At 37.8% G+C, this 57,671-nt stretch carries 50 protein-coding genes and 2 tRNA genes (2 of these 52 running past the window's edge); 12 read left to right on the top strand and 40 right to left on the bottom strand.

Annotated features, from left to right (window positions below; all coding sequences use genetic code 11):
* The 4 genes from pdhA to porU all read right to left on the bottom strand — a co-directional run.
* Positions 1-824, bottom strand: the 5' portion of a protein-coding gene (gene pdhA / locus IEV69_RS04510) for a pyruvate dehydrogenase (acetyl-transferring) E1 component subunit alpha (protein WP_188439893.1). Its footprint begins 178 nt before the window's first position; 824 of the gene's 1,002 nt are visible here — the first part of the coding sequence; it begins with the start codon at positions 822-824; its stop codon lies beyond the left edge, outside the window.
* A gap of 259 nt (positions 825-1,083) precedes the next feature.
* The gene (gene cdd / locus IEV69_RS04505; protein WP_188439891.1) at positions 1,084-1,569 is read right to left on the bottom strand and encodes a cytidine deaminase; all 486 of its coding nucleotides are present in this window, start codon (positions 1,567-1,569) and stop codon (positions 1,084-1,086) included.
* Positions 1,570-1,674: 105 nt separating this feature from the next.
* A complete protein-coding gene (gene porV / locus IEV69_RS04500; RefSeq protein WP_188439888.1) occupies positions 1,675-2,829 on the bottom strand; it encodes a type IX secretion system outer membrane channel protein PorV in 1,155 nt (384 codons plus the stop codon).
* Positions 2,830-2,864: 35 nt separating this feature from the next.
* Positions 2,865-6,668 carry a type IX secretion system sortase PorU gene (porU, locus tag IEV69_RS04495; protein WP_308420130.1) on the bottom strand — a complete coding sequence of 1,268 codons (3,804 nt, stop codon included), beginning with the start codon at positions 6,666-6,668 and terminating at the stop codon, positions 2,865-2,867.
* 215 nt (positions 6,669-6,883) lie between these two features.
* Here porU and gldJ point away from each other — a divergent pair, with 215 nt between their 5' ends.
* Together gldJ and IEV69_RS04485 are read left to right on the top strand one after the other, a co-directional pair.
* Complete coding sequence (gene gldJ / locus IEV69_RS04490; RefSeq protein WP_229741328.1) at positions 6,884-8,548, top strand: gliding motility lipoprotein GldJ; 1,665 nt, start codon at positions 6,884-6,886, stop codon at positions 8,546-8,548.
* 60 nt (positions 8,549-8,608) lie between these two features.
* A complete protein-coding gene (locus tag IEV69_RS04485; RefSeq protein WP_188439884.1) occupies positions 8,609-9,889 on the top strand; it encodes a UDP-N-acetylmuramoyl-tripeptide--D-alanyl-D-alanine ligase in 1,281 nt (426 codons plus the stop codon).
* Positions 9,890-10,038: 149 nt separating this feature from the next.
* On the opposite strand, the gene IEV69_RS04480 is transcribed toward IEV69_RS04485, so the two are convergent.
* From IEV69_RS04480 to IEV69_RS04440, 9 genes are all read right to left on the bottom strand, one after another.
* Positions 10,039-10,113, bottom strand: a tRNA-Val gene (locus IEV69_RS04480).
* Positions 10,114-10,234: 121 nt separating this feature from the next.
* Positions 10,235-10,309 (bottom strand) — tRNA-Val (locus IEV69_RS04475).
* Positions 10,310-10,377: 68 nt separating this feature from the next.
* Entirely contained in the window at positions 10,378-11,598 is a 1,221-nt protein-coding gene (locus tag IEV69_RS04470) for a bifunctional folylpolyglutamate synthase/dihydrofolate synthase (protein ID WP_188440233.1), read from the bottom strand.
* A 12-nt stretch (positions 11,599-11,610) separates the two neighbouring features.
* Positions 11,611-14,097, bottom strand: a complete 2,487-nt coding sequence (locus IEV69_RS04465; protein WP_188439882.1) for a T9SS type A sorting domain-containing protein — start codon at positions 14,095-14,097, stop codon at positions 11,611-11,613.
* Positions 14,098-14,151: 54 nt separating this feature from the next.
* Positions 14,152-14,964: an energy transducer TonB gene (locus tag IEV69_RS04460; protein ID WP_188439880.1), complete on the bottom strand. Its 813-nt coding sequence runs from the start codon at positions 14,962-14,964 to the stop codon at positions 14,152-14,154.
* Positions 14,965-14,976: 12 nt separating this feature from the next.
* Entirely contained in the window at positions 14,977-15,369 is a 393-nt protein-coding gene (locus IEV69_RS04455) for an ExbD/TolR family protein (RefSeq protein ID WP_188439879.1), read from the bottom strand.
* Between the two features lies 1 nt (position 15,370).
* On the bottom strand, positions 15,371-16,072 hold the full coding sequence (locus IEV69_RS04450) for a MotA/TolQ/ExbB proton channel family protein (RefSeq protein ID WP_188439877.1): 702 nt from the start codon (positions 16,070-16,072) through the stop codon (positions 15,371-15,373).
* 55 nt (positions 16,073-16,127) lie between these two features.
* Entirely contained in the window at positions 16,128-17,354 is a 1,227-nt protein-coding gene (locus IEV69_RS04445; RefSeq protein ID WP_188439876.1) for a Glu/Leu/Phe/Val dehydrogenase dimerization domain-containing protein, read from the bottom strand.
* Between the two features lie 104 nt (positions 17,355-17,458).
* The gene (locus IEV69_RS04440; protein ID WP_188439874.1) at positions 17,459-18,529 is read right to left on the bottom strand and encodes an anhydro-N-acetylmuramic acid kinase; all 1,071 of its coding nucleotides are present in this window, start codon (positions 18,527-18,529) and stop codon (positions 17,459-17,461) included.
* A gap of 89 nt (positions 18,530-18,618) precedes the next feature.
* On the opposite strand from IEV69_RS04440, the gene IEV69_RS04435 reads away from it, so the two are divergent.
* Positions 18,619-19,761, top strand: coding sequence for an acyl-CoA dehydrogenase (locus tag IEV69_RS04435; RefSeq protein WP_188439872.1), 1,143 nt, complete (start codon positions 18,619-18,621; stop codon positions 19,759-19,761).
* An 85-nt stretch (positions 19,762-19,846) separates the two neighbouring features.
* On the opposite strand, the gene IEV69_RS04430 is transcribed toward IEV69_RS04435, so the two are convergent.
* Positions 19,847-21,811 carry a putative porin gene (locus tag IEV69_RS04430; protein ID WP_188439870.1) on the bottom strand — a complete coding sequence of 655 codons (1,965 nt, stop codon included), beginning with the start codon at positions 21,809-21,811 and terminating at the stop codon, positions 19,847-19,849.
* A gap of 76 nt (positions 21,812-21,887) precedes the next feature.
* Between IEV69_RS04430 and rnhB the strand changes: the two genes are divergently transcribed.
* Together rnhB and IEV69_RS04420 are read left to right on the top strand one after the other, a co-directional pair.
* A complete protein-coding gene (rnhB, locus tag IEV69_RS04425; protein WP_188439868.1) occupies positions 21,888-22,487 on the top strand; it encodes a ribonuclease HII in 600 nt (199 codons plus the stop codon).
* A 73-nt stretch (positions 22,488-22,560) separates the two neighbouring features.
* Positions 22,561-25,029 (top strand): hypothetical protein, encoded by a 2,469-nt coding sequence (locus tag IEV69_RS04420; RefSeq protein ID WP_188439866.1) that lies wholly within the window; start codon positions 22,561-22,563, stop codon positions 25,027-25,029.
* A 21-nt stretch (positions 25,030-25,050) separates the two neighbouring features.
* Here the strand turns inward: IEV69_RS04420 and lipB are convergent, their stop codons facing one another.
* From lipB to IEV69_RS04405, 3 genes are all read right to left on the bottom strand, one after another.
* Positions 25,051-25,749 (bottom strand): lipoyl(octanoyl) transferase LipB, encoded by a 699-nt coding sequence (gene lipB, locus IEV69_RS04415; RefSeq protein WP_188439864.1) that lies wholly within the window; start codon positions 25,747-25,749, stop codon positions 25,051-25,053.
* 73 nt (positions 25,750-25,822) lie between these two features.
* Positions 25,823-26,566 carry a hypothetical protein gene (locus IEV69_RS04410; RefSeq protein WP_188439862.1) on the bottom strand — a complete coding sequence of 248 codons (744 nt, stop codon included), beginning with the start codon at positions 26,564-26,566 and terminating at the stop codon, positions 25,823-25,825.
* Positions 26,567-26,570: 4 nt separating this feature from the next.
* Complete coding sequence (locus tag IEV69_RS04405; protein ID WP_188439860.1) at positions 26,571-26,729, bottom strand: YqaE/Pmp3 family membrane protein; 159 nt, start codon at positions 26,727-26,729, stop codon at positions 26,571-26,573.
* Between the two features lie 144 nt (positions 26,730-26,873).
* Between IEV69_RS04405 and lysS the strand changes: the two genes are divergently transcribed.
* The 3 genes from lysS to IEV69_RS04390 all read left to right on the top strand — a co-directional run bounded on the left by lysS (position 26,874) and on the right by IEV69_RS04390 (position 29,593).
* The gene (gene lysS, locus IEV69_RS04400; RefSeq protein ID WP_188439859.1) at positions 26,874-28,559 is read left to right on the top strand and encodes a lysine--tRNA ligase; all 1,686 of its coding nucleotides are present in this window, start codon (positions 26,874-26,876) and stop codon (positions 28,557-28,559) included.
* Positions 28,560-28,709: 150 nt separating this feature from the next.
* Entirely contained in the window at positions 28,710-29,138 is a 429-nt protein-coding gene (locus IEV69_RS04395) for a DUF4890 domain-containing protein (protein WP_188439857.1), read from the top strand.
* 122 nt (positions 29,139-29,260) lie between these two features.
* Complete coding sequence (locus IEV69_RS04390) at positions 29,261-29,593, top strand: hypothetical protein (RefSeq protein WP_188439855.1); 333 nt, start codon at positions 29,261-29,263, stop codon at positions 29,591-29,593.
* 75 nt (positions 29,594-29,668) lie between these two features.
* Here IEV69_RS04390 and hemL read toward each other — a convergent pair whose 3' ends face one another.
* The 3 genes from hemL to IEV69_RS04375 are packed head-to-tail and all read right to left on the bottom strand — an operon-like array spanning position 29,669 to position 32,662.
* Positions 29,669-30,958, bottom strand: a complete 1,290-nt coding sequence (gene hemL / locus IEV69_RS04385; RefSeq protein WP_188439853.1) for a glutamate-1-semialdehyde 2,1-aminomutase — start codon at positions 30,956-30,958, stop codon at positions 29,669-29,671.
* Between the two features lie 8 nt (positions 30,959-30,966).
* Positions 30,967-31,806, bottom strand: a complete 840-nt coding sequence (locus tag IEV69_RS04380; protein WP_188439851.1) for a glucosaminidase domain-containing protein — start codon at positions 31,804-31,806, stop codon at positions 30,967-30,969.
* A 1-nt stretch (position 31,807) separates the two neighbouring features.
* The gene (locus tag IEV69_RS04375; RefSeq protein ID WP_229741327.1) at positions 31,808-32,662 is read right to left on the bottom strand and encodes a 1-aminocyclopropane-1-carboxylate deaminase/D-cysteine desulfhydrase; all 855 of its coding nucleotides are present in this window, start codon (positions 32,660-32,662) and stop codon (positions 31,808-31,810) included.
* Positions 32,663-33,104: 442 nt separating this feature from the next.
* On the opposite strand from IEV69_RS04375, the gene IEV69_RS04370 reads away from it, so the two are divergent.
* A complete protein-coding gene (locus IEV69_RS04370) occupies positions 33,105-33,851 on the top strand; it encodes a phage tail-like protein (protein ID WP_188439847.1) in 747 nt (248 codons plus the stop codon).
* Between the two features lie 132 nt (positions 33,852-33,983).
* On the top strand, positions 33,984-34,127 hold the full coding sequence (locus IEV69_RS04365) for a C1orf53 family protein (protein WP_188440231.1): 144 nt from the start codon (positions 33,984-33,986) through the stop codon (positions 34,125-34,127).
* Between the two features lie 3 nt (positions 34,128-34,130).
* On the opposite strand, the gene IEV69_RS04360 is transcribed toward IEV69_RS04365, so the two are convergent.
* Together IEV69_RS04360 and IEV69_RS04355 are read right to left on the bottom strand one after the other, a co-directional pair.
* Complete coding sequence (locus tag IEV69_RS04360; RefSeq protein WP_188439845.1) at positions 34,131-36,014, bottom strand: monovalent cation:proton antiporter-2 (CPA2) family protein; 1,884 nt, start codon at positions 36,012-36,014, stop codon at positions 34,131-34,133.
* Positions 36,004-36,738, bottom strand: coding sequence for an NAD(P)H-dependent oxidoreductase (locus IEV69_RS04355; RefSeq protein ID WP_229741325.1), 735 nt, complete (start codon positions 36,736-36,738; stop codon positions 36,004-36,006). The genes IEV69_RS04360 and IEV69_RS04355 overlap by 11 nt, the downstream gene beginning before the upstream one ends.
* A gap of 14 nt (positions 36,739-36,752) precedes the next feature.
* Between IEV69_RS04355 and hutU the strand changes: the two genes are divergently transcribed.
* On the top strand, positions 36,753-38,771 hold the full coding sequence (gene hutU / locus IEV69_RS04350; RefSeq protein WP_373283650.1) for a urocanate hydratase: 2,019 nt from the start codon (positions 36,753-36,755) through the stop codon (positions 38,769-38,771).
* Positions 38,772-38,821: 50 nt separating this feature from the next.
* Complete coding sequence (locus tag IEV69_RS04345; protein WP_188439843.1) at positions 38,822-39,346, top strand: DUF4136 domain-containing protein; 525 nt, start codon at positions 38,822-38,824, stop codon at positions 39,344-39,346.
* A gap of 60 nt (positions 39,347-39,406) precedes the next feature.
* Here the strand turns inward: IEV69_RS04345 and IEV69_RS04340 are convergent, their stop codons facing one another.
* The 18 genes from IEV69_RS04340 to paaB form a co-directional block, all read right to left on the bottom strand.
* Positions 39,407-40,393 carry an ABC transporter ATP-binding protein gene (locus IEV69_RS04340; protein ID WP_188439841.1) on the bottom strand — a complete coding sequence of 329 codons (987 nt, stop codon included), beginning with the start codon at positions 40,391-40,393 and terminating at the stop codon, positions 39,407-39,409.
* A 2-nt stretch (positions 40,394-40,395) separates the two neighbouring features.
* Positions 40,396-42,060, bottom strand: coding sequence for an ABC transporter permease (locus IEV69_RS04335; protein WP_188439839.1), 1,665 nt, complete (start codon positions 42,058-42,060; stop codon positions 40,396-40,398).
* Entirely contained in the window at positions 42,041-43,093 is a 1,053-nt protein-coding gene (locus IEV69_RS04330; RefSeq protein ID WP_188439837.1) for a Fe(3+) ABC transporter substrate-binding protein, read from the bottom strand. The genes IEV69_RS04335 and IEV69_RS04330 overlap by 20 nt, the downstream gene beginning before the upstream one ends.
* Before the next feature lie 134 nt (positions 43,094-43,227).
* Positions 43,228-45,291: an alpha-ketoacid dehydrogenase subunit alpha/beta gene (locus IEV69_RS04325; protein WP_188439835.1), complete on the bottom strand. Its 2,064-nt coding sequence runs from the start codon at positions 45,289-45,291 to the stop codon at positions 43,228-43,230.
* An 87-nt stretch (positions 45,292-45,378) separates the two neighbouring features.
* Complete coding sequence (locus IEV69_RS04320; RefSeq protein ID WP_188439833.1) at positions 45,379-46,677, bottom strand: dihydrolipoamide acetyltransferase family protein; 1,299 nt, start codon at positions 46,675-46,677, stop codon at positions 45,379-45,381.
* A 30-nt stretch (positions 46,678-46,707) separates the two neighbouring features.
* Complete coding sequence (locus IEV69_RS04315) at positions 46,708-47,313, bottom strand: acyltransferase (RefSeq protein WP_188439831.1); 606 nt, start codon at positions 47,311-47,313, stop codon at positions 46,708-46,710.
* Between the two features lie 50 nt (positions 47,314-47,363).
* Positions 47,364-48,119: an enoyl-CoA hydratase/isomerase family protein gene (locus IEV69_RS04310; RefSeq protein WP_188439829.1), complete on the bottom strand. Its 756-nt coding sequence runs from the start codon at positions 48,117-48,119 to the stop codon at positions 47,364-47,366.
* Between the two features lie 13 nt (positions 48,120-48,132).
* On the bottom strand, positions 48,133-50,628 hold the full coding sequence (gene paaZ / locus IEV69_RS04305) for a phenylacetic acid degradation bifunctional protein PaaZ (RefSeq protein WP_188439828.1): 2,496 nt from the start codon (positions 50,626-50,628) through the stop codon (positions 48,133-48,135).
* A 6-nt stretch (positions 50,629-50,634) separates the two neighbouring features.
* Complete coding sequence (locus tag IEV69_RS04300) at positions 50,635-50,967, bottom strand: type II toxin-antitoxin system PemK/MazF family toxin (protein WP_188439826.1); 333 nt, start codon at positions 50,965-50,967, stop codon at positions 50,635-50,637.
* On the bottom strand, positions 50,964-51,209 hold the full coding sequence (locus IEV69_RS04295) for a CopG family transcriptional regulator (protein WP_188439824.1): 246 nt from the start codon (positions 51,207-51,209) through the stop codon (positions 50,964-50,966). The genes IEV69_RS04300 and IEV69_RS04295 overlap by 4 nt, the downstream gene beginning before the upstream one ends.
* 100 nt (positions 51,210-51,309) lie before the next feature.
* Complete coding sequence (gene pcaF / locus IEV69_RS04290; protein WP_188439822.1) at positions 51,310-52,512, bottom strand: 3-oxoadipyl-CoA thiolase; 1,203 nt, start codon at positions 52,510-52,512, stop codon at positions 51,310-51,312.
* 113 nt (positions 52,513-52,625) lie between these two features.
* Positions 52,626-53,486 carry a KPN_02809 family neutral zinc metallopeptidase gene (gene ypfJ, locus IEV69_RS04285; RefSeq protein WP_188439820.1) on the bottom strand — a complete coding sequence of 287 codons (861 nt, stop codon included), beginning with the start codon at positions 53,484-53,486 and terminating at the stop codon, positions 52,626-52,628.
* Between the two features lie 186 nt (positions 53,487-53,672).
* The gene (locus IEV69_RS04280; RefSeq protein WP_188439818.1) at positions 53,673-54,080 is read right to left on the bottom strand and encodes a PaaI family thioesterase; all 408 of its coding nucleotides are present in this window, start codon (positions 54,078-54,080) and stop codon (positions 53,673-53,675) included.
* A 1-nt stretch (position 54,081) separates the two neighbouring features.
* Positions 54,082-55,233 (bottom strand): 3-hydroxyacyl-CoA dehydrogenase NAD-binding domain-containing protein, encoded by a 1,152-nt coding sequence (locus IEV69_RS04275; protein ID WP_188439816.1) that lies wholly within the window; start codon positions 55,231-55,233, stop codon positions 54,082-54,084.
* A gap of 90 nt (positions 55,234-55,323) precedes the next feature.
* The gene (locus tag IEV69_RS04270) at positions 55,324-56,103 is read right to left on the bottom strand and encodes an enoyl-CoA hydratase-related protein (RefSeq protein ID WP_188439814.1); all 780 of its coding nucleotides are present in this window, start codon (positions 56,101-56,103) and stop codon (positions 55,324-55,326) included.
* A gap of 68 nt (positions 56,104-56,171) precedes the next feature.
* A complete protein-coding gene (paaD, locus tag IEV69_RS04265) occupies positions 56,172-56,675 on the bottom strand; it encodes a 1,2-phenylacetyl-CoA epoxidase subunit PaaD (RefSeq protein ID WP_188439812.1) in 504 nt (167 codons plus the stop codon).
* 81 nt (positions 56,676-56,756) lie between these two features.
* The gene (paaC, locus tag IEV69_RS04260) at positions 56,757-57,512 is read right to left on the bottom strand and encodes a 1,2-phenylacetyl-CoA epoxidase subunit PaaC (RefSeq protein WP_188439810.1); all 756 of its coding nucleotides are present in this window, start codon (positions 57,510-57,512) and stop codon (positions 56,757-56,759) included.
* Positions 57,513-57,646: 134 nt separating this feature from the next.
* Positions 57,647-57,671, bottom strand: the 3' end of a protein-coding gene (paaB, locus tag IEV69_RS04255) for a 1,2-phenylacetyl-CoA epoxidase subunit PaaB (RefSeq protein ID WP_188439808.1). The gene runs 266 nt beyond the window's last position; the window shows 25 of its 291 coding nt (coding positions 267-291); its start codon lies off the right edge, out of view — the gene reads right to left on this strand; it ends in the stop codon at positions 57,647-57,649.

Genomic DNA, 57,671 nt, shown 5'->3' with positions numbered 1-57,671 from the left:
ATCACATCCAGAACTTGTGTTATAGGGTCAATTTTCATATACTCCTCTACTTCTTCTTTAGTTCTGTAGAGTTGTGCATCACTCATTGAATGACCACGGTAGCGATATGTTTTCAATTCTAAAAATGAAGGTCCTTCTCCTTTTCTGGCTCTTTTTATTGCTTCATCCATTGCTTCAGCAACTTTAACAGGGTTCATGGCGTCAACAGCCCCACAAGGCATATCATAGCCCAGACCGAGTTTCCAGATTTCAACGTGGTTTGCGGTTCTGGCAACTGACGTTCCCATTGCATAGCCATTGTTTTCTACACAGAATACAACCGGTAGTTTCCAAAGCATAGCCATATTAAGTGTTTCGTGAAGTGAACCTTGTCTTGCAGCTCCATCTCCAAGGAAGGTCAATGTAACGGCATCCCTTTTGAAATATTGATCGGCAAACGCCAGACCGGCACCCAGAGGTATTTGTCCTCCCACAATACCGTGTCCGCCATAGAAGCGGTGTTCCTTAGAGAAAATATGCATCGAACCACCAAGGCCTTGAGAAGTTCCGGTTGCTTTTCCATATAGTTCAGCCATAACTCGTTTTGGGTCTACTCCCATACCTATGGGTTGCACGTGGTTTCTATATGCAGTAATCATCTTGTCTTTGGTCAAATCCATCGCGTGCAATGAACCGGCAAGAATGGCTTCCTGACCATTGTATAAGTGAAGAAAACCTCTCACTTTTTGTTGTATATATACTTGTGCCAACTTGTCTTCAAACTTGCGCCAGAAGAGCATTTCTTCATACCAATTCAGGTAGGTTTTCTTTGTGATTTTTTTCATTTGTCTGAATCTATATAGAAAACTTTAGTTAATTTTCTTAGTTAAATTTTAAAATATAAATATTGATTGCACAATATCCTAATTTGAAACACAACGATTCATTTAGCTGTTCGTCAACAAAATTTATTGAAGTATTTCACAAAAACACCGGAAGGCAAAAATACTACTTTAGTTAGTAATAAAAAAAGTACTCATACTTAAAAATAACTGAAAGTTAAATTCTGAAAGGAGATTTTGAATTTTGAGCGTGATTGTGCTATTAATCAAGATGTTTTTTATCAAACAATAACGGGAGCAACTCTTTGATGGAATCTGTTTTATAAATATTTCCGGTTTCTCCCATAAAGTAAATTTCAATGGGTTGGTTCTGTTTTATTTCATATTCGGCAATTGCTTGCCTGCAGGAGCCACAGGGAGAAATAGGCTCTTTTATTTCTTGTTTTTCGGAACGTGCAGTAACTACCAATTGAATAATTTTATTTTGAGGGTATTGTGCATTTGCATAAAATACAGCAACGCGCTCAGCACACAACCCTGATGGGTATGCAGCGTTTTCTTGGTTATTCCCGGTTATAACTTCACCATTATCAAGCAACAAAGCCGCTCCGACTCTAAAGTGTGAATATGGAGCATAGGCTCGTTCCCTGGCTTTTTCTGCTTCTAAAAACAAGGAGCGAGTAGTTTCAGAAAGCGCTTCTTTTGAGTTGTAAATAGTGAGCTTAGTTTGTATCTCCAACTGTTTCATATGGCTTAAATTTTGGTGGGTTCTCTAGTACATTATTTCATTTTTGAGGAAAAAAAATCCCGATTTGCAAAATGCAATCGGGATTCTATTTAAATTTTAAGATTATTAGTATTCGACATAATAATCACTATCTCCAAAGTTAAATGTCAATCCAAATCGCAATGTACCTTCTAATGGACTTCTTACGTTTGATGTTGAAAACAAATAAGAAACATCTATATTAATGGATGTGTATTTAAATCCTGCTCCTAATGAAAGGAATTTTCTTGAACCTTTTTCTTCACTTTCATTAAAGTATCCTGTTCTTAAGAAAAAAGAATCCTGGTAAGAATATTCAGCACCTAATGCCCAGGTAAATTCTTTCAATTCCTCGCTAAACCCATCAGGGGCATCACCAAATGATTGAAACACTCCTTTAAAGAAAGTCACATCGTCGTCTTGTCCTCTTATCACGTTACCATCTTCATCTCTCACTGGAGGAGTTGGAACTAATAGTTTATTAACTTCGGCAGTTACACCTACTCTGTTAAAGGCATCTAAGATAAAATCAAATCCACCACCCAGTGCCAGATTTGTGGGTAAAAAGTTTTCCTGGCCCACATCGTCATATTTTATTTTTGGTCCCAAATTGGAGAAATTAAATCCCATTCTCCATCTACCGTCAAATTCGTTGAACGTTAATTCTTCACTCTGATAATAACCAGCAATATCAACTGCAAAAGAACTTCCTGCTGTAGCGTCTTCATCGGCCACTTGCAATTTTAAATCTGATCTTAAGTATCTGCCGGCAACCGCCATAGAGAAACGATCACTTAATCGTAGTGAGTATGAAACATCAAGCGTTAATTCGTTGGGACTTTGTATAAGAGGTTCCTGATCTGCGGTTTCTCTCAATTCAATATCTCCTAAACTAAAATATCTGAAACTTGCAGCTACTGCACTACGTTCATTGAGTCGATTAAAGTAAGTTAAATTTCCTAAGAAGATATCGTTTACAAGTTTACTTAAATAGGGTGTATATGTTACACCAACACCTTGCTTGTAAGTGGAAAAGGCATATTTTGCCGGGTTCCATTGTTGAGAAAAACCATCTACAGAGGTTCCTACACCCATATCACCCATTCCGGCAGCACGTGCATCTGCAGCAATTAACACAAATGGGACTGCGGTTGTTATTACTCTTCTGGGCTCTTGTTCTTCTTGGGCATTTACTTTAAATACTATTAAACATAGTATAACTGGTATCAGTATTCGCTTCATAAATTTCAAATTTTGGACAAATATATATTTAATTTTTATAGGATAACTAATTTTTCAAATTTTTCAACTTTCTTATTGGTTAACGTAGATTTTACCGTTAACTTATATACATACACCCCTTTTCCAATTTTATCACCAAAATCATCAGTGCCATCCCAAGTGATTTCTCTGGAAAGAAAACCCTCTGTATTGACAATTTGATTTCTTGACCAAACGACTTTTCCGGTAACTGTAAATACTTGTACCTGCACTTCAAGAGGTTCAAAAGGACGATTATGATTAAACCAAAACTCGGTATAATTTACAAATGGGTTTGGATAATTTAGTACCCGTTCGATTTTTAAATCATTACTCCCTGCCACTACAAATTGAATTTCGGCGGTAGAGGAGTTGTTGTAAACGTCCCAGGCTTTTAGTGTGAGGGTGTGAAGGCCTTCTTCAAGATTTCTCAATCTATAACTTAATGTACCTTCAGTATAATTATCAACTTCAGACTGATAATAGTCGTTTAAAATATAAGGATTTGCTTCATCTCCATCAATGATTGCTGTTATGTCGTGTCCAATTCCGCTAGCTGTATTTATCCCGTTTTCATCTTGCAATTTTGCTATAAGAATGGGTGAATCATTTGTTGTTCCACCATTTACAAAACTTTCATCATTCATAAAAAGCTGTATGAGTGGTCCTTGATTGTCATCGGGTGCATTTTCATTGATTCCTCCCACGAGAATGTTTTCTGTTGAACCGGTTTGGTTTTCGAGCTCTCCATCTCTTTTAGCATAAAGACTTACTCTTCCATTTCCTACCGGAATTGCAATATCTCTGGGCACCACAAATTCAAATTCAAAGGTTCCGTTTTCAATGGATGCCTGACCATTGAAGATACCTTCACCCAAGGTGTTGAACTCCATGATAATTAAATCTCCATTAGAGTCAGTCACCCCATCATTGCCCAATGTTTGTCTTTGAAGTCTCTTATCAAAAACTTTCGCTTCAAGTGTTCCGTTATAATCAGAAAGTAAATTTCCGTTTGAGTCAACAACTTCCCCACCCATTTTTATTCTGCTAAGTGCTTTCAAGGTATCTGTTGCTTGCCGAAGGGGGTTTCCGTTAATGGTTGTTAAACGTACTTCTTTTTTTGGAAATGCCAGTTGCATTGCAGGGTCTCCAATATAAAATATCACACGTCTGTTTCCATTTGAAATATCATTTTTAGCTCTTCTCAAGGCCTCTGCAGGTGGAATAAATTCTTCTAAAAAATAAGCGTAGAGATATTCACCCAGTTTTTGATTAAAATCTGTTCCTAAACCAACTCCTATTTGTCGTGTTGTAGAAATTAAGGCAATCGCACCGCCTTCTTTGTTTAAATATGTGAATTCTCCGGCTGTTGGTCTTAATGGATTATCAAATCTTGTGAATTCGCAAGTTACTGTGACAAAAAGCGGATAGCGGTTTCGGTTTTGAAGATTTTGAACACTTTCTTTTGTGATGACACGCTCACTAGCCAACCCGTCTTCACCCCCGTGACCAAAATAATTTAAAACCAATGTACCAACATCAATGACATTTTCAATAGCCTCATTTACTTTTGGATAACGGTTTCCACCAGAAGCTGTTTCTTGTTGGTATGAATCACTGTGAATTTTTATAACATTCACATTGGGTCTATTTGCTGAAATTGCATTTCCAAGTGAGTCCAGTCTAAACTGCAAATTTGAATCTGAATTTGTATCTGCATCATCTGAAACAAGCACGAAATTATTTCTCCAGTTCCCAAACGCAACAGCAGACTCATAATTGATGATTTTATTCACCAAATCATTGGCCTGGGTAACATTGTCTGCAATGATTCTACCCACTGCTACGTCGAGCTTTTCATTACTGTTCATATTGCCTTCATTTTCATCCATCATACCATAAAAATCATCAGACATATATGTATTTGATGCTGAAATTGAACCAAATTCTGAATCGTGATAGGTTGGTAAAATATTATTGTTTCCGTTCAATCTATTTTTATAATCTACCGAAGTATCTCCAAAAAGACCCACATACTTCAATCGATTTGTTTCATTTGAAGCATTGTCATAGACATATTTTATTAAATTTCTGATAGCAGCAATGTCTTGTTTACCGGTGCTAAATTCGTTGTAAATTTTATCAGTTGTCACAACTTTAACAGAATATCCATTTCTGGTTCGATGATGATTGGCCAGCTTCAAAGCAGGCTGTAACAGAAAAGGAGGTGTGATAATTAAATAATCAATATCCTGAAAAGCACCTTGTTCATTTTGAAAAATTGTCCCTTTTAAATTTTGATTTTGGACAACCGAATTATTTACACGAGTGGGAGTGAAAAATGCAGTGTTGTGAACTGCGATATAGTTTCTTATTTGCCCCATCTGTGCTTTAAAGCTAAAGGTTTGGGCATTGTCTTGGTTTGAAACTGATGTGATTTGTGAGGTGTTTGTCACCTCCCAAACCTGAGAAAATTGTGAAGCATTTGAAATTTGGTATTCCCCTATTCCTGAAAGCGTCGCTGCTGCATCATATCTAAAAGGAAGTTGTCCTTCTGTTCCTGAAAGCTGTCTCAATGCATTGATGCTTATAAAATCAAGAAATGCGTTGCTTTGGGGGTTCCCTGCGTTGTTATATTTTAAAGTTACTTTAATGGTTTCAGATGGTGCATTTACATTTCCTGAAAACAACCTGCTTGACGCTAAAACAGTGTTGCTTAATGTTCCAAAATTAAATGTATCCTGAAGTTGATCATTTACTTCTACATCCATTGATGTGGTCACCTCTGATGTAGCGATCGTATAAACTTTAATTTCCATGGGTTCACCAACTACGATATTGGGAAAATTAAATTCAAAATCTTGTTCGTTTTCGATATCAAATCGGTTGCTAAACCATCTTCTTCCCACTAATGGCGGGTTGATTTCGTCTTGTTCAAAATATTGATAGTCGTTAAAGCGCGTGATGGTTGTAGAAGGTTCACCGGCAGGTTCATTATAAGGCAACACTCGATTTCCGTTTTCGCCATCGGCTGTTATGAAATAATAAGCATCATTTTCATAGATATTGATATGTGTATTGCTGTCTTCATTCAACTGGTTGTTTTCGCCATAAAACAATATGTAATCATTTGAATCAAAACTTCCATCTTCTTCTCCAACTACTTGTATTGCATTTTGCTTAAGTTCAAAGTCAACATTTTCACTATTACTTAAAGGAAGCATGTTTCCACCATTTCCAACTATTTTTAATTTTCTTGGGTCAATGTTATTTACATCCATCCCCAGACTGTTTAAGAAGTCTCTGTCAATTTTATAAATTCCGGCTTGATCAATTTTAAATTTAAACCATTGTCCAGTGTTTAAAATGGAGTTTGTTACTGAACTACTTCTGTTTAACTGCTGAGCATTATTTTTGGAATAAGCAACATCAAAAGAAACGACCTTTCTGTAAACGCCATTTTGATTGATAACCGGAGTTATTGATAAGGTGGTAAAAATTTCATTTCTTGCTTTATTACTTGAAATTCTTTGATTAATTGAGTTTGGAATTGACTGAACATCTAAATCTGACAACTTATTTTTAGAAATCGTTTGATATTTAATGTTGGAAATCACCAAAGATCCGGGTGTTGCAAAACCGTCATCTTTCCAATGAGTTATATATTCATTCTTTGTGACATTGAAATTTAATGAATTGTCAATAACAGAAGATTGTTTTTGTCCCTTTGAATCACCCCAATCGAGGGTTATTTGCCTGGATTGAGAATACAAACTTGAAAAGGCTACTATAGAAAGTAAAAAAAGAATTTTCTTCATCATCACATAAGTTAACGATATATTAAAGCACTTATTATTATTTTTATTCCTGAAAATAAAAAAACTTACATCTGAATAATAATATTAAAAATATGCGTTAAATATAGGCTTTAGCAGACAAAAAGGGCTGCTATATTTAAATATTAAAATATTATTGAAATTTTATCGTTAATTACTATATTGCGAACCCAATTTTTTTCTTAATTGAAGCCATGAATATGCAAAAAACAACAGTAATAAATTTACTTATAGTAGCTGCTTTCAGCACTGTGTTTTTCAGTTGTAACAAATCCAGAGACTACAAAAGTAGCTCCAGAGCCACCGGTTGGAATTTAAATGACAAAGACGGTGGATTTCAATACAACCCCAAAGCCAAAGAGCAAGAAACCGGTCCAGGGCTTGTTTTTGTTGAAGGAGGTACATTTACGATGGGTAAAGTTCAAGATGACCCTATGCGTGATTGGAACAACACACCTACTCAACAACACGTTCAGTCATTTTATATGGATGAAACAGAAGTTACAAACCTGATGTATCTTGAATACCTTGATTGGACCAAAAAAGTATATCCACCAGAAAACGAAAATTATAAATTAATTTATCAAGGAGCACTTCCTGATACTTTGGTTTGGAGAAATCGTTTAGGTTTCAATGAAACAATGACCAACAATTACCTAAGACACCCTGCTTATGGAGATTATCCTGTAGTTGGAGTAAGTTGGATTCAAGCGGTTGAATTTTCAAAATGGAGAACCGATAGAGTAAATGAATTAATTCTTGAAAGTGAAGGTTACACTAAAAGAGGTGCGCGACTCACAGATGTTGATGCTTCAACAACTTTCAACACACAAACCTATTTAAATTCACCAACAGAAGCTTATGGTGGTAATATGGAAATTACCCAAGGAGGTAAAACTTCTGAAAGACTTGTAGACAGAGATAGTACACACCTTTTTGTACAGCTTACTGATGGTTTGCTTCTTCCCGATTACAGACTACCCACAGAAGCTGAATGGGAATATGCTGCTCTAGGTTTAGGAAGTTTAAGAAGTTATAATGTTTACCGGGGAAAGAAAAAATATCCCTGGGATGGTCAGTACACTCGCTCCGGTGACAGAAAAACCCGTGGTGACCAAATGGCAAACTTCAAACAAGGCGATGGTGATTATGGTGGTATAGCAGGATGGAGTGATGATGGTGCAGATATTACTGCTCCTGTAAAATCATTTGATCCTAATGATTTTGGTTTATATGATATGGCTGGTAACGTTGCCGAATGGGTGGCCGATGTTTACAGACCAATCGTTGACGATCAGTTTAACGACTTTAACTATTTTAGAGGGAATGTTTATACCAAAAACTCCATTGGTGAGGACGGTAAAATTGAATTGGTCACAACTGAATCCATTGTGTACGACACTTTAAGCAACGGTAAAATCCTAGCCAGAAACCTTCCGGGAGAAATTTTACAAGTCCCTGTTGATGACAATGAAACCTATCTAAGAACCCAATTTTCGCAAAGTGATAACAGAAACTATAGAGATGGTGACAAGCGTTCAACAAGAAACTTTCAGGCTTTCAATGAAGAATTAGAAGAGGATGAATCATCTACCAGATTGATGTACAACTCACCAAAACACAGTGTAGAATCAGGTGAAGAAGGTCTTGAAAGACAGTATGACCAAGAAAATACCAGAACTACATTGATCAATGATGAAGTTAGAGTTTTTAAAGGAGGTTCCTGGAGAGATAGAAATTACTGGTTAGACCCAGCACAACGTCGCTACTTCCCACAAGATATGGCAACAGACTATATTGGGTTTAGAAACGCAATGTCACGCGTTGGTTCTAAATCTAAAAAAGGAAAAAGTGCAAGAAATTAAAATCTTAAAAATATAAAGATAACAGCCCCGTAATTCGGGGCTTTTTTTTACCTTTATTTTATGACTATTAATCAACTTCATTCCCTTTATTTAAAGTCTTCAGGAATAAGCACTGACACTCGAAAAATTCAGAAAAACAATCTCTTTTTTGCTCTAAAAGGAGATAATTTTGACGGTAACAGTTATGCTGAAGAAGCAATCAGATTAGGAGCGAGTTATTCAGTTATTGACAATGAAGATTTTCATGTCCTAAATGGAAAAACAATCTTAGTCAATGATGTTCTTGTTACACTTCAAAAGCTAGCAAATTTTCATAGAAGCAATTTAGCTATACCCATTATTGCTCTAACCGGAAGTAACGGAAAGACTACAACCAAAGAGCTTATTAATGCTGTATTGAAACAAAAATTCAACGTTATAGCTACTTCAGGAAACCTAAACAACCATATTGGTGTCCCGCTAACGCTGTTATCTATGGATAAATCCACTGAATTTGGTATTGTTGAAATGGGCGCTAATCATCAGGGGGAAATTGCTCAATTGTGTAAAATAGCACAACCCGATTTTGGGTATATTACAAATTTTGGCAAAGCCCATCTTGAAGGTTTTGGAAGTTTGGAAGGTGTTATAAAAGGAAAAAGTGAATTGTATGATTACTTAAGAAGCAATGAAAAGTTTGTTTTCGTAAACAGGGAAGACAAAACCCAAATTGAAAAAACCAAGGATATTAAACAATTCTCATTTGGCGTGCTAGACTCAAAAAGTGATGTTGAAATAGAATTGTTAGAGACTGACCCTTTTGTGAGAATTAATTTTTCAAATACTGAAATATCAACCAGCCTCATTGGCAACTATAATTTTTCAAATATTTGTGCTGCTGTTGCAATAGGTCATTATTTTAAAATTCCATTACAGTCAATCAAGCAGGGAATTGAAGGTTACATCCCCGAAAATAACCGCTCTCAATTAATTTCTAAAGGTTCTAATAAAATTATTTTAGATGCCTATAATGCAAACCCTACAAGTTTAAAAGCCGCTATCGAAACATTTCACACCTTGAAATCAAACAATAAAATTCTTATTTTAGGTGATATGTTTGAATTGGGAAATGATTCTGAAGCTGAACACCAAAACATTGTTGATTTGATTGAACAGTTAAACTTCAAGGCTGTTTACTTAACGGGAAAAAACTTTTCGAAAACAACTAGCCCACATACTTTAAGGTTTGAAAGTTTTGAGAGCTTGAAAGAGTTTTTAAAACAAAATCCAATTAACAACGCTCACATTCTTTTAAAAGGATCACGGGGAATGGCTCTGGAACGGGTTTTGGAATACCTATAGGGTGAAATCCAGTTTAAACCCTCGCAGGTAAATACAAAATCTATGCACTGGCGTGCATCCTTTTTTTATTCCCTCCAAACTTGAAACTAGCGTTTCAGTTTTACGGGAATAAAAAAATCTATGCTCACACATAGATTTTCTGCTTAATGTGGGTCATACTGGATTCGAACCAGTGACTTCTACCCTGTCAAGGTAACACTCTGAACCAACTGAGTTAATGACCCTTTTTCAATAAATAAATATATACTTTTATCTTGAACTCACAAATAGCTCTCCACAGTTTTCGTTCAATTTTAAAGTTAATAAAAAACCCGAATGTTTTCACAATCGGGTTTTTACTTGTTGTGGGCGCGAAGGGATTCGAACCCCTGACCCCTTGGGTGTAAACCAAGTGCTCTGAACCAACTGAGCTACGCGCCCGCTCTTTGTTTAAGCGGTTGCAAATATAGACCACTTTTTTAATTCGCACAACATATTTTTAAAAAATATTAAATTATTTCTGCAACCACAAAAGTGCTCCCGCCAATAAAGATTAAATCATCAGTAGAAGCATTTTCCAATGCATTTTCAAAAGCTTCTTTTACAGAATTATATATTTTTCCCTTTAAACCAAACTTTTGGGCTTCATTTCTCAATTGCCCTGCATCAAGTCCTCTGGGGATTTCAGGTTTACAGAAATAATAACTTGCCTCCTTAGGAAAAAGTGGAAGAATATTGGAGATGTCTTTATCTGAAACAACGCCCAGTACAATGTGTAGCTTATTAAATTTTTGCTCTGTAATTTGATTCAACACAAAACTCAACCCTTCTTTATTATGTGCCGTGTCACAAATAACCTTTGGTTTATTTCTTAACTCCTGCCACCTTCCCAAAAGGCCGGTATTTTTTACAACATTTAACAGTCCCTTTTTTATGTGTTTCTCAGAAATATTAAATATTTTTTTTTGTTTTAAAACACCTAAAGATGCGACTACTGTTTTTTTATTTTTAATTTGATAATTCCCTTTTAAGTCGGACAAGTATTCTTTAGTTTGAACGCTTTCTGCATAATAAAGTTCTGCATTGTTATTTTTTGAAATACTTTCAAAGATGGTTTTCGTTTCCGGAATTACTTCTCCAACAACAACAGGAATTCCTGGTTTAATAATTCCCCCTTTTTCTGTTGCAATTTCAGCATAAGTAGTTCCTAAAAAAGCGGTGTGATCTTTACCGATATTTGTAATGACCGACAACAAAGGAGTGATTATATTAGTACTGTCAAGTCGTCCACCCATACCTACCTCCACAACGGCCACATCAACTTTTTCTTCACTAAAAAACTCGAATGCAAGGCCAACTGTCATTTCAAAAAATGAAAGTGAATGTTCTTCAAAAAATCTTTTGTGCTCAGCAATGAACGAAGACACCTTTTTTTTAGGAATCATCTTTCCATTAATTTTAATTCGCTCTCTGAAGTCTTTTAGATGAGGGGAAGTATACAGACCGACTGTATAACCGGCTTCCTGTAAAACTGAAGCCAGCATATGACTTACTGAACCTTTTCCGTTAGTTCCGGCTATGTGAATGCTTTTAAAGTTGTGGTGTGGCTTTCCTAAATGGTTTGCAAGTAAAATGGTATTGCTCAAATCTTTTTTATAAGCGATACCTCCCACACGCTGATACATAGGCAATTGGGCAAACAACCAATTTAAAGTTTCCTGATAGTTAATAAGCAGTAGATTTTAATAAACGATTACTTTTTTGGTAATTTCATTTTGATCTGCAACTATTTTAATTAAATAGGTTGCTTTAGATAAGGCACTCATATCTAGACTTATACTCTGAATGTTTTTGAAATTTTTAGTTTTCACAGTTCGACCCAAATTGTCAACTATAAAAATTTTAATATTTTGAAAACGATTGTCAAGCTTAATATTCAAATTATCCTTAGTGGGATTTGGAAAAAGTTTCACATTAAAATCTTGGTTTTGTGATTGAACTCTTAAAATATCACCAGATATATTCATTTTATAGCTTGACCTTCCGTATGTAGCTGCATACAGTGTTTCTGTAGGCTCGTGAAGGTGTATATCTGTCACAACAACAGATGGTAAATTATCTCCAAGAATGTCCCAGTTTACACCCTCATCTGCTGAAGCCAAAACTCCAATATCTGTGGCCAGAAATAGGTTACCATAAATGTCTTTAGCAATCGAATTTACTGGCATATCCGGTAAATCTCCTGAAATATTTGTCCAGGTTGCTCCATTATCTGAAGTTTTGTAAACATGACCATTATTTTCACCATACCGATACCCCGAAAAGGTAACATAAAATGAATCTACATCTTCTCTGTCTGTGAGTACTTTTGTCACCCATCTGTTAGGCAAATCATCAGAAACTTTTGTCCATTCTGTTCCTCCATTTTGAGTAATCCACACATTACCGTCATCTGTACCAACAACTATTTTTTGACTATCCAGTGGAGAAACACTTATTGAAATTATGGTTCCATAAACCAGATTTCCCTGGTGTGGTCCGTTTGATAAATCCGGACTGATGGATGTCCAGCTTACAGCTGCATTTACAGACTTATAAAGTCGGTTTGCACCATAATAAAGTGTTTGTGAGTCTGCCGGGTCTAATGCAATGGGAGTGTCCCAGTTTTTTCTATCTGCTCCTGAAATTCCTGAAGTTACTCCTGAAAAACTAGTTCCATTATTAACAGATTTCATCAAATTACCATATTGTGATAAAGCATAGATGACATTGGTATTTGTTGGGTCAACCAAAGGTTGAAACCCATCACCACCTGTAATGATTGCCCAGTCATTTAATCCTCCTGTTGTAGTTCTCATTGTACTGTTATCTTGTGCACCACCATAAATTTTGTTGGGGTTTTGAAAATCAACGTGAAAACGATAAAATTGTGTGATAGGTAAAGTAAGGTCTTTAACAGAAGAGACCCCATCGTTATTACTTTTATAAAATCCACCATCGTTTCCTAATAATACCTGTCCGGGCAATGAAGGATTGAATGCTAATGCGTGTTGATCGACGTGAACATTGGAAAATGAATTGAACCAACTTGTTCCACCATTTGTAGACTTTTGAACATTCAGACCCAAATAGTAAATAATATCTTCATCTGACGGGTCTACAAAAATACCTTCAAACCACCAGTGAAAACCAACATTAATTAATTGATTAGAATTTACGGCTGTCCAGGAATCCCCACCATTAATTGTTTTGTAAACTCCCTGAACATTCCCAACGGCATCAGCATACATGGCATAGAGCACATTTGGATTTGATTTTGAAATATCAATACTTATACGTCCTTTTTGGGAAGGTGAAACGGGCAAACCATTTGTTAGGATTGTCCAATTATCTCCTCCATCTGTAGTTTTGTAAATTCGTGAAGTTTCACCACCATACTGTCTGTCATTTGGCCGTCTTGTTCTTTCCCAACTTGTCGCATAAACTATGTCACCATTTGTGGGGTGTATCGTCATATCAATGACCCCTGTGGAATCGCTAACAAACAAAACCTGTTCCCAATCCTCTCCTCCATTTGTTGTTCTGTAAACTCCTCTGTTTGTATCCTTTCTGAAAAGTGCCCCCATAGCTGCAACATAAACCCTATTGTCATTGTTGGGATCCATTTTCACTTTTCCAATGCTGCCCACTTCGTTAAGACCTTTATTTTCCCAGCTTAAGCCCCCATCGGTACTTTTGTAAACTCCATCACCATCGTAAGCCAGAGAGCCTCCTCCTGCATTGGGTTCTCCGGTTCCTGCCCAAACCAACTCAGGGTTGTTTTGAGAAAGTTCGATATCTCCTATTGATAGAAAAGGCTGGTCATCAAAAATTGGTATCCAATTGTCACCTGCATCAGTTGTTTTGAAAATACCTCCACTTGCTGCACCCACATAGTAAGTATCCTGATTATCCGGAGCAACTTCTATATCTGTAATTCTACCACCAATATTTTCTGGTCCCGAAAATTCCCATGATGGGTTTAAATTTTTATTTGAAATCTTTTGATTTCTCCAAAGTTTTGCTTCCTCATAAGCCCCCTGTTTTATATGGTCTAACGGGAAAGCTCGTTGCATAAATAAAATGTCTTTTGGCAACTTTTTACGAATGGGGGTTTCTTCATTGGATTCTGAAAAATTACACCCTGCAAATGAAATCAAAAGAAAAGTCAATAGAAATACTCTGAACATAGCTTCAATTTTAAGCTATAAAGATACTTAATTTAAAAAGGGAAGGATAAAAATTTATTCAGACAAAGAAAACCGATAAATTATTCTACCCAATTGACGAGCAGGTGCTTTTGGATCACTATTGAATTTAGTTTGCAAGGCGGCCTGACGCGCTGGGTCTAATAGACATTTTGAATTATTTGTAGTTCCCCTCACTCCGGGAATTGCTTTAACAACATTGCCCTCTCTGTCCACATCAATATCAACTACAACAATTCCTTCCTGATTACAGTCTTGAACTATAACTTTCTTAACCAATGCTTTTCTTCCACCAAGCAGGTAGTTTCCATCACCATCCAGTCCTTTACCTATCCCGTAGTAATTACTTGCATTGGGGTCACCATCGGGGTTGCCTTTATCCCCTGCTTGTGTATCGTTACCTTCGCCACTTTGATCTGTTCCTTCTTGTTTAGGGGCATTCAGGATACTCGAAAGTGCATCAGTTGTAGACTGGTCGGGTTTAGGGTCGACTTTAACTTCTTCCTTAGGCACTTCTTTTACCGGAGTGGTAACAGGATTTGGCTCTTCTTCCTTTTGAATCACGGGTGCTTCTTCAATTTCCTGCGTTACCACTTCTTCCTCTACAACAGGCTCTGGGGTTGATTCTGTTTGTTGTTGTGTTTGTGAGGGTGATGTCTGTACTTGTTCCACAGGTTGGTTTTCACCACTTCCAAAATCGGTTGTGCCAAAATTTACTGCAATACCTTGTTCAATTGGCGGGTCAAAATATTTCAAGCCAAAAAGAAACAATAAAATAAGTATCACCACGTGAATTACCACTGTAATCGTGAAACTTTTCCGCTCTTCTTTGGTTTTTAAAAGACTCAAAATATTTAATTTTTAGTTTGGCTTTACAGCTAAAACAATTTTATATCTGTTTCGGTTTGCAATATCCATGATTTTAACAGCGTGTTGAATGGGCACTCCTTCTTCTGCTCTTAAAATAATAGTGGGATCAGATTGACCTTGCAAGGCTGTTTTGATTGCATTTTCAACAGCACGTTCACCAACCCGATCTTTGTTGACATAATAGTCTAAATCTTTAGTGATGCTCACAGAAAGATTTTGTTGATGGGTTGTTTTACCTTTTGCTGTAGGTAATAATAAGTCAAGGGCATCTGGAGTGATAGCCGGTGATGTTAATAAGAAAAACACCAACAACAGGAAGACGATGTCTGTCATCGAACTCATACTAAATGTAGCATCTATTTTATTTCTTCCGCGTAATTTCATTTTATGAGGGCTCGTTAAGTAAGTCCAGGAATTCTACTGCACTGGATTCCATTGAGTGTACAACTTTGTCAGTTCTCACAACAACGTGATTGTATGCCATGTATGCAATAATTCCGACAATTAAACCTGCAACCGTGGTAGTCATCGCTGTATAAATACCTTCTGCCAGCTGGCCCATTTCGGCTTGACCACTACTTGTTGCCAATTGGTGAAATGCCAAAACCATACCAATTACCGTTCCCAGAAACCCAATCATTGGGGCAGCTCCTGAGATGGTTGCCAAGACACTCACATTTTTCTCAAGCTTGTAAACTTCAAGTCGCCCGGCATTTTCTATGGCTGTGTTGATATCTTCTAGAGGATTCCCAATTCTTGAAATTCCTTTTGCAGTTAAACGAGCAACCGGTGAGTTATTTTGAGCACAAAGAATTTTTGCTCCTTGCAAATTTCCGGAGGCTACTTGCTCCCTGATTTGGTTCATAAAATTCTTATCAATTTTTGAAGCCGCTTTAATTGCAAAAATCCTTTCGAAATAAATATATACAGCTACAAAGAGGAGCACAAATAATATAGCAATAATAATCATTGCTCCGGGGCCACCATTCATAATTAATTCAAAAACAGATAGGGTTTTTTCAACCGATTCCGGGTCGAGTTCCTGAAGGTTTTCATCTGCGCCTTCTTGTAAAAGAGTTGTTAGCATAAGTGTGTTTTTGTTAAATATAAACGAATATTGAAGTGCAAAATTGTAAGTTGTTTTAAATAAGTTGTTTTAAAGCAATCTCAAAAGCAGTTCTGCTGATTCCGGTTTTTTTGCTGTTATTGTCAAATGTATTTTGAATTGCATTTTTTATCGTCATTGAAGTATCATTAAAAATAGCTTCATCAGTCATTTGAACACGTCGTTCCATAAAATATGCAAATACACGTGCCATTCCACAGTTTGCAATAAAGTCAGGTATTAGACTCACTTTTGAATCGGTTGCTTCCATAATGGATCCAAAGAAAATTTCTTTATCGGCAAATGGTACATTGGCACCACTTGAAATCACTTCCAGACCTGAAGAAATCATTGTGTCTATTTGATCTTGAGTCACCAATCTTGACGCCGCACAAGGAGCAAAAATTTCAGCCTGAAGATTCCATAATCTATCATTAATTTCATCAAACGGAATCATGTTGTTTGAAACCAACGTATTTCCATCCTTATTAAGAAAGAGTTGTTTGATTTCTTCAAAAGTAAACCCATCTTCATTAATGACTCCTCCAACTCTATCAATAATACCAACAATTTTGGCTCCCATTTGTGCTAAATAAAAAGCTGCTGCTGAACCAACATTCCCAAAACCCTGAACGATGGCGCGTTTACCTTTTACGTTTCCACCATAAATATCATAAAAATGGCGTGCAGCTTCTGCAACGCCATAACCGGTAATCATATCGGCGACTGTATATTTTCTTGTAACATCAGGAGAGTAATGATCGTTTTCCAAAACTTTGATCACACCTTGTCTCAATTGGCCAATTCGGTTGATTTTATCTGCTTCTGTGGGTTGAAAATGACCTGAAAAAACTCCTTCCTGTGGATGCCATACACCACAATTTTCAGTAATGGGGATAACCTCGTGAATTTCATCAACATTCAAATCACCACCGGTACCATAGTAGGCTTTTAAAAGTGGAGAAACCGCATTATACCATCTTTCAAGAACTCCTTTTTTTCTTGGATCGTTTGGATCAAAGTTGATACCTGATTTTGCCCCGCCTATTGGCGGACCAGAAACAGTAAACTTTACTTCCATTGTTTTTGCCAGCGATAGCACTTCATTTTGATCCAATCCCACGCGCATACGAGTTCCTCCACCGGCAGCACCTCCTCTTAATGAGTTGATAACAGTCCAGCCTTCAGCTTCAGTTTCGGGATCATTCCAGTGAAAAACAATTTCGGGTTCTTTATTTTCAAATTTTTGAAGTAATTCTTTCATTTAAAAAATTATATAAAGTCTTTTGATTACATATTAATTTCGCATCACAAATATATAAACTTATTATGGTTTAGGGTGCTTAGGAAAAGAAATAAACAGCTTTTTCAAACTTGAAAAATAACCCCCGATGAATGGTCACTTTTAGCTCCCGTTACACTTGCCAAACAATTAATTTCACCACGCAATTTCAAGACACCTAACAAGCCGAAAACCAGGGCTTCCTTATATTCAATTACTTCTTTTGAAGGGAGAATTAGATTCAGATTTTTGTGGCTTTTAAGCCTCCTCAAGAGGTAAGAATTATAAGCGCCACCACCGGTTACCAGCACTGATGCATTTTGGATGAATATATTTGCCAGTTGGATGGCGATGTGTTCAGTAAATGTATGCAAGATGTCTTCTGTGCGTTCATTGATTTTTTCCAAAAGGGGAAAAATATGTGTTTGCACCCATTCCAAACCCAGGGACTTTGGAGGCGAAAGCTTGTAAAACTCTAAGGCATTAAGTTTTTGCAATAGCCCGGGTATCAAGATTCCCTTTTCTGCCAGCTTGCCTCCTTCATCAAATGGAACGCCCAAACGTTCTGCCAGCATATTCAAAACAATGTTCACAGGGCATATATCAAAGGCAATTCTATGCTTATTTTCTTTAAAAGAAACATTCGCAAATCCGCCCATGTTAAGGCAGTAATCATATTCTTGGAAAAGTAATTGATCACCAACAGGAACCAATGGTGCTCCTTGTCCGCCCAGCAACACATCTTGAACTCTAAAGTCACAAATTATAGTCTGTTGTGTTAATATTGCCAGTTTTGGTATATTTCCTATTTGCAAGGTAATTCCCTTTTCAGGTTGATGCAAAACAGTATGGCCGTGTGAACTTATAAAATCAATTCCTTGATAACCGGGAATTTCAGCTATTTTATTCAAAAACCGTTGGATTACTTCTGATAAATAAGCAGTAAAATCCTCATTCAAAGCGTTCAATTCATTTTCAGGAAGATGAATGGCTTGCTGCAATCGTGTTTTCCACTTTTCAGAATAAGGAACTGTTGTCGCATTATGAATTGTATATGACCACGACTCCTTTTTTTCGAAAGTGATATAGGCTAAATCAACCCCATCAAGCGATGTGCCGCTCATCAAACCGATAACCTTGTAGCATTCAATCTTCATTTCGGTAAAATTAACGTGAATAATTGAAAAAATGGTCCTAAAAAAGTATCTTTGTGCACCTTTTAAAAAATTTACTTAAACACCACACTATGGATTTCAATTTGACTGAAGAACATATCATGATACGCGATGCGGCGCGTGATTTTGCAAAAAACGAACTACTTCCCGGCGTAATTGAACGCGATAATAAACAAGAATTCCCTGCTGAGCAAATCAAAAAAATGGGTGATCTGGGCTTAATGGGAATGATGGTGCCACCAGAATATGGTGGAAGTGGCATGGATACTATTGCCTATGTTTTAGCAATGGAAGAAATTTCAAAAATTGATGCTTCAGCTTCTGTGGTGATGTCTGTTAATAACTCTCTGGTTTGTTATGGACTTTATGCTTTTGGTACTGAAGAGCAAAAACAAAAATATTTAGTACCTCTGGCATCTGGGCAAAAACTAGGAGCCTTTTGTCTTTCTGAGCCTGAAGCTGGAAGTGACGCCACTTCACAAAAAACAACTGCAATTGACAATGGAGACCATTATATTCTAAACGGAACAAAAAACTGGATTACCAATGGCGGAAATGCCGATTATTATCTTGTTATCGCTCAAACTGACAGAGAAAAAGGCCACAGAGGTATCAATGCTTTTATCGTTGAAAAAGGATGGGAAGGATTTGAAGTGGGTCCAAAAGAGGACAAGTTGGGTATTCGCGGAAGCGACACCCACACATTGAACTTCAACGATGTAAAAGTTCCTAAGGAAAACCGCATTGGCGAAGATGGCTTTGGGTTTAAATTTGCTATGAAAACACTTTCCGGAGGACGAATTGGTATTGCAGCGCAGGCTTTAGGTATTGCCGGCGGAGCGTATGATCTTGCCCGTGACTATTCAAAAATCAGAAAAGCATTTGGCACTGAAATCTGCAATCACCAGGCCATCGCTTTTAAACTAGCTGATATGCTTGTTGAAATTGAATGTGCCAGACACCTGGTTATGAAAGCTGCCTGGGAAAAAGATCAAGGGCTCAACTATGATATGAGTGGTGCCATGGCAAAATTAAAAGCTTCTGAGGTGGCCATGAAAGTGAGTGTGGAAGCCGTTCAAGTACATGGTGGAAACGGGTATGTAAAAGAATATCACGTGGAGCGCCTAATGCGTGATGCCAAAATCACACAAATCTATGAAGGCACCAGTGAAATCCAAAAAATTGTGATTTCGAGAGGACTTTTGAGGGATTAAATTTTGGTATTTAAAAAAATTTTAAGCGCCGATTTCCATAACTAAAACTTGGAAATTGGTGATTTTTTACTTGGGGCTTTTCAGGCTACATAAAGAAGTTCCAAACCAGCCCAAACCTGATTTTCCAATCACGATAAGGATGTCCCGGTGCAGAGAAATAGTTGTTTTGAGAAGCAAACAAAGCATTAAAATGTTCCCATTTTATATAAATTCTAGTCTGGCTTATTTTGGCATTTACAAAGAAATCCAACATAGGGAAATCACCAAATTCCTGATCATTTTGAACATAAAATTCACCTAAAACGGGGTCATATGCATTCATTTCATAAGAAGTAAAATATTTTCCGGTGAAACCGGTTTGTAAAAACAATGCATTCTTAAAAAACCGATTAGAATAATAAATACTCGCTCTACCCAGAATTTCAGGAGCTTTAAATACATCTTGCCCGTCGAGAATATTCTGGTAAGTAACCCGAGCATTCAACGAAAAATTACCGAAATCAATTTGACGGGAGGCTTCAACTTTAAGGTAATTCACTCTCCCATCATATTGAAATGGTGTTGTGGTGGTATCTGTTGCCGTTTGCGAAAAATAGGTGTAATCATCAATTCCTGTATAGCTCACTGTGGTATTGAACAACATCTTTGATTCCAAATCAAACTGAAGATGCTGGGTTTTAATGTTCTTAAAATTTGTTTGCCAGTTGTAATTTACATAATCACTCTGATATAACTGGAAGTTAAAATTTGGGGCGACAGAATTAATATGAACAGTGGCTTTGGCTTTATTGTGTTCATCAAGTTCATAAGAAGCCTGGCCAAGGATGTAATTTCCTTCAAATTCGCCTGCTATGTTCAAGGCTGCTTTACCAAACAACTCAAACCCACGATACTCTTTTTGATAGGATGCGCCCGCTTCAACAATGTTGCCTAAAATTCGGTTTGTAATCGTTTCCTCATTTAAAAATAAAACCCGGTCATACCCATAATTAAAATCTGTGTAGCCTATAAAAACATTCAATTTTCCTAAAAGATTGTTGCTGAAATCGGCAAAAATACGTGAGTAAAACTCTTCAAGGGTAACCCGGTCTTTCAGATTTTGTAACGCATAAGACGGACCAAATTCTTCAAAAGGGTTTTCCTGTGTATATTCATAAAACTTGTCTTCAAAACTTACCAGATTACCCAATTTAAGCGAAGTGTATGCTAAAGAATCTTTATAATCAATCAGTGTAAAATCATGTTCAAGGTGAAAGCGTTTTCCTTTCAGTATATTTTCAGCATCTTCAAAATTCACTTCTAGTCGTCCGCGATCATTAAAATCGGCTTCATCGTTCATAAAAAATGGAATAAAGTCTGGTTTTAAACCGCCATTTTCATTGTTAAGCAAGTCCTGAAAAACTATGTGTACCCGCAGGTTATAACGATAATTTTTAGTTCTGTAGTTTGTTGTAAAGCGAAAGTTTCCGGTGCTGGTTAGAGAGTTTTGATAATTACCGAGCGATCGCAAACCTTTATAAGCAACTGAAAAATTAAATTGCTCTGAGGTATTGATTGTAAAAAAGGCATCCAGCTGTTGTCCTTGTTCAAAAGCCGTTTTGAAATAGAGCTCTGTAAGCGGAGTAGGAACGTGAAAGTAATCAATATCTTTAATTTCCATATAATTAAAATGTCTAGCTCTAGCTCCAAGGCGTGGCTTTAATCGTATGTCATTAAAATTATAAGCAAGCGTATTGTATGGTTGCCCCACATTGGCAAAAGGCATTAACTCATAATCATCTTGCCTTAAATAATTGAATTTATATGCTTTATAAATACTCAAGGTTGTGTCTACAAAAGTAGTGTCGCGTTCATGAGAAATGATTTTGTATTCAGAAATTGAGGGTTTTTCTCCTTCAAAATTCACGTTGGTATCTGCCATATTTGGACGACCATCGTTACCCATATTAGTGGGATCAGTTTGTTGTTGAATGAAGGGTTGGTCTCTATCTTGCGAAAAAAGCACAGTCGTACTCAGAAAAAGTAATAAAAACACCAGTGTTTTTTTCATTAGAAAAGTTACGTTGACAAAGTTTCAGTTCACAAAGTTATTTATTTTAACGCAAAACCGTACTTTTAATTTTTAAATGTTACAATTAAAGCTTCATAAGGAAAAAATAGAATGTGGCACTGATGAAGCCGGAAGAGGCTGTCTTGCAGGCCCTGTAACCGCAGCAGCTGTAATCTTACCCAATAGTTTTGTTAACGAGATTTTGAATGACAGTAAACAATTAAGCCTTATAAAACGCAATCAACTCAAACAACTTGTTGAAGAAAAAGCCATAGCTTTTGCTCATTCACACGTGATGATGGATGAAATTGATAAAATAAATATTTTACAAGCATCAATCACAGCAATGCATCGTTCAATCAAACAATTAAATCCAATTCCTGAATTCATTGCTGTTGACGGAAATAAATTTAATTCATTTCAAGGAATTCCACATCAATGTGTTATTAAAGGAGATGCAAAATTTCTTCACATAGCTGCTGCTTCTGTACTTGCTAAAACTTACCGCGATGCTTTTATGGATAAAATTCATGAAGAATTCCCGATGTATAACTGGAAAAAAAACAAAGGCTATCCCACCCTTGAACACCGTGAGGCCATTAAAAAATATGGCATCACAAAATATCATAGAAAGAGTTTTAAATTATTGCCAGAGCAGCTAAAAATAAATTTTTAATAGTTGAATTGTTTTTATAATTAAATTTATCTCTCAAGCCATATCCATATATTTGCAACAAAGACATTTGTGCATGAAATATTTTGTGGCTCTATTACTCATTCTTTCAATAGTAAGTTGTAATACAGAAAAATCAAAAACAGGGATCTTAACAGATTTCGTTCCGGAGGAATCTGCTTTAATTTTAAAAAGCACCAACTTTTCAACCCTCACTTCGGATATAAAAAACAACGGTTTTTTATCTCAATTTACTTCGCATCCAGCTTATAACTATTTTGGTGAAAACCTTGAGTTTTCAAAATACCTTCATCCCATTTCTGAAGTCTTGATAAGTGTGAAAACAGAAAATGACAGCACACATCACCTTACACTTATCACAAGAGAGCACCCAGAGCTATTCAACTTAGATTCTGCTCAAAATAAAATTGTTGAGACGCTAGCTTATAATGAAATAAAATTGCAGCGAGTTACTCTTGATTCTAAAATAATTTACACTACAACTTTAGACAGTGTTTTTATTGCTGGCAGTTCGCAAGAAATTATTGAGCGTATAATAAAAAAACACAAACAACCAAAAACTAACCCTGATAATGGTTTTGAAACAATTTACAACACCCTAGGTGCAAGTGATTTTTCTGTGATGGTCAATGGTAGATTGATTCAAAAAACACTTAAAAGCAGTTTTCCAAAAATTGATCAATTGCCACACATTGCAGACTGGATTGCATTTGATTCTGAGATTCAACCCGGTCAATTAAAATTAAATGGCATTGCTATTGCACAAGATACACTTCCTCAGTTATTGAATGTTTTTAAAGGGACTCGACCACAACGAAACCTCTTAGCCATGGTGACTCCGTCCTCAGCATCAGGGTTTATTTCTGTCACTTATGATGACTTTGATATTTTAAAAAATAATCTGGCTGCTTTTCATAACACCACAGATACAATTGCTAACCATAGACCTCTTTTTAGCTCGTTAAACGAAATTGGAGTCATCTCAATTGAAGATGAAAAGGTAGTTGCGATGCACGCCATTGACGGTTCTGTCACAAAGGATTTTTTAAATCCTCTTCTAGAAGAAATAGCCGTTTATAGAGACATTCCTATTCACAAAATAAGCGATTCTGCTGTTTTTAAAAACAATTTTTCGCCATTAATTACTACCACTCCTCTTTTATCAGCACAACTGGATGACTATTTTATTTTTGCTGAAGAACAAGCCACTTTGGAAAAAATAATCACCGAATATTTTAATGAAACAACGGTGGGCAACCTTCCTTATTACAAGGAACATATGCAACATATGAGTAGTGAAAGTTCAATATTAATTGTGGCACTACTTCCAAATTTCAAAAACACTTTTGCAGATTGGGCATCAGGAAATTCTAAAGAAAAAATTCAACAATTAAAATTTGGAAGTCACAGAATGGCTGCCTTTCAATTTGTCTATGACAGTCATTTTGCACATTTTAACGGTGTCATCAAAGAAACCCAAAACCAAAGCCGCGGAACTGGAGTTTCACAATTATTTGCTATCAACTTGGAAAATGAGCTCTTGAGTAGACCTCAATTTTTCAACAATCATATCACAAAAGGTAAAGATGTCGTGGTGCAAGATGTGGCCAATGAGTTATACTTAATTTCATCAACTGGCAAGGTGCTTTGGTCAAAACAACTTGACAGCGAAATTATCGGCGATATTCAGGAAGTTGACCTTTTGAAAAACGGAAAAACACAACTTGCTTTTACAACAAAAAACACATTTTATATTCTTGACAGAAACGGAAGGGCTGTCAGTCCGTTTCCAATGAAATTCAAAGATGATATTACGCAACCTCTGTCTGTTTTTGATTATGACAACAATAGAAATTATCGGTTTATAATCATTCAGGGTGAGGAAATTTTTATGTATGACAACAAAGGAAAATCTGTAAAAGGATTTATTTTTAAAAAAGCCAATTCACCAATTCTACTTCCTCCAAAACACATTCGCATTTTAAACAAAGATTATATCATTATTGCTGAAGAAAATGGAACCATAAACATACTCCATCGCACGGGTCAACCTAGAATTAATGTTTCTCAAAAGTTTGATTTTAGCGAAAATCAAATTTATACAGAAAACAATGAGTTTGTGATACTCAATACCAATGATGAAAAAATTAGTATTGATCAAAATGGAAAAGTTTCAAAACAGAACATCAGTTCAGTTTCAAAAAATGTGTTTTGGGAAATTATTGGAAATACGAAAGTTACTCTTGACGACAACATTTTACGTATCAACAATCAAAAAATAGAACTCCCCTTTGGGTTGTATACTGCACCTAAAATTTCGGTTAGCAACCGCCGTATTTTAGTTACAATTACCGATTTACAACAACAAAGGAGCTATGCTTTTAATTCTCTTGGCGAACTGCTGAATAATTTTCCGATATATGGAACCTCGATTATGGAAATGGCAGATGCAACCAATAATGGCAAACCAAACGGTGTTGTAAAAGGTGGCGCCAAAGAAGTTGTTCTTTATGAAATTAACTAAAGCTTCAACCGAATTATCACTTTAAATCAGTTCAGCACCAAAAAGTGCAGCGAAATGTTTCAAGATTTTTTCCCTAACTTCTACTTGAGAGACTTCTTTCACACCCAATTCCACATTTAGTGAAGTAACTGCTTTTTCCTTTATACCACAGGGAATGATGTGATCAAAGTAGCCTAAATCTGCATTTACATTGAATGCAAACCCATGCATTGTAACCCATCTGCTGGTGCGCACTCCCAAAGCACAAATTTTTCGCGCAAAAGGGGTTCCTGAATCTAGCCAAACACCCGTTTGGCCAGGAGAGCGTTCAGAGTTAATTCCATATTCTTTTAATGTAAGTATAATCACTTCTTCCAATAACCGAAGGTATTTATGAATGTCTGAAAAAAAGTTTTCTAAATCTAATATCGGATAGCCAACAATCTGACCCGGACCGTGATATGTTATATCACCTCCACGGTTTATTCTATAAAAAGTAGCTTGTTTTTCTGCCAGTTGTTTTTCTGAAATCAATAAATTGCTGAGATCACCACTTTTTCCAAGTGTATATACATGGGGATGTTCTACAAAAAGTAAATGATTTGGTGTATCTAACGTTGTGTTTTGATTTCGGTTATTGCTTTTTATGCTAATTATAGATTGAAAAAGAGTTTCCTGAAAGTCCCAGGTTTCTTTATAATCTTTGAGTCCTAAATTCTTTAAGATTACTTTTTTGTTCATCGCACAAAGTTACTGCACATTTAAAACTTAAGTCAAAGATTTAAAAATAATTTTAGTCTTAAAAAGTCAATCACTATTCTAAAACGACTTCAATATCCATCAAGTCAGGATTTTTAAGGAAGTCGAGGTACTCAACCTGATAAAACAAGGTTTTTCTGTCCTGACTTAAGTTAGCATCAGGTTGGGTGGTGGATTTAATTTTTGAAGGAAAGGTATAATTGAGTTTATAATGTGAGCCACTCAGCATCATTTCTATGTTTTTCAAACTATCCATTTCCTGTTGGTACAACTCTTTATCTGCAATGTAAGCATCTCTTTTGAAAACAAAATTTTCAAAACTATAAGTCACTTTTATACTTTTCTGTGAAAGAGAAGTGTTTGCTTCAGACGAAGTATTCACACCTGTTTTTCCAATCTGATTAAAAACATCAAACATATTGTTTGCTTCAGTGATAGAATTAAACTCAAGAAATACATCATAGTTTAATATTCCTTCCTCTGCATCCATTTTTATGTGAATTCCATAAGGTTCTAGTTTTTGTAGTTTTTGTTGTTGTTCTTCAGAAAGTTGTCTTATGCTGTCTTTATTTTGAGCCAAAAACTCTTTAAAATAAAAAGTCGTGTCCAGTTTATCTTCAGATTTAATATTTTCGCCCTCCTCTTTCATTGTAGATACCATTTTTATAACATCTGAGGCATCCATTTTTATGGTCATCGTTCCACTGCCATTGTTTTGTAAAACCATTGTCTCTGAAAATTCACACGAAGCAAAAACAAACAATAGTAGTATTAAACTTATAGAAAAGTACAGTTTCATGAAATTAATTTTTAGGGTTATTCAAGATAATTAACGCGGCGATAACACCGGGAATCCATCCCAAAAAAGTGAGAATTAATACAATTATAATTGAACCACAACCTTTATCTATCACTGATAATGGTGGAAATATAATAGCTAAAATAACTCTCCAAATACTCATTGTTTATAAAAAATTAAAAAAATTAGAGCTAAGCCTCTTTCAAAAATAGAATTTATAACTGATTATAAGAATACTTAACGTGCTAAATGTTACAAATATTTTTAACAAAAACGTATCTTTGCCCCTTCAAAATTAGAATTAAACATGCAACTTTCAGAACAAGAATTAGTACGCAGAGAAAAACTCACTCAGTTGAGAGCGATGAACATCAACCCTTATCCGGCTGCATTATTTCCGGTAAATAATACTTCTAAAAAAATAAAACAAAACTTTGAAGAAGGTAAAAAGGTAATTATAGCCGGAAGGCTTATGTCAAGACGCATCCAGGGTAAGGCATCTTTTGCAGAACTTCAAGATTCTGAAGGACGCATTCAAGTGTATTTCAACCGAGACGAAATTTGCACGGGTGATGACAAAACACTCTACAACGAGGTTTATAAAAAACTATTAGACATTGGTGATTTTATAGGTATTGAAGGAGAGCTATTCAATACTCAGGTTGGGGAAAAAACCGTGATGGTTAAAAAATTCACTTTATTGAGCAAATCGTTAAAACCCTTGCCCCTTCCAAAAACCGATAGTGAAGGCAATACTTACGATGAGTTTAACGACCCAGAAATGCGTTACCGCCAACGTTATGCCGATTTGGTTGTTAATCCGTACGTAAAGGACGTATTCGTTAAACGCACTAAGCTCTTTAACGCCATGCGTACCTTTTTCAACGAACGTAACTATTTTGAAGTTGAGACACCTATTTTGCAACCCATCCCCGGTGGTGCAGCGGCAAAACCTTTTGTAACTCACCACAATGCACTTGACATTCCACTTTATTTGAGAATTGCCAACGAGTTGTATCTAAAAAGGCTCATAGTTGGAGGTTTTGACGGTGTCTATGAATTTTCTAAAAACTTTAGAAATGAAGGCATGGATCGCACCCACAATCCTGAATTTACTGCCATGGAAATCTATGTAGCATACAAAGACTACAACTGGATGATGGATTTTACCGAACAATTGCTTGAATATTGTGCCATAGCAGTAAACGGAACAACAAAAGCTACATATACCTCACACGAAATTGATTTTAAAGCACCCTATCCAAGGGTCTCAATGACCGATGCAATCAAAAACTTCACCGGTTTTGACATTAGTGGTAAAACTGAAGAAGAGCTTCGTGGGGCTGCAATCAAAATGGGAGTTAAGGTTGATAAAACCATGGGGAAAGGTAAAATTATTGATGAAATTTTCGGTGAAAAGTGTGAAGGTAATTTCATTCAGCCTACATTCATTACAGACTACCCAAAAGAAATGAGTCCGCTTTGTAAAGAACACCGTGACAATCCGGAACTTACTGAACGATTTGAATTAATGGTATGCGGCAAAGAAATCGCCAACGCATATACAGAGTTGAATGACCCCATCGATCAGTTACAACGATTTGAAGAGCAACTAAGCTTAAGCGAAAAAGGAGACGATGAAGCCATGTTTATTGATAAAGATTTTGTGAGAGCATTGGAATATGGGATGCCTCCTACCTCGGGTCTCGGAATTGGAATGGACAGACTCGTGATGTTTTTAACAAACAATCCGTCAATACAAGAAGTACTATTCTTCCCACAAATGAAACCTGAACGAAAAATAGAACTTTCTGAAGATGAAAAACTGGTGCTTTCAATTCTGAAACCCAACCAAAAAATGGATTTAGAAGAGCTTAAAATTCAAACAGAACTCTCAAACAAGAAATGGGATAAAGCCATCAAAGGCCTTACTTCAAAAAAAGTGGCTAAAGTTGAAAAAAACAATGAAGGTCTGTTTGTAGAAATAAATTAATCAAAAATAACACATCTCATCTTGAAATTGAAAGAGGATCCTTATAAGGGTTCTCTTTTTTATTATAAATATATCATAAAATTGCACTATGAGTTAAACCAATACAACTTTTCTATGTCAAATAAGTAAACACTCTTAAAATATTTAAAAATGAAAAAATTATTGATTATTGCTTTAGTACTTGCAACAACTGCAGGATTTAGCCAAGATAGAGAAAGAAAACAAGAAATGCAGCAGAAAATGAAGCAAGAGAAACAAGACTTCACTCCTCAACAAAGAGCTGATTTAAAAACAAAACGTCTTGCTTTACACCTTGATTTAACAGCGGCACAACAAGAAGAAATAAAAAAACTCCATTTGGAAATGGCCAACGAACGTGCTGAAAAAAGTGCGAAATTCCAAAAGAACTCTGAGCAAACGGGGTATTACCAAAAAACCAATGCCAGATTGGAAATGCGTAAAGACTATCAGGATAAAATGAAAACCATTCTTACAGAAAGTCAATACAATGCATGGAAAGAAAATATGAAAAGAGGTAAAAAAAATAAGTCCTCATTTAATCGTAATAAAAAACAGTAAATTCCACTTTACTTTGTTAAGCCAAAAATTGTTGTTCACATTTGAATCTATTTTTGGCTTAATTATTGGTTAGAAAGTAATAAATAACTATTTTAGTCAAACTAAAATTAAAACAAATCAAAATGAAAAAATTCTTAACCTTAATGGTGTTTATGTTAGCAATAGGTTTTTCGTCTCAAGATGCACTTGCTCAACAACGCCCGGAAGATACAGCCAAAATGAAAGTGGCTGAAATTACAGAAACGCTTAATCTAAACGGTGAGCAACAAAGAGCACTTTTTAGGGTTTTTGTGAAAAAAGAAGCAGCATATGACAAACAAGTTGCCGGTAAAGATCTTAACAATGCCAGCGTTTTAGCTGCAAAAAAAGAGATTGATGCAACATTTGAAAAGGAGCTCAAAGCGACATTAACAGCAGAACAATATCAAAAATATAAAGCAACTATTGAGAAGTAATATTTCTCATACATAATTTAAAAGCCGGATTTTATCCGGCTTTTTTTATTTATAACTTTTTGAAAACATTAAGAGTTATTTCATTTTTTGAACTACCCGTTCACAAGCTGCAATGGTAAAATCGAGGTCTTTATAAGTCAATGCGTCAGTCAAAAACCAGGTTTCAAAAGAACTTGGAGCTATATAAACACCTTCTTGAAGCATCCCGTGAAAAAATTGTTTGAAGTTTTCATTGTTTCCTAGAGCTGCAGATTCAAAATCTACTACATTCTCTTCAGAAAAATGCACAGATATCATCGACCCAATTCTATTAATGGTATGAACAATTTGATTGCTTTCAAAAACTTTACTCAGCCCTTTATGAAGGTAAGCCGTTTTTTCATCCAACGACTCAAAGATTGATGGATTTTCATCCAATTCTGTAAGCATAGCTAACCCAGCAGCCATTGCAAGCGGGTTTCCGCTCAAAGTGCCTGCTTGATAAACAGGTCCTTCGGGAGCTAAAAATTTCATGATTTCATTGCGTGAGGCAAATGCTCCAACGGGTAAACCACCTCCAATAACTTTACCAAAGCATACAATATCAGCATTGACTTCTAATCGTTCTTGAGCACCTCCCTTAGCTAAACGAAAACCGGTCATCACTTCATCAAAAATCAATAATACTCCATTTTCATCACACAATGTTCTCAAGCCTTCTAAAAATCCTTTATTTGGTGGAATGCAGCCCATATTTCCTGGGACAGGCTCAACAATGATACATGCAATTTCATTTTCATTTGCTTTCACAAGTTGTTCTACACTTTCAAGATTATTGAATTGTGCCAGTAGAGTATCTTTTGCTGTTCCAATAGTAACTCCTGGACTGTTTGGTGAACCAAATGTAACTGCACCACTTCCTGCCTGAATCAAAAATGAATCACTATGGCCGTGGTAGCAACCTGCAAATTTGATGATTTTATCTTTTCCTGTGAATCCTCTTGCTAAACGTACAGCACTCATACATGCTTCTGTTCCGCTATTGACAAATCTAATTTTATCAATATTTGGAACCATTGATACTGCAAGTTGTGCTATTTTGGTTTCAACTTCGGTTGGCATTCCATATGAAGTACCTAATTTTGCTTTTTCAATTACAGCTTGAACTACAGGAGTAAAGGCATGACCTAAAATCATAGGACCCCAGGAATTTATATAATCAATCAACTGGTTTCCATCTGCATCATACAAATAAGCCCCTTTGGCTTTTTCAACAAATATAGGTGTGCCACCCACTGCTTTAAATGCCCTAACAGGGGAATTGACTCCTCCGGGTATAACTTTTTCTGCTTCAGAAAATAAAGCACTACTTCTTTTATAAATCATTTTTGAAATTATTTTTTAGGATGTAAGTATAATACCTGACCTACACTAATATCATTAGTCAAAAGACCATTGAATTGTTTTAATGTTTCAACAGGAATATTAAATCTTCGACCGATTGAATAAAGCGTATCGCCTTTTCTGACAGTATAGATATTGACTTTTGAGGTGTCAGGGTTTGCTATATTTGCTTCATTGCCTAAAACTTCTTGGTCAATTTTATACAATTCATAGCGTTCTATAATATTTATTAATTTATCAGGATATCTTGGGTCTGTTGCATAGCCTGCTTTTCGAAGACCTTTTGCCCAGCTTTTGTAATCATCTTTTTTAAGTTTAAACAAATCTGAATACCTGCTCCTTCCTGTTAAAAATAACGAATGGTCTCTGAAAGAATATTTTGGGTCGTTATATTTTCTAAAGCACTCTTGTAATTCATCATCATCATGACGAACACTTTCACCAGTCCAACCGGTATGACATTTGATGCCAAAATGGTTATTAGACCTTCTTGAAAGCTCACCTCTTCCTGCTCCAGACTCTAATATTCCCTGCGCAATTTTTATACTTGCAGGGATACCATATAACAACATTTCAGTTTTTGCAATGTGCTTATAGTTTTCCACATAGGTCATTACAGTTTCCTCATAACTGGCATTTGCAGGTGGCTCTTTTATAACTGTGACAGGAGTAGTTTCTTCAATGTTGTTTACAACTTTTGGTGTTTCTTTTTCAATGGGTTTTATAATTTCTCGTTTTGCAGGTATTTTTTTTGCAGCACGTTTTTTAGAACCACAAGAAGTGAGAAATGAAAGAGATATTAAAATCAGAAAAATATAGGTAAGACGCATATTAAATTTCTATAAGAGGTAAATTTCTTTTTTTCAGTTGTAAATTCATACCTTGAATACCTTGCAGACCTCCGGTATGAATGGCTAAAATACGGGAATTTTTTGAAAAAAAACCGGTCTTTGCCAGCTCAAAAATTCCAAAAACCATCTTCCCGGTGTATAGAGGATCAAGTGGAATGTTATTGCTACTTTTAAAGTTATTCATAAAATTAATAAGCGTTTCATCAACTTTAGCATACCCTCCAAAACTAAACTGATCTGTAATTTCCCAATTTGATTTTGAGGTAATTTGACTGATTTTTTTTTCTAAAAAATCACCTTTTAAAGCCGAAAAACCGATAATTCTCTGATGTGGTAATGAGCTGTTAATTAACCCGGCCATAGTTCCTCCTGTTCCAACAGGCACACAGATATAGTCAAAAAAAGCGTCTTCTTTTGTCAAAATTTCTTCACACCCTTTTATTGCCAAAGGATTGGTGCCGCCTTCAGGCACCAAATAAAAGTCTCCAAACTGGTTTCTCAATTGTTTTATAAACGGTTGTAATTCTTTTTGATTGTATTGACCCCTTGAAATAAAATGTAATTGCATTCCATTTGCTTTCGCAAAAGCAAGTGTGGGGTTTTCAACTACTTTATCTACTAGCTCTTCCCCTCTTATAACACCAATTGTTTTAAAATTAAATTCATTTCCCGCAGCAGCAGTTGCAGCTATATGATTGGAAAATGCACCTCCAAATGTTAGTAAAGTGGTTTTTTGTTTGTTTTTAGCTTCCAGCAGGTTGTATTTTAATTTTCTGTACTTGTTTCCAGATACAAACGGGTGGATTTGATCTTCACGTTTGATATAAAATTCCATATTTTGTAAAGACGTGATTTCAATTTTTGTATTATTATTCTTTCCCAATATCATTTTAAATATTAAAAACTAGTTTTAATAATCTTTTTCTTACATTTTTTTTCATTTAATCGAATATATTTAACTATTGACGTTATTTAATTTAATCTTCTTAATTTTACATTATTAAACAAAACCTAATTTGTTTAATGTTTTAAAATATTAAATAACCATCGTAAAAGTATCTGTCAGGCTGTCTGCCGATTTTTACAAAACTACGATGGTTTTTTTAATTTATATCTACATCTAAAAGACACTATTCTTCACTTTTTTAATAAGTTATCAAAGTATTTTTTTGAAAAGAAAATACAAAGCAGAGACTGATTAAAATTTTTAATTATTACTCGTTTTTTAAATTCTTTTTTTATTTATTTACCATACCTTATCATAACCTCACAAACCCATGTCAAAAAACATCCTTTTTGGTATAATTTTACTATATTCCTTTTTTAATGCCTTTGCTCAAGTGGGTATAGGTACTACTAGTCCTGCCCCTGGTTCAATATTAGATATCAACAGCTCCAATAGTGGTGTTTTAATACCCAGAGTTGAATTGATCGAAACAACTAACCAGCTACCAATTACAGCACCTACTCCTGAAACCGGGTTATTAGTATTTAACACTGCGACTATAAATGATGTAGCGCCCGGGTTTTATTATTGGACGGGCACTCAATGGTCAACCCTCTCTAATCAAGCTGTCTATGGCGGCAATATACAATCGGTTATTGGCACTACCGATGCGATAAAAAACCAAAATACCGGTTTTACTGATTTTGATGATATAACTATTACATTCACCCCTGTTCATCCTGTTGTTTATGTTACCTTTAGTGCTGCCGGTCACGCTAGTATTGCCTCAAGGAATTCATATATAGACTTTAGACTTGTAAATGAAACTGCAGGTAATAGTATTGTGGCTGGCACTAACACATTAAGCACCGATACTGATAGAGGTCAAGGTCAGAATGTATCATTAACTGTTTCCTGGAATTCAAGTATTAATATGTTTCCTGTTATTGTAACCCCAGGAACATCAACAACTTTAAAAATTCAATGGAATATTGGTGGGATTGACCCACAAGCTCACTATTGTGCAGTTAGCAGTCTTCCTGATAGTTCACATAGAGTACTTACTATACTTGATTAAATTTCATTTTTTTCTTTTTGGTTTTAGTATTTTTGCAACGTGAATGTTTTCAGCAAAAAGAACTCAAAAGACACAGCCTCAAAAGACGAAAATAATAAAAAAGCGTCTTCAGAAGAAAATAAACCCAAGCTCTTGGGTGACGGCGACTATTACCTAACTCCGGAAGGCTACAAATGCTTTACTGAACAATACCATTTAAAACGCGGCTATTGTTGCCAGAGTGGCTGCAGACATTGTCCTTATGGATATGACAAAAAAACAAATAGTAAGCAATAGCAATTATTCTCTTACCTGGGGATTTTCTTTTTTTAGGAACTCACTGTCCCAAGAGTGGTCATTGCCTTCAAACTGAGCAAATAAATCTCTTCGTAATAAATCTTCTTGCATTTCCACTTCTTCCTGAACGGTTACCATATAAGCCATTTTATCGTGACGCTTTTTAGCTAAGGTCCGTGTGGTTTCCTGGTCATATTTTATAAATTGCTGCCCTTGTCGGGTTGCAGTATATTTTCTAAAACCAAGTTCTACGAGGGCATCCACCCCAAGATGAACCGCTGTATACAATGTTTCTCTGTAAAAGTTTTTTACTCCATGATCAATCAATTCATAGGCGTCATTTCGGTTTCTGGCGCGCGCCAATACTTTTAGATGAGGAAAATGTTTTTGTAACAATTCCACCAGATTTAAATTTATGGCCGGGTTATCAATGGCGGCAATAAATAATTTGGCTTCATCTGCTCCGGCAGCTTTCAGTAATTCGAGCCGTGTAGCATCACCATAATAAACTTTAAAGCCCAGTTTTCTAAGCACTTCTACCCTGTCTGCATCGTGATCGAGGATGGTTACATCAATTTTATTGGCACGCAACAAACGACCTATGGTACTTCCAAAATGTCCAAACCCGGCAATGATTACTTCATTTTGTTCAGGAATTTCTACCTCCTCCTCTTTTTCTTCTCTTTTGGTACCTACATTAGGAATGATGTATTTTTCATTCAACACATTTAGAAAAGGGGTTAAAAGCATCGTCAAAGCAATTATTGCCAGAATTTGATTTGAGAGTTCATTGGGAACAATAGATAATCCCATTGCAAAACCCATAATTACAAAACCAAACTCTCCTGCTTGACTCAATCCAATTGAAAACTGTAGGTTTTGGTCTAAATTTTTCTTGTAGATGGCTCCTACACCAAAAAGAACCAGGAATTTCACTACTGTCAAAGCAAGTACAAATACCAAAATAAAAATGGGCCTTTCAATAATTAACATAAAATCAATTGATGCCCCCACACCAATAAAAAACAAGCCTAAAAGTAAGCCTTTAAAAGGTGCAATATCGCCTTCGAGTTCATGGCGAAATTCGGAGTTTGCTAACACAACACCAGCCATAAAGGCACCTAGTGCCGGACTCAATCCAACCAATTGCATTAAATAAGAAACTGCAAAGACCACCAGCAAAGCTGAAGCAGTAAACAATTCCTGAAGCCTGGTTTTAGCAACAATTCGCAATAAGGGAACTATCAAATATTTTCCTAAAAAATAAATTGATGAAATAGCGCCAATAACCACAAGTGTTTGCAGCCAGGCCGGAAAATCTGATATTAGTGAGGGTGTTATTTCTTTTAACTCACTTCCTGAAACTTCAGATACCATAAGTGGTATTACTGCCAAAATAGGTATTACCGCAATATCCTGATACAACAATACAGCAAATGAAGACCTTCCAACAGAAGTGTTATTGGTTCCCTTTTCTTTAAGAGTTTGCAATACAATGGCAGTCGATGAAAGTGTCAGTGCCAAAGCAACTGTTAAAGAAATTTGCCAATTCCAATCTAGCACTAATTGAAGTCCAAAAAACAAAATAATAGCTGTACCAATCACTTGAATCGAACCCATTCCGGCAATGAATTTTCGCATTTTCCAAAACTTATAAGGGTCAAGTTCAAGGCCAATCAAAAACAGCATCATCACAACACCAAACTCTGCAAAGTGCATAATGTCTTCACCCTTTTGACCTATTAGTCCTAATAAAGATGGGCCTATGATTATTCCGGCAAATAGATAACCTAAAATGGAGCTCAATCCCACTTTTTTAGCGATGGGTACAAAAACCACTGCAGCGGTTAAATAAATTATTGCCTGTAGAAAAAAACTAGTTTCCATTTTCTGTAGATTTTTGGTCCAACCAATCATTCATATATAGTAACTCTTTAAACTCCATTGGTTCAATTTTATGTTCCAGTAAAAACTTGAGTAATTCTCCATAAGATTTACCTGCTTTTTTATAATCTGCATCTTGCATACTGAATGTCCCGTGTATTACAAAAGGAGGCAAATAATTCATTTTACACACTTTTGCTGTCTGATTAAACGGCTCCAACAATTCGTAAATTGTAAATCGATCCCGACCTGTCGTACAATAGTTTTCTTTTTTTCCACCGGTTGTCAATACCTGAAAAACCATCTTTCCAACAAGTGCATTTCCTTCAGAGCCATAAGCCCATTTGTACTCTAGAACCATATCAATCCACTGCTTGATTAATGGCGGACAACTGTACCAATACATGGGGTGTTGCCAGATAATTATATCATGCTCATTCAACAAGGCTTGTTCGTGTTCAATATCAACATTGAACTCCGGATAAAGTTCATACAAATCGTGAAAAGTAATGTTTGGAGAGTCAGGTATATTTTTCACCATCTCCTTGTGAGCCTGTGATTTTTCAAACAAAGGATGCGCAAATAAAATAAGAATTTTATTTTGGTTCATAGGGTGTTTTTTTTCGGTTTTAAGATACACTTTTTCGAGAAAACACAACAGCAAATTCGTGAAAAAGCCAACTCCTTCACCACCTATTTTTCGTAACTTTGTTTCAGAAGTATCCATTAAGTTTAAATTACATGAACCACACCACACACACAGATATAGATTTTAAAAAAGTAGTTTTAGCTGGAATCCCCTCCGAATTACCTACTCCAAAATCTTTTGATTCTTCCATAAACCACGCACCAAAACGTAAGGAGATTCTTTCTGAATATGAAAAAAAGCTTGCTTTACGGAATGCCTTGCGCTATTTTGAACCCAAACACCACGCCTCCCTCCTACCCGAATTCAAACAAGAACTTGAAAAATATGGCCGCATTTATATGTACCGTTTTCGCCCCGACTATAAAATAGTTGCACGACCCATTTCGGATTATCCCGGAAAAAGCGTGCAGGCAAAGGCGATTATGCTAATGATTCAAAACAATCTGGATGATGCCGTGGCGCAACACCCTCACGAACTCATCACCTATGGTGGAAATGGTGCCGTTTTCCAAAACTGGGCACAATATCTGTTAACGATGCAATACCTTGCCCAAATGACCGATGAACAAACTCTAGTCATGTACAGCGGTCACCCAATGGGATTGTTCCCTTCCCATAAAGAAGCACCGCGCGTTGTGGTGACAAATGGGATGGTCATCCCCAATTATTCAAAACCCGATGACTGGGAAAAGATGAATGCACTGGGCGTTTCACAATATGGCCAAATGACCGCCGGAAGTTATATGTACATCGGCCCACAAGGCATTGTTCATGGGACAACCATTACCGTTTTAAATGGATTCCGAAAGATTAAAAAGTCACCCAAAGGTGGTTTGTTTGTAACTTCCGGCTTGGGCGGAATGAGCGGCGCACAACCAAAGGCAGGTAATATTGCCGGCTGTATCACGGTATGTGCTGAAGTCAACCCAAAAGCCATTCACACACGCCATTCACAGGGCTGGGTAGATGAAGTAATTTCAGATTTGGATCTACTGGTACAACGTGTAAAAGAAGCGAAAGCGAAAGAAGAAACTGTCTCGATAGCCTATGACGGAAACGTGGTTGACGTTTGGGAATCTTTTGATAATGAAAATATTCAAATTGATTTAGGAAGTGATCAAACTTCGCTACACAATCCCTGGGCCGGAGGTTATTACCCTGCCGGACTTTCTTATGAAGAGTCTAACGAGATGATGGCAAATCAACCCGATTTGTTCAAAGCTAAAGTCCAGGAGAGTTTGCGTCGTCAGGCCGCAGCTATCAATAAACACACTGCCAAAGGCACTTACTTTTTTGATTACGGAAATGCCTTTTTACTGGAAGCCTCCCGTGCCGGTGCAGATGTGATGAATACTGAAAATCAAGACCCACTGAAACCTCGTGAGTTTAAATACTCCTCTTATGTTCAGGACATTATGGGACCGATGTGTTTTGATTATGGTTTTGGGCCGTTCCGTTGGGTTTGCGCTTCGGGCAAAGCGGAAGATTTGGCAAAAACGGATGCCATTGCCTGTGAGGTTTTAGAGGAGTTGATTAAAAATTCTCCTGAAGAAATACGCCAACAAATACAGGATAATATTACCTGGATTAAAGGCGCACAGCACAACAAGCTCGTTGTGGGTTCACAGGCAAGAATTCTTTATGCAGACAGTGAAGGACGCATCAAAATTGCCGAAGCATTCAACAACGCCATCGCTAAAGGCGAAATTGGACCTGTAATCCTGGGGCGTGATCACCACGATGTTTCGGGTACAGACTCGCCTTACCGTGAGACTTCAAACATCTATGACGGAAGTCGTTTTACAGCAGACATGGCCATTCACAATGTGATTGGCGATAGTTTCAGAGGTGCCACTTGGGTAAGCATTCATAATGGCGGTGGCGTGGGCTGGGGAGAGGTGATTAATGGTGGATTTGGTATGGTTCTTGATGGTTCTAAGGAGGCAGAAAGACGATTAAACTCGATGCTTTTCTGGGATGTCAACAATGGAATTGCCCGCAGAAGCTGGGCTAGAAATGACGAAGCTGTTTTTGCAATAAAACGCGCCATGAAACAAAACCCAGAATTGAAAGTAACACTACCTAATATAGTAGACGAAAGTTTATTTTAACTAAAAAACAATTGCGTCAGGATAAGCCGAACGCTCAAATATATCTCAAAATGAAAACACTATTTATCTCCGTTTTTGCCCTTTTACTTTTTGCTTCTTGCAGCAGCGTTAAAGTGGCTTCAGATTATGACACGACAGTTAATTTTAGCAACTATAATTCTTATGCATTCTTCAAGCCTGGAATTGATAAAGCTGAGATTTCTGATTTAGACAAAAGAAGAATTTTAAGAGCATTAGATGCTGAACTAAGTAAAAAAGGTCTCCAAAAATCTGAATCCCCCGATTTATTGATTAGTTTTTTCACCAAAGCCAAAGAACGTGTTGATGTTTATCAAAACCATTACGGCTGGGGTGGTTACTGGGGATGGGGCTGGGGTCATCCCTGGGGAGGCACTACAGTTTCCAAAACCACCGAAGGTTCTTTACACATAGACATAATAGATGCTAAAACAAATGAATTGATTTGGCAAGGTATCGGTACAGCACCCATTGCATCCAATATGGAGCAAAAAGAGGCCATTATTAAAGAAATTGTGCAAAAAATATTAGAAAAATATCCGCCGGAAATAAATTAAATAATTAAAGTATCATAGAATTCAAATCCTTTCCAATAAAACACCTTGGGAAGGATTTTTTTATTCTTTAAATTCTAAAACGTCTTTGGAATTAAAACCTATGGTAATTCGCTCATCAATATGAGTATGCTTTGTGACCACCGTTAAGTGCTCACCATTGTCGAGTTTAATCAAAAGTTGAGTGCCAGAACCCAAAAATGTCTTTTTGAGGACCGTGGCATTGGTCACATAATCACATTCGTCATTAATAGCAATATTTTCATTGCGAATCGCGTGGCAACAATCTGTTTTTAACGGGCATTCAAATGCCGATTGTAGTTCCTTACTCAACTGAATTGTATTTCCAAACAACGAAGCTACATAAACAGAACTTGGTTTTGTATATAAATTGGCCGCTGCATCTTTTTGTACCAATTTACCGTTTTGCAAAATTAGGATTTCATCGGCTACGGCTAGTGCATCTTGTGTATCGTGGGTTACAAAAATTGCAGTCACCCCGCTTTGTTTGATTATTCTAAAAATTTCATTGCGCAATTGTGCTCGCAGCATTGCATCCAGGTTACTGAAAGGCTCATCAAGTATGAGCAGTGAAGGGTTTGGGGCCAATGCCCTTGCCAGTGCTACGCGTTGTTGCTGTCCCCCTGAAAGCTGATGTGGATAACGGTCTTTCATTTCTGATAAGCCCACCAATTCCAGTACTTCTTTTGCACGTTGCTTTTTATTTTTTAATTTAGAAATACCGTACAAAATGTTTTCTTCAAGTTTTAAATGTGGAAAAAGTGCATACTCCTGAAAGACAAAACCAATATTGCGCTTTTCAGCTGCCACATTTTTTTTAATAGAGGAAACCAGTTTCTCGTTAATTTCAATTGTTCCGGTATCAGGGGTTTCCAATCCGGCTATAAGACGTATTAAGGTTGTCTTACCACTTCCGCTTTCTCCAACAATGGCAAAAACATCGCCTTCGCCCAGCTGAAAACTAACGTCTCTTAAAGCAAAGGACTTTCCTTTGTCATAACTTTTGGAAAGGGATTCTATTTTTAACATTTTTATTTTGAGACTAATAATTTATTCAAAAACACCACCGGAATAGCTGCCGTAAAGATAATAAATAAGGACGGAATAGCCGCCTCCATCACGCGTTCATCGCTGGCATACTCAAAAGCCTTAACCGCTAGTGTATTTACCTGAAAAGGCTTTAAAATTAAGGTAAGTGGCAACTCTTTTAAAACATCTACAAATACCAATATAAATGCACTTAGCATTCCGGTTTTAATTAATGGATATTCAATTTTGAAAAAGGTTTTAAAATTACCTACCCCTAAAGTTTTAGAAGCATCAGGAATGGCGTTACTCACTTTCAGGGTTGTCGACTCAATGGGGTTATAAGCCACAGCCAAAAACCTCACAGCATAAGCATATACCAAAGCAAATAAAGTTCCGTGAATGATAAAACCAAAACTTTGTCCGGATATTTTCTCGATTAAGTCCATCAGCCATCGGTCAATGGCTAATGTAGGAATCATAATTCCAATTGCTACAACAGCACCGGGAATAGCATACCCCAACACCCCTAGTTTAGATAGGTTTTTAATAAAGCCTATTCGGTTCCATCGGGAAGAAAAAATTAATAAGGTAGCGAGTATCACAGTTACTGCTGCGGTAATAAAAGCGATACTAAAGGTTTGCACCGAAAGCAATAAAAACTCATAGTGAAACACTGAACTATATGTAAGCACTGCCCAATAAATCAACTGAGCTACAGGGATAAAAAACCCGAATAGCACAGGTGTGATTACAATGCAAAAGATTAAAAATTGCTTCCGTTTGTTAGTGATTTTTCTATAAATAGACTGGTTATTTGTTTTTCCGCTTGAATATTGCATTTTTCGTCGTTGCCATTTTTCAAATAGTATTATTGAGAATACTAATAGAAGCAACAATGCAGACAGATAAATGGCTGTTTCAGGCTCTTCGAGTGAAAACCACGATCTAAAAATTCCTGTAGTAAAAGTATTGACTCCAAAATATTGTGCCGCTCCATAATCGTTCAAAACTTCCATTAAAACCAAAATCAATCCGGCAACTATAGCTGGTCTTGCAAGGGGTAAAATAAGCTTAAAAAAGGTGCGAATCTCTCCCACCCCCAACATCCTGGAGGCTTCCAATAAATTATTTGCCTGGTTTAGGAAAAAAGCACGGGTACTTACATAAACATAGGGGAACAGTGAAATACTAAGAACAAATGCTAATCCAAAACGATTCATAACGTCCACCCTGGTAAACTCCATTCCAAAAAACCGTTGTATGACTTCCAGGCTCCCCCCATAATCAAAAACACCGGCATAGGCATAAGCAACTATATAGGAAGGGATTGCCAAAGGTAAAATTAACAACCACTCCAGCTGTTTACGAAAAGGAAACTCATAACGCGCCACCAACCACGCTGTAGTAACTCCAAAAACAAAAACCAAAAAACTACAAACTACCAACAGATAAAAGGAATTGGAGACATAATCTCCCAATAAATTTTTGACAATATGTGTCCAAGATTCTCCAGGTCCGTTAAAAAGCTTAAACGCAATAGTAAGAACAGGCAGAGCAATCAAAAACACGACACAAAGCGTGATGATTGACCACCTATTACTATCACGTTTTAAACGAAACAGCTTGTTTTTTATGGAAAAAATATCACTACTTCCAGCCTGCTTCATCAAATAAGATTACTGCTTTTTTATTATTTTCCCCTAAAAGGGAAAGGTTTAATTTGTCTTCTGTAAAAGAACCCCATTTTTTAAGGGTTTCTGAAACTTTCACGTTGGAGTTCACCGGATATTCAAAATTAGATAAAGCAAACACCTCCTGTGCTTCCTCTGAAACTAAAAACTCGATAAATTTAACAGCATTATCTTTATTTGGAGCATATTTTGCAACTCCTGCTCCACTTACATTCACGTGAGTTCCGGTTGTTTCCTGGTTTGGAAAAAAAATACCTATGGATTCTGCAACTTTTCGTTCTTCGGGATTTTCAGAGTTGGTTAGCATTCCAATATAGTAGGTGTTTACAATTGCCAAATCGCCTTCACCGGCTGCAACTGCCTTCACTTGATCACGATCATTTCCTTTTGGTGAACGTGCCATATTGGCTACTAAACTTTCAGCCCATTGTTTGGCTTTTTCTTCGCCTTCATTTGCGATTATTGAGGCTAAAAGAGATTGGTTATAAATATTACTAGAAGATCGAATAAGTATTTTATTATTCCATTTGACATCCGTCAAGTCTTGGTAAGTAGATAAATCCTCAGGTTTAATACGATCCTTTGCATATGCAATTACACGAGCTCTTTTTGTCAATGCAAACCAGTTTTTATCAGTATCCATTAAATGTGAGGGAATGATAGAATCTAAAATCATTGAAGATATTGGTTGCAGTAAACCAGACGTTTTAGCACGATGCAATCTTCCAGCATCAACCGTAATTAAAACATCTGCAGGCGATTTATCGCCTTCTAAAGTCATTTTTTGAATCAACTCATCAGCACTGGCATTAATCACGTTTACTTTAATTCCGGTTTGTTCTTCAAAACGTTTAAAAAGCTCCTGATCTGCTTCATAATGTCTGTGGGTATAAACATTGATTTCTTGAGAAATTTCTTTTGATTCCTGCGAATTGTCTTCATTTTTTGTTTCATTTTTACATGAAAACAAAACGAGTGCCATTAGCACAATTAAAATATGCTTTGTCATTATAAATGATTTTTGATTTGAAGTGCAAATATAATTATTTAGAATTGTTTTAAATAAAAATAGCTGTGTTTTTAAAATCAAAAAATCATTTAATGGAAGTCTTTTTTTGAATGTTCTTAAAAAAGTTAATTTAATTAATATTCTAACAGCTCTTCTAGTTTTACTCTAACTTTTTCCGTACTCGGAATCATGGTTTGTTCCAAAGTGGAGTTCAATGGAATCGCAGGCATATTTTCTGAACCTATCGTCATCACCGGGGCATCAATAAACTGAAAACACTCCTCCTGAATCTTTCCGGAAAGTGCCCTAGCAAAACTATTGTTTGAAGGTTCTTCAGTCACCACTAAACATTTTCCAGTTTTCTTGACAGATTTCATTATCGTTTCTTCATCCAGCGGGTGCAGAGTTCTCAAGTCGACGACCTCAACGCGGTCACGCAGGCCTTGTGTTGCGTTCATTGCCCAATGAACTCCCATACCGTATGAAACGATAGTAGCGGTTTCCACATCTTCCTGTTTCCAGATTTCCTGTAACAACCACGCTTTCCCGAAAGGCAACACATAATCTTCTGCCGGTTCTACTGAAGTAGCTCCCTTTGTTCCCGGAACTTTACTCCAATATAATCCCTTATGTTCCAAAATCACCACCGGATTAGGGTCATAATAGGCTGCTTTTATTAATCCTTTTAAATCGGCTCCATTACTTGGATAGGCGATTTTAATTCCGCGAATGTTGGTCACAATACTTTCCACCGAAGAGGAATGATAAGGCCCGCCACTTCCGTAAGCACCAATCGGAACCCGCAATATCATAGAAACCGGCCATTTGCCGTTTGATAAATAACAGCTTCGGCTCACTTCAGTAAACAGTTGATTCAGTCCCGGCCAGATATAGTCAGCAAACTGTACCTCAACGATGGGTTTTAGTCCCACGGCACTCATTCCAACTGTTGATCCAACAATAAAAGCTTCTTGAATGGGTGTATTAAACACGCGGTTATCGCCAAATTTTTGCGCCAAAGTTGCCGCTTCGCGAAACACGCCGCCCAAACGTCCGCCTACATCCTGACCGTAGAGCAAACATTCTTTGTGCTTTTTCATTAACTCCTCAATACCGAAAAGGGCACAATCTACCATTACCACTTTTTCAGCACCTTTCGGGCTGCGGGTTCCGGTTTCTTCGGTGATTGGTGTTGGGGCAAAATCGTGTGTGAATAAATCTTCGGGTTTTGGATCTTCGGCTTTTAGGGCATCTTCATAGTCCTTCCTAACCTCCGCGGAGGCGGAAGTCTCAATCTCTTTCAGCTCATTTTCAGTAAACCCATTGTCTAATAATTGTTTTCTAATCTTCGGATAAGGATCACGTGAACGTGCCTCCTCCAAATCATCACGATACCATTCCATCCGAACGCCCGAAGTATGGTGATTCAACAATGGTACTTTAGCATGTACCAAAAAAGGCCGACGTTCTTTTCTTATGGTTTTTATGACTTTTTGTACTTCGGTATAACTTTCAATAAAATCTGTTCCGTCAATTGAAATGGCTTCTAGACCGTGGAAACCTTTAGCATATTCAAATGCATCCTGAGCACGGGTTTCTGCAGCATTTGCCGAAATATCCCAACCATTATCCTGTATCAAATATAAAATGGGCAACTGCTTTAATGCTGCCATTTGAAAGGCTTCAGCGATCTCTCCTTCGGTAACTGAGGCGTCGCCCAGGGAGCAAACCACAATCGGCGCTTCGGCTCCGCTCAGCGACCCATCAGTAATTTTTTCTGACTCTTTATACCAAAAGCCCATTGCGGCACCAGTGGCAGGTATCGCCTGCATTCCGGTGGCACTACTTTGATGTGGCACTTTGGGTTTGTCGTCATCCCGTAAACTGGGATGGGAATAATAAGTCCTTCCGCCGGAAAAAGGGTCGTCTTTTTTAGCTAAAAGCTGTAACATCAAATCTTTTGGCGTACACCCAAAACTCAGTAACATAGAGTCATCACGATAATAAGGATATGCATAATCCTGAGGCAGGAGTTGCATTCCTAAAGCGGTTTGAATGACTTCGTGTCCACGCGAAGTAGCGTGTACATACTTGGAAACGACTTTGAAGTTTTCTTCATACAACTCCGCCATCGCTTTTGCGGTGCAGACGTTTTTGAATGCTTTTTTGAAAACTTCCTTGGAAATATTATGGGTCATTTTAATTTTATTTTTTCTCTCGCTAAGGCACCAAGACGCTAAGTATGACTCTGCGGCTTTGCGGCTTTGCGGCTTTGCGAGAAACAATTATATTTTTCTGTTTATATCAAAATCCTCAAAATAATCTGCAATTCTCCTTAAAAAACTACCTCCTAAAAATCCATCGACAATACGGTGGTCAAAAGACAGTGACAAATACATCATTTGACGGATTTCAATGGTATCGCCTTCGGGTTTTTCAATTACCTCAGCGCGTTTTTTAATAATACCCGTTGCGAGAATAGCTGCTTCCGGCTGATTGATAATGGGTGTGCCCATTAAACTACCAAAGGTACCCACATTACTTATGGTAAAGGAACTGCCTTTGGTGTCGTCTGCTTTTAGTTTATTGGTGCGAGCTTTTTCTGCCAGTTCGTTTATTTCTTTTGCAAGGTTCAGTAAATCCTTTTTATCTGCATCACGAACCACCGGAACAATCAGGTTACCGCTTGGCAATGCGGTTGCCATACCAATGTTTATATTTTCCTTTACAATAATATAAGTACCATCCACCGAAACATTGATCATCGGGAAGTCTTTTACTGCTTTCGCGACAGCTTCTACAAACAGCGGTGTAAAGGTCATTTTCTCTCCATGTTTTTTCTGAAAACTCTCCTTATTTGCATTCCGCCAGTTCACCATATTGGTCAAATCCGCTTCTATATAAGCAGTAACGTGCGGCGAAGTATGCTTGCTATAGACCATATGGTCAGCAATCATTTGGCGCATACGGTCCATTTCCACGATTTTTCCTTTGCCTTTGTCCAGGTTTAATTGTGGAATGCTGTAACCCGCCTCAGCCACAGGCTGTGCAAACTGCGCGGGGCGACCTTCTTCAATGTATTTGAACACATCGCTTTTTTGTATGCGCCCGTCTTTGCCTGTTGCTGGAATGCGCGCCAACTCTTCATAACTAATGTGATGCTCGCGGGCGATTTTTGCAACCAAAGGGGAATAAAATTTGTTCGTGCGATTCACCGGCACTTGATAAGTAGATGAAACTGCCCCAGACTGTTTTGGAACAACTTTACTAGCTTTCTTTGCTGTTGGAGCTGTTTTTATCTCTTCTTCTATGTTATTTTTAACGTCTTTTTTTGAGGCACCTTCAGAAGCCTTCAGTATAGCTATCACCTCCCCGATTTTTACGACATCTTTGGCGTTGTATTTGGTTTCGATGAGCGTTCCCGAAAAAGGAGCCGGCACTTCGTTATCGACCTTATCAGTCCCCACTTCAACGATGATATCGCCTTCTTCAAACGAATCACCGGGCTGAACCATCCAGTTGATGATGGTGCCTTCGGTGATGCTTTCTCCCATTCTGGGCAATTTAAATTCTGTCTGTGACATCTCTATTCTATATTCTATTTTCTTTATTCTTTATTCTTTATTCCCTTTTCTATATTCCTCCAGTGTCTTATAGAAATCCTCTTGCTTCGGGCGATTTTCCGGAATTTCACGCAACGGCTCCACTTCCCGTAGACTCTCGTGACAATCTGCCGGAAGTTGTTGATACAACCGTGTTCCTGCGGTTTTCCAGGCTATCATATCATCGCTGACTTCTTTGATCACTTTTGCCGGGTTCCCCACCACCAAACTTCTTGGCGGGATGATTGTTTTCGCTTTAACAAATGCCATCGCACCGATAATGCTTTCGTCACCAATTTTGGCATCGTCCATAATCACGGTGTTCATTCCCACCAAAACATTTCGGCCAATGTTGGCGCCATGGATGATTGCTCCGTGACCAATGTGTGCACTTTCCCTCAACACAATCGATTTTCCCGGAAACATATGCACCGTACAGTTTTCCTGAACATTGACGCCATCTTCCAGAACTATCTCGCCCCAGTCACCGCGAATGGCAGCCCCCGGTCCGATATAGCAGTTTTCACCAATAATCACATTGCCGGTGACAGCTGCTAATGGATGCACGAAGCTGCTTTCGTGAATTACGGGAATATGTCCTTTGAAACTATAAATCATAAGCCCAATTCCCGCAAAGGCGGGAAGCTCTGTATTAAATTTGATTAAATCTACTTATAACTCTCCAACTTCTTCTTAGTAAACGCACTCAAGACCAATCTCCCACTAATCTTCGCCCGTTCTTTCAGTAATTCATCCCAGTTTTCAGTACCGGCCCAGAAGACTTTTTTCATTTCTGTCATGGCTTCTGGGTTGTAAGTGCAAAGGTTTTCGGCGAAAGCCTGAACAGCTTCATCCAGACTTTCCACATCTTCAAATACCTTCATATAAAGCCCTTTATTTCGTGCCCATTCAGCATCGTAAAAAGAATTGGCATCAATGGCGATTTGTGAAAATCCGCTGAGGTCGAGTTTGCGCTCCACCGCAGGACCTACAACAAACGGCCCAATACCTATATTAAGTTCGCTGAGCTTGATGGAAGCATATTTAGTAGCCATACAATAATCTACTGCCGAAGCTAGGCCAACACCTCCACCAACAGTTTTACCTTGAATGCGGCCGATAATAAATTTAGGACACTTGCGCATCGCATTAATCACATTGGCAAAGCCACTGAAAAAGATTTCACCGGTTTTATCATCATTGATGGAAATGAGTTCTGTAAAGCTGGCACCTGCACAAAAAGTGCGGTCACCACCGCTTTGCATTATGATGACTTTCACTTCATCGTTTTGACCGGCCTTGGTAATTGTTTCGGCCAGTTGAGCCAGCAAATCACCCGGCAAGCTGTTATGCGCCGGATGGAAAAATTCTATCGTGGCGATATGGTTGTTGATTTGTTGTTTTACGTAAGGTTGTTCAGACATTCTGTAATTAAATTTAAATTAAACCAAATTGATTGAAGTGGTGGTTAAGGTGTTTCCTTTCCAACAAATACCATTCATAACGATTTAAATATCCAAACACGGCATTTTTGTTGAGCGTATCGGGGTTTTCTTTAAAAAACTCGATATACTCCTCACGGGCTTCCAGCATTTTCTGTTTTGCGGTATCCAAATCAGGGTGCTCCAGCGGTTCCAATTTGCCTTTTTGCATCAAGGGCATTTGAAAATCCTTTGGCATCGGTTTATAGTTCCAAAGGGTTTCCTGGGTTTTTTCCAGATATTCTTCGGGTGTTGCGATATCAAAATTTTGCATTTCGCCGGAGGCAATACGATAAGTGAATTCCAAATGTTCCACCATATGTTGTGGCGTCATCATTCCCCAGTTTGGCTTGGTATTTTCTGAAAGTTTGCTTAGGTAAAACGGTATGCTTTCTGAAGTCATTTCGACGAAAGTCGTCTGCTTTTTCTGAACCATTGTCAATATAGTCGCAAAGGCTGCCATTTCGTCTTCGGTGTCAAATACCTCGACATACCACTTTACAATTCCTGAAGGATGCTCTTTTCCTTTCTGGTCGCGATCTACCTTTTGTTTGCACGTCAACCGCACATATATGGTGTCATTGTGATACAGAGGCCGTAGAAAACGAATGTCTTCCAATCCATAATTAGCCGCTACCGGACCTTTGTTGGGATAGACAAACAAGCCCGCAGCTGCGGAAATGATAAAATAACCGTGGGCGGTGCGTTGTTCAAAGATACTTCCGTCGAGCGAAGTGATATCTGTGTGGGCATAAAAATGATCCCAGGTCAGATTGGCAAAATTGACGATATCGCCATCGGTTAATGTGCGTTTGTGTGTTTTGAGTGACATTCCGGGTTGGATGTCTTCCCAGTGATAGGTAAACGGATGCTTTTCAGCTTCTTTGTAATCGGATTTGGGTTGGTAAATTCCGGTGATCTCTGTTAAGGTTGTTGGTGAACCTTGAATGGCGGTGCGTTGCATATAATGTTTGATGCCACGCATTCCTCCCATTTCTTCGCCGCCTCCTGCACGACCAGGGCCACCATGAACCAGCAATGGCAATGGCGAACCGTGACCGGTGCTTTGCTTGGCACTTTCGCGGTTGATGGTTAAGATGCGCCCATGATGGGAAGCCGCGCCAATGGTAAATTCTTTTGCAATAGAATTATCATTGGTAAAAATGGAACTCACGAGAGAGCCTTTACCAAGTTTTGATATTTTGATTGCTTCTTCAATATTATTATAAGGCATCAGCGTACTCACAGGACCAAAAGCTTCGGTCACATGTGCAGCTTCGTTTTTCATTGGGTTGTCTTCGCGTAATAAGATTGGACGAAGGAAAGATCCTTTTTTTGAATCGGCACCAACGGCTTCAAAATCGTCAAAGTTGCCATAGACAATTTGAGCAGTTTCAGCGATTCTTTGCACCTGACTTTTTACAGATTCGCGCTGAGCGTGACTTACCAGAGCACCCATGCGCACTTCTTTTAAACGCGGATCGCCAACAGTGACTTTATCGAGTGCTTTACCAAGGGCGATTTGAACGTCTTCCATATACTTTTCAGGAACAAGAATCCGACGGATGGCGGTACATTTTTGTCCGCATTTCACGGTCATTTCATTGCGCACTTCCTTGATAAATAAATCAAATTCCGGGGTGCCAGGAGCGGCGTCTTTACCAAGAACAGCTGCATTCAGCGAATCAGCTTCCATTGTAAAGGGTACTGATTCTTCAATAAGTTGCGGGTGTGCTTTCAACATTCTGCCTACTTTGGCCGAACCGGTAAAAGTCACGACATCCTGTGATTGGACGGTATCCAGTATATTTTTTGCTGTTCCGGAAATGAGTTGTAAACTGCCTTCGGGTAAAATTCCTGAAGCGATGATTTCTTTCACAACAGCTTCCGTAAGATAAGCTGATTGTGGTGCAGGAAGGACTACTGCTGGCATTCCGGCCATCCAGTTGACGGCACATTTTTCCAGCATTCCCCAAACCGGGAAATTAAAAGCGTTGATGTGTACTGCCACCCCTTCTTTTGGTACCATAATGTGGTGTGCCATAAAGCGCCCGCCACGGGAAAGGTCTATGGGTTCGCCTTCTACGTGATAGGACTGATTTGGGAATAGTTTACGCAAAGAGGCATTGGCAAACAAGTTTCCAAATCCGCCTTCAATATCAATCCAACTATCGATTTTTGTAGCTCCGGTGCGGTAACTGATTTCGTAGAATTGCTTTTTCTTTTTCGTAAGATAGAGCGCAAGACTTTTAATCATATTTCCACGCTCCTGAAAGGTCATTTTACGAAGTGTATCCCCTTTTTCGCGGCCGTATTGAAGAATGGAAGGAACATCAAGTCCTTCTGTGGTGACGCTGGTAAAAACATCCCCTGTAACGGAGTCCTGAATAGGTGTTCCTTCGCCTTGGCCTTCTGACCAGTTGCCTAGTATGTAGTGTTGTGTTTTGTGCACTTTTTTTTAGTATTTAATAATTTTTTCTAAACTTTGAATTATGACAGACATTTCAGCATTATTGAGGTTGCCTAATTTTGCTTTTAAACGTTCTTTTGATATTGATCGAGTGTGAATTGTCATGACCTCAGATTTTTTTGCTAAGCCATTTATCTTGTTAGGCTCTAAAATTAAATTACCATAGTAATTTTTTACCTTAGAGGTCAAAGGGCAAATAATAACCGTTTTTAAATTAGCATTTGCTAAGTTACCCGAAAGTATTACCGCCGGCCTTCTTCCTCCTTGTTCACTCCCCATTACCGGATCTAAGTAAACTTCATATATATCTCCATGCTTCATTGATCTTCAAACTCGCGAATTGATTGTAAATAATCAGTCATTCCTTCTTCAGCTAAAAGAAGCATGTCTGTATCTTCTGCCATTTTTTTATAAGATTTTAAGTAAGCAGCGCGATCTAATTGTTCCAAGTAAAGTTCTAAAGCCCTTTCTATTATTTTGTTTTTGGGCAATTTAAGATCAGACGCAGCTTGAGCTAAGTCATTCAATAATTTATCGGGAAGTGACGATGTAAATGTTGCCATTTTATATTTATTTTTTGTAAATATAAATAATATTTATGAAATTTAAATGCTAAATGATAAGAAAATTAAACCCCACAAGATTTCCACCTTTACGTAAATTTTAGGCTCTCTCAATCACTGCAGCATAACCTTGTCCAACTCCAATACACATAGTCACCAAAGCATATTTCTTTCCTGTCAAAGATAACTCTAATGCGGCGGAGTAGCAAATGCGGGCGCCGGTTACTCCCAGTGGATGGCCTATGGCAATGGCGCCACCGTTAGGGTTGATTCTTGGGTCTTCATCAGCTAAACCCCATTCCCGGATGCACGCTAAAGATTGTGCAGCAAAGGCTTCATTTAACTCGATGACGTCCATATCGTCCATTTTTAAGCCTGCTTTTTGGAGGGCTTTATTTGATGCTTCCACCGGGCCTATTCCCATAATTCTTGGTTCTACGCCCACTACTGCTGAACTTACAATTCTTGCCAAAGGTTTTAAGTTGTATTTTTTTACTGCAGCTTCAGAAGCGATAATCGTTGCTGCTGCGCCGTCGTTTAAACCTGAGGCGTTTCCGGCGGTTACCGTTCCTTCCCTTCTGAAAGCAGCACGAAGTTTTGCAAGTACTTCTTTTGAAGTAGTTGGTTTAATAAACTCATCTTCTGAAAATTGTATCGGTTCTTTTTTTCTTTGTGGAATTTCCACAGTCACGATTTCTTTGGCCAGCCTTCCGCTTTCTTGAGCTTTCGTGGCTCTCATCTGTGAATTGTAAGCGAAGGCATCCTGGTCTTCACGCGAGATGTTGTATTTATCCACCAGATTTTCAGCGGTGATACCCATGCCGTCTGTACCGTACATTTCGTGCATTTTGGGATTGACAAAACGCCATCCAAAACTGGAATCATACATTTTGGCATCTGTTCCGAATGCAGTGGAAGGCTTTGCAATTACATAAGGCCCACGGGTCATATGTTCTACTCCACCCGCGATAAACACATCGCCGTCTCCGGCTTTGATTGCACGGTTTGCATGAATCATGGCTGAAAGTCCGCTGCTGCAAAGACGGTTTACCGTTTCCCCGGGAACTGAATAAGGCAATCCTGCCAGCAACGAAGCCATACGGGCAACGTTTCGGTTATCTTCCCCCGCCTGATTGGCACAGCCTAGGATGACATCATCATAAGCATCTTTTGGGATGTTGGGATTTCGTTTTACGATTTCGGCAATGACAAGAGCTGCCAAATCATCGGTTCTTACCGGTGAAAGAGTGCCTTGATAACTGCCTATAGGTGTTCTGATTCCGTCTATGATATATGCATTCATTTCTTTCTGTTTTTAAAGCTATAAAAATAAAGAAAATAAAAGGGAATGCATACTAATCCCGAATTAATAAACCTAGGATTTTATTCCGAAGAAAAGGTAACTTCTAAAGAGTATTAATCCACAATTTCAGAGAAAGTATCGTGAATACTCATATTTCCGGAAGTGAATCCTTTCATGAACCATTTCTTCCGTTGTTGGGAAGTACCGTGAGTAAATGAATCCGGCACTATATGCCCTTGTGTCCTTTTTTGAATAGCATCATCGCCCACAGCATTTGCAGCACTCATTGCTTCATCAATATCGCCCTCTTCCAGGTATTTTTTATTGTAATGTGCAAAAAGTCCGGCATAAAAATCTGCTTGTAATTCCAGCGCTACAGAAAGTTGATTGGCTTCTTTTTCAGAGGTATTTAGTTGCAATTGTCTTACCTTTTGGGATGTTCCAATAAGAGTTTGAACATGATGTCCTATTTCATGTGCAGTCACATAAGCGATGGCAAAATCCCCACCTTGTGCGCCAAAACGTGTTTTTAGTTCTTTAAAGAAAGTCAAGTCCATATAGATTTTTTGATCTGCAGGACAATAAAAAGGCCCTAAAGCAGAGCTTGCTCCTCCACAAGCGGTTTGCACGGCATCTGTAAACAAAACCATTGTAGGTTCTTTGTAGGTCCCTATATTGTTTTCACGAAAAATTTGATGCCAGACATTTTCTGTATCTGCCAATACTGTTGCCATAAACTCACCCATTTCTTTTTCTTCAGCAGTTAGTTCTCTTTGTTCAACCTGTTCTGTAGGTTGTCCTTGATTGAATTGTTCAAGTATAGGCGCAATCGTTTGTCCGGTTTCTCCTCCAAAAAGTTGAAGTAAAATTACAATAACTGCAATAGCTCCACCACCCGCCGCTATTTTTCCACCGGAGCTCATTCCACGGCGATCTTCCAGATTACCGCTTTGTTTTCTGCCTTTCCATTTCATAGAGTGATGTATTGATTTTACATCCTAAAGGTATCACTTTAATCAATCCATAAGAATTAAAAATTAAAGTAATCTGCAGAAATTAAAAATTATGTCGCGGTTATTTAAAAATTGGAAAGTTATGATATCTAGTCTTATATTGATAAGGTTTCCGTTACTCCCTGTGGAAGGTAGGTATGCGGGAGTTTATTGCCACTCCTTCGACGTGCGGTATACAACCCCTTTAAACAAAGCTACCATTTTTTCACCTTTTTTTACTTCAATGACATGAAAACCAAGTTTGTTTCGGGTTTCGTCAATGATAGATTCGGCAGTGATGTAATCACCCTCTTCAAGTGCCTCGATATGGTTGATGGAAGTTTCTATCGAAACGGCAAATTTTCCATAAGTATTGGCCGAAAACCCAAAAGCGGTGTCAGCCAGCGAGTAGGTAATACCACCGTGAGCTTTGTTCATGGAATTCAGCATTTCTTTGCGCACAGTCATACCCACTTTACAACACCCTACTTCGCATTCCAAAATTTCAATACCCAGCCATTGACTGAAAGCGTCGAGGGAAAGCATTTTTTTGGGTATTTTGTTTCCTTCTATCATTCTAAAATATTTTACTTTCCCTTCTCATTTTCCGCAGCAACGGACTGCATCGATATCTATCTTCTCGGTATTCATCATAAAGCACGTCCATTTTTTCTACACACCAATCGATGCCTTTTTCATTGGCCCAAGCAAGTAGACCTTGAGGATAGTTGACTCCTTTGGTCATGGCCAAATCAATATCCTTTGCAGAAGCGATTTTTAAAAACAAAGCATCGGCGGCTTCATTGATGAGCATAACCAGAATACGTTCAAATATTTCTTCTCCTAATTTTTGGTCTCTATTGGGTTCTGGATTGGTGGCGTTTTCAGCGTAATTGTAATACCCTCTTCCCGATTTTCTTCCCAAATATCCGGCTTCCGAAAAACGTTTTTGGGTAAATGCCGGTTTGTATCTTGGGTCAAAATAGAAGGCGGTAAAAACAGTTTCTGTCACAGTGTAATTGACGTCGTTACCAATAAAATCCATCAGCTCAAACGGACCCATCCTGAAACCACCGATCTCTTTCATTGCCCAGTCAATAGTCGCAAAATCAGCAATTCCTTCTTCGTAAATGCGCAATGCCTCTCCATAAAACGGTCGTGCCACGCGGTTAACGATAAAGCCGGGAGTGTCTTTGGCGAGCACACCAATTTTTTTCCAATCTGCAATGATTTGAACCACTTTATTTTTCACCTCTTCGGAAGTTTGAATCGCCGGAATGATCTCAACCAAAGGCATTAAAGGCGCGGGATTAAAAAAATGAATGCCGATAAAACGCTCCGGTTTTTTGAGTGATGCAGCTAGTGACGCGATGGAAAGTGACGATGTGTTTGAAGCGATGATGGCATCTTCTGATTGGTAACTTTCCAGTTCGGCAAAGACTTTTTGTTTGATTTCGGCATTCTCGATGATGGCCTCGATTGTTAAATCGGCATCTGAAAGGTCTTTTAAATTGCCTACATACGAAATGCTGTTTTGGATTCGGGATTTTTCCTTTTCATCGATTCTTCCTTTTTCCACCAGCCGGCTGAGCACTTTTTCCAAAGCAGCTTTGCTTTTATTTAACGCTTTTTCATTGGTGTCATATACTTTCACAGAACATTCTGCGGTGGCAGCTACTTGTGCGATGCCACTTCCCATGGTTCCGGATCCAATTATTGCTATGTTCATTTTTTCTTTTTTTGATTTGTATCGGCGTAAAATCTTACGCCGTTACTTTTTGGTTGAGGCGCAATATATTACGCCTTTACATCTGTATATTTATTTGCCTATAAAGTTAGGTTTTCTTTTTTCTATAAACGCATTGACTCCTTCGCTGTAATCTTCGGTTTGGGCAGCTTCTATCTGATATTTTGACTCTAATGTAAGCTGCTCTTCCAGATTATTTTGTATCGATGCGTTTAATGCTTTCTTGGTCAATGCGAGTCCACGTGTCGGCATTTGGGAAAGCGTAAACGCTATTTTCTCAGCTTCATCCATAAAGGTTTCTGCTGAAAATACTTTATAGATCATACCCAATTTTTCTGCTTCTTCAGCCGAAACTTTATCGCCAAGCATCATCAAAGCCGAAGCTTTTTGGAGACCAATCAGCCGCGGTAAAAAGAATGTTCCCGCACTATCAGGGATCAAACCTATTTTACTGAATGCTTGAATAAAACTAGCTTGTCCTGATGCCACTACCACATCACAAGCAAGTGCTATATTGGCGCCGGCACCTGCGGCGACACCGTTTACGGCAGCTACAACAGGCTTTTCTATATTTCTGATACGGGAAATAATGGGATTGTAGTGTTCTTCCAATATGGCTTTAAATCCGGGGTTTAACTCCGGGCTGGTGACTTCTTTTAAATCTTGTCCAGCGCAAAAGGCTTTGCCGCTTCCGGTGAGGAGGATTGCACGAACTTCTTGATTTGAAGCACAATCATCCAGTGCTTTTTGTAATGCCAGTGCCATCTCACGGTTGAAGCTGTTAAACACTTCCGGACGGTTAAGGGTGATGATGGCGAGGTTGTTTTTTATTTGTGTGGTTATTGATGTCATAAATTGTGTTATTTAATTGACGAGATCCCCTGCCTTCACTTCGACGCCGCTCAGTGACCACGCGGGGATTATGTTAAACATTTAAAATAGTCAAAAGGCTCTAAACAATCATTGCATTTAAACTGCGCTTTGCAAGCGGTGGAGCCAAACTGGCTGACTAATTCGGTGTTTTTTGAACAGCATTGCGGGCATTTTACTAGTTTTTTATTTCCCAAAAGGACTTCTTTGTCTGCAGTAGCATCAAGAGGAGCGGCAATTCCATATTTTTCTAATGCTGCTCTGCCTTCTTCCGAAATCATATCTGTGCTCCAGGCCGGGGAAAGGACTAGTTTTACTTTGGCCTTCATTCCCGCTTTCGCGAAAGCAGTTACTATATCATCCCCAATTACATCCATTGCCGGGCAACCGCTGTATGTGGGCGTGATTTTCACTTCTACCGTTCCGTCTTCCAAAATGGCAGCTTCACGCACCACACCCAAATCGACTATCGTCAAGACTGGAATTTCCGGATCGGGTACTGACTTTAGGATGTCGAGGAGTTTTGGGTTGATATGTGTTTGGGTTTCTGTCAAGGTTTTTAAGTATTTGTCGTTTGAATTACGAGACACCCGCCTTCACTTCGACTTCGCTCAGTGACCGCGCGGGTGTGTTGGTTACCATTTCATTCCGGGATAGGTGCGTTGCATAAATTGCATATCGGAAAGGATGTAGCCCATATGCTCGGTGTGAACTCCTTGTTTCCCTCCTTTGTGAAAATACTTGCTTTCGGGGACTTCCAGCGTGGCTTCTTTTAAGAGTTCGCTAACTTCTTTGTAATATGGTTCTTTTAACTGACCTGCATCTACACCTACTCCTGCTTCTGTTGCGGCTGTTGCGGCTTCGGTCATTTCAAAGAGTTCATTGGTGTAAGGCCACAAATCGTTTACGGCTTTTTGAACACGTTCGTGACTTTCTTTAGTACCGTCACCAAGGCGTTTTAACCAGTCGCCTGAAAAGCGTTTGTGGTAGCTCACTTCTTTGATTCCTTTTTTGGCTATGGCCGAAAGGGTTTCGTCTTTACTATATTGCAATTGTTGCATCAGCATCAAGTGAAATACATCAAAGAAATACTGACGGGTGATTACATAACCAAAGTCGGTATTGGGTTGTTCTACCAGCAGCACGTTTTTGTAATCACGTTCTAAACGTAAAAAAGCGATGTCATCTTCGGTTTTTTCTTCTTCGGAAAGTTGGGCGATGTATTGGTAATAACTTCGCACCTGACCAAAAAGATCGAGCGACATATTGGTGAGAGCAATGTCGGTTTCCAGACTGGGTCCGTGACCGCAGAGTTCACCGAAGCGTTGGCCGAGGATGAGGGAGTTGTCTGCGATTTCTAGTATATAATCCTTAAGAGTTTCTGTATTCATTTTATTTTTTTCGCGCAAATGCGTAAAGTTCATGATTAAAAGTTATCAGATTTTCAATTTAAATATTTCGTCGATTTATTGACGAGATTAGCTACGCTGAATCTTCAATTTCCAACCTTCGCGGGAATTGGGGACTACATGTGCTTTAACTCATCAGGC

The organism is Planktosalinus lacus (genome assembly GCF_014640155.1).
Classification (GTDB): Bacteria; Bacteroidota; Bacteroidia; order Flavobacteriales; family Flavobacteriaceae; genus Planktosalinus; species Planktosalinus lacus.
Note: the sequence above shows the minus strand (reverse complement) of the source record. Positions and strands in the feature narration are given on the sequence as shown.

What these genes read in the sequence shown, in the direction of transcription:
- rnhB (WP_188439868.1), top strand. Translation starts at nt 21,888, where the DNA reads ATGTTACAATTAAAGCTTCATAAGGAAAAAATAGAATGTGGCACTGAT.
- gldJ (WP_229741328.1), top strand. Translation starts at nt 6,884, where the DNA reads ATGCAAAAAACAACAGTAATAAATTTACTTATAGTAGCTGCTTTCAGC.
- IEV69_RS04390 (WP_188439855.1), top strand. Translation starts at nt 29,261, where the DNA reads ATGAAAAAATTCTTAACCTTAATGGTGTTTATGTTAGCAATAGGTTTT.
- IEV69_RS04355 (WP_229741325.1), bottom strand. Translation starts at nt 36,738, where the DNA reads ATGGATACTTCTGAAACAAAGTTACGAAAAATAGGTGGTGAAGGAGTT.
- pcaF (WP_188439822.1), bottom strand. Translation starts at nt 52,512, where the DNA reads ATGAATGCATATATCATAGACGGAATCAGAACACCTATAGGCAGTTAT.
- IEV69_RS04405 (WP_188439860.1), bottom strand. Translation starts at nt 26,729, where the DNA reads ATGAGTATTTGGAGAGTTATTTTAGCTATTATATTTCCACCATTATCA.
- IEV69_RS04375 (WP_229741327.1), bottom strand. Translation starts at nt 32,662, where the DNA reads ATGGAATTTTATATCAAACGTGAAGATCAAATCCACCCGTTTGTATCT.
- porV (WP_188439888.1), bottom strand. Translation starts at nt 2,829, where the DNA reads ATGAAGCGAATACTGATACCAGTTATACTATGTTTAATAGTATTTAAA.
- IEV69_RS04345 (WP_188439843.1), top strand. Translation starts at nt 38,822, where the DNA reads ATGAAAACACTATTTATCTCCGTTTTTGCCCTTTTACTTTTTGCTTCT.
- IEV69_RS04340 (WP_188439841.1), bottom strand. Translation starts at nt 40,393, where the DNA reads ATGTTAAAAATAGAATCCCTTTCCAAAAGTTATGACAAAGGAAAGTCC.
- hutU (WP_373283650.1), top strand. Translation starts at nt 36,753, where the DNA reads ATGAACCACACCACACACACAGATATAGATTTTAAAAAAGTAGTTTTA.
- IEV69_RS04420 (WP_188439866.1), top strand. Translation starts at nt 22,561, where the DNA reads ATGAAATATTTTGTGGCTCTATTACTCATTCTTTCAATAGTAAGTTGT.
- IEV69_RS04455 (WP_188439879.1), bottom strand. Translation starts at nt 15,369, where the DNA reads ATGAAATTACGCGGAAGAAATAAAATAGATGCTACATTTAGTATGAGT.
- IEV69_RS04280 (WP_188439818.1), bottom strand. Translation starts at nt 54,080, where the DNA reads ATGATAGAAGGAAACAAAATACCCAAAAAAATGCTTTCCCTCGACGCT.
- IEV69_RS04320 (WP_188439833.1), bottom strand. Translation starts at nt 46,677, where the DNA reads ATGTCACAGACAGAATTTAAATTGCCCAGAATGGGAGAAAGCATCACC.
- IEV69_RS04310 (WP_188439829.1), bottom strand. Translation starts at nt 48,119, where the DNA reads ATGTCTGAACAACCTTACGTAAAACAACAAATCAACAACCATATCGCC.
- IEV69_RS04395 (WP_188439857.1), top strand. Translation starts at nt 28,710, where the DNA reads ATGAAAAAATTATTGATTATTGCTTTAGTACTTGCAACAACTGCAGGA.
- IEV69_RS04410 (WP_188439862.1), bottom strand. Translation starts at nt 26,566, where the DNA reads ATGAAACTGTACTTTTCTATAAGTTTAATACTACTATTGTTTGTTTTT.
- porU (WP_308420130.1), bottom strand. Translation starts at nt 6,668, where the DNA reads ATGATGAAGAAAATTCTTTTTTTACTTTCTATAGTAGCCTTTTCAAGT.
- IEV69_RS04450 (WP_188439877.1), bottom strand. Translation starts at nt 16,072, where the DNA reads ATGCTAACAACTCTTTTACAAGAAGGCGCAGATGAAAACCTTCAGGAA.
- IEV69_RS04440 (WP_188439874.1), bottom strand. Translation starts at nt 18,529, where the DNA reads ATGAAGATTGAATGCTACAAGGTTATCGGTTTGATGAGCGGCACATCG.
- IEV69_RS04275 (WP_188439816.1), bottom strand. Translation starts at nt 55,233, where the DNA reads ATGAACATAGCAATAATTGGATCCGGAACCATGGGAAGTGGCATCGCA.
- IEV69_RS04270 (WP_188439814.1), bottom strand. Translation starts at nt 56,103, where the DNA reads ATGACATCAATAACCACACAAATAAAAAACAACCTCGCCATCATCACC.
- IEV69_RS04315 (WP_188439831.1), bottom strand. Translation starts at nt 47,313, where the DNA reads ATGATTTATAGTTTCAAAGGACATATTCCCGTAATTCACGAAAGCAGC.
- IEV69_RS04435 (WP_188439872.1), top strand. Translation starts at nt 18,619, where the DNA reads ATGGATTTCAATTTGACTGAAGAACATATCATGATACGCGATGCGGCG.
- paaC (WP_188439810.1), bottom strand. Translation starts at nt 57,512, where the DNA reads ATGAATACAGAAACTCTTAAGGATTATATACTAGAAATCGCAGACAAC.
- IEV69_RS04335 (WP_188439839.1), bottom strand. Translation starts at nt 42,060, where the DNA reads ATGAAGCAGGCTGGAAGTAGTGATATTTTTTCCATAAAAAACAAGCTG.
- cdd (WP_188439891.1), bottom strand. Translation starts at nt 1,569, where the DNA reads ATGAAACAGTTGGAGATACAAACTAAGCTCACTATTTACAACTCAAAA.
- lipB (WP_188439864.1), bottom strand. Translation starts at nt 25,749, where the DNA reads ATGAACAAAAAAGTAATCTTAAAGAATTTAGGACTCAAAGATTATAAA.
- IEV69_RS04465 (WP_188439882.1), bottom strand. Translation starts at nt 14,097, where the DNA reads ATGTTCAGAGTATTTCTATTGACTTTTCTTTTGATTTCATTTGCAGGG.
- IEV69_RS04485 (WP_188439884.1), top strand. Translation starts at nt 8,609, where the DNA reads ATGACTATTAATCAACTTCATTCCCTTTATTTAAAGTCTTCAGGAATA.
- lysS (WP_188439859.1), top strand. Translation starts at nt 26,874, where the DNA reads ATGCAACTTTCAGAACAAGAATTAGTACGCAGAGAAAAACTCACTCAG.
- ypfJ (WP_188439820.1), bottom strand. Translation starts at nt 53,486, where the DNA reads ATGAAATGGAAAGGCAGAAAACAAAGCGGTAATCTGGAAGATCGCCGT.
- IEV69_RS04445 (WP_188439876.1), bottom strand. Translation starts at nt 17,354, where the DNA reads ATGAAAGAATTACTTCAAAAATTTGAAAATAAAGAACCCGAAATTGTT.
- IEV69_RS04300 (WP_188439826.1), bottom strand. Translation starts at nt 50,967, where the DNA reads ATGAAGCATGGAGATATATATGAAGTTTACTTAGATCCGGTAATGGGG.
- IEV69_RS04430 (WP_188439870.1), bottom strand. Translation starts at nt 21,811, where the DNA reads ATGAAAAAAACACTGGTGTTTTTATTACTTTTTCTGAGTACGACTGTG.
- IEV69_RS04380 (WP_188439851.1), bottom strand. Translation starts at nt 31,806, where the DNA reads ATGCGTCTTACCTATATTTTTCTGATTTTAATATCTCTTTCATTTCTC.
- hemL (WP_188439853.1), bottom strand. Translation starts at nt 30,958, where the DNA reads ATGATTTATAAAAGAAGTAGTGCTTTATTTTCTGAAGCAGAAAAAGTT.
- IEV69_RS04325 (WP_188439835.1), bottom strand. Translation starts at nt 45,291, where the DNA reads ATGACCCATAATATTTCCAAGGAAGTTTTCAAAAAAGCATTCAAAAAC.
- IEV69_RS04330 (WP_188439837.1), bottom strand. Translation starts at nt 43,093, where the DNA reads ATGACAAAGCATATTTTAATTGTGCTAATGGCACTCGTTTTGTTTTCA.
- IEV69_RS04360 (WP_188439845.1), bottom strand. Translation starts at nt 36,014, where the DNA reads ATGGAAACTAGTTTTTTTCTACAGGCAATAATTTATTTAACCGCTGCA.
- IEV69_RS04295 (WP_188439824.1), bottom strand. Translation starts at nt 51,209, where the DNA reads ATGGCAACATTTACATCGTCACTTCCCGATAAATTATTGAATGACTTA.
- IEV69_RS04370 (WP_188439847.1), top strand. Translation starts at nt 33,105, where the DNA reads ATGTCAAAAAACATCCTTTTTGGTATAATTTTACTATATTCCTTTTTT.